Genomic DNA, 55,504 nt, shown 5'->3' on the forward strand with positions numbered 1-55,504 from the left:
GATCTCCAGGAAGATGCGCGGATGCCCCAGCGCAGCGGGGATGCCGTGGCCCGAGCCATCGCAGGAGACTCGGCGAGCATGAACGTGAATGATTTCAGGCGGCGTGTGCATGAGGATGGCGGTTAGCACCCCCGCCGCCAGCGGGCAATATGGAGGATGGGTTGATCCCGCGCAAAGCCCTGCGGTGATGGCCGACCTATCCTGTGCACATGTTGGGAGACGAGCGGCAGACGATGGGCAATCCTTCAGAGCAGCAGGACCGCGCGATCGCCGCACGGCTCGCTTATGCGGCTACACTGGCCTGCGCATTGCTCGCCCTCGCCTATGTCGGCGGGCAACTGCTCGAATGGCTCGGCTTGCTGGGCTCTGCCGGCGGCCCGAATGCTGCCAGCGCCCCGCGCGGGCTGGCGCTGCTGCTAACGCCATCGCTGTTGCTCGGCCCAGCCTTCGTGATCCTCATGGCCGCCCTGCATCGGCTCGCGCCGCCGGGGCGTCGGGCCTTCAGTCAAAGCGCGTTTGGCTTCGCGATCATGTATGCCACGCTCACGGGCCTCGTCTATTTCGTTCAGCTCACCTTCGTCGCGCCGAGACTGGCCAGCGGCGACACGGCAGGCATCGAGCCTTTTCTCTTCCTGCCCTATCGTAGCTTCCTCTTCGCGGTGGATCTGCTGGGCTACGCTCTGATGAGTCTCGCTACCTTGCTGGCTGCCTGCGCGCTGCCAGGTGGGCGTGGCGGTCGCGCGGCCCATGCAGCCTTGCTCGCCAACGGCCTCCTCATGCCGGCGCTGGCGCTGCAGATGTTCTGGCCGTGGCTGATCTGGGTGGGCGCCTTGTGGGCGCTCAGCTTTCCCGCCGCGATGCTTCTCGTCGCGCGCTTGGTGCGGCGGATTTGATTCCGCGCACGATCGCGCCTACATCGCCCCTTCAACGCCAGCAGGAGCACATCATCATGGACAAGGCACCGGACATCCGCCCGATTGTTCCTTCGTCACAGGTGTTCCATGCCCGGCCCAAATCCCGCTCTTCTCACCCTCGATCACGTCACGCTCGCCCGGCCTGACGGGGCGGCGCTTTTCTCTGACCTGACTCTGGCCATCGGGCGGGAGCGGGTCGGCCTTGTCGGGCGCAACGGCGCCGGCAAGTCGAGCCTGCTCGCCATGATCGCCGAGGGCGGCGCGCCGCAGGCGGGGACGATCCACCGGACCGGGCGCATCGGCACCTTACGACAGATCCAGCCGGATGCCGGCAGCGTTGCACAAGCGCTCGGCCTTTCCGATGCGCTGGAGAGACTCGCGCGCCTGGACGGGGGCGAGGGATCGCCGGAGGATGCGGCAGAAGCGGACTGGACTCTGCCCGAGCGCCTTGAGCGAGCGCTGGCCGATGTCGGGTTGACCGGCACGGCTTTGGATCGCGATTGCGCGACGCTGTCGGGCGGGGAACGCACCCGCGTCGGGCTGGCGGCGATGCTGCTTGCCGAGCCCGAACTGCTGCTGCTCGATGAACCCACCAACAATCTCGACGACGCCGGCCGGGCCGCGGTGGGGGAGTTGCTGGCCTGCTGGCCGGGCGGCGCACTCGTCGCCAGCCATGATCGCGCGCTGCTGGAAGGCATGGACCGGATCGTCCAGCTCTCGCCGGTCGGGGCCTTCAGCGTCCGCGGAGGGTGGAGCGCCTTTGTGGCGAGTCGCGATGCGATGCGCGCACGGGCCGAGGACGCGCTGGATCGCAGCCAACGCACACTCGCCCGGCAGCAGCGGGATGCGCAGGCTCAGGCCGAGCGCAAGGCCCGGCGGGACAAGGCCGGGCGCACTGCCCGGGCGCGGGGGGATCAGCCGCGCATTCTGCTCGGCAAGCGGGCGGAGCAAGCCGAGCAAAGCGGGGCGCGCGAGCGTCATCAGGCCGAGCGCCAGATCGGCGCCGCCAGCCAGTCGCTGGAGGCCGCCCGCGCGCAGGTGGAGGTTCTGACGCCGCTGCAGATCAATCTGCCATCGGCCGGCCTCCCACATAATCGCACGGTATTGCGGTTTGAGGATGTGGTGTTGGCACGGGGCGGGCGCCGGCTGTTCGGCCCGCTGTCCTTTGCCATGGCCGGGCCGGAGCGCGTCGCGATCACGGGCCCGAACGGCAGTGGCAAGACCAGCCTGCTCGCCCTGGCGGTCGGCTTGGCCGAGCCGAGCGCGGGGACCATCCATCGCGGGCCGGGCCGGATCGCGCTGCTCGACCAGCACGCCGACCTGCTGAGGCCCGGTCAGACCCTGCAAGCGGCAATGCTGGCCGTGCATCCCGGCATGACCCTGCACATGGCGCATGAGGCGCTAGCTCGCTTTGCCTTCCGCAACCGCGATGCTCTGAAGGATGTCGCGGTGCTGAGCGGCGGCGAGCGGCTGCGCGCCGCCCTGTGCGTGATCACAAGCGGGCCGGTGCCGCCGCAGCTTTTAGTTCTCGATGAGCCGACCAATCATCTCGACATTGAGAGTATTGAGCTGCTCGAGCAGGCAGTCGCCGACTATGATGGCGCCTTGCTCGTCGTGAGCCACGATGCCGCGTTTCTGGACCGGATCGGCATCGAGCGGCGGCTGAGGCTGGGCGTGGACGGCTTGTGAGAGCTAAACCCCCGATCAGTCGAACAGCTCTTCGAGGAACGACTTCTTCCGCTTGGGATAGCCTTTATGCGAGCGGTAGCCGCCGTCTCGATAGCCCTGCTCGCGATATCGCTCGTCGCGGTACGGCTGCTGGATCTGAGGTTGGGGCGGATAAGGCTCGGCGCGGGTCTGCGGCGGGGCGGCAGGCGCCAATTCGGCACTGGCGCGCTCGATAATCTTGTCCAGCTCGCCCCGGTCCAGCCACACGCCACGGCATTGGGGGCAATAATCGATTTCGACGCCTTGGCGCTCGCTCATCACGAGCGGCACGTGGCAAACCGGGCAGGGCATGGACTGGGCTGACGACATGAAAAACCTCCGATGGAACGATTGTCGATCGGGTGGCTGATGCAGGTGTTCAATGAGTCTGGACCCGGCACCGAGCGCACTCGATGCGGTCCGACATCACGATCCATAGGGGATCGCCAGAGGGGCCCGGCCCGCAGACCCAAAGTAGGTGAGCCCTGTCGTAGGTCAAGCCTTCACGCGTGAAGCTATGCGCGCTGCGCCCATAATGCGCCTAAAAGAAAAGGGCCGCCCTGAAGAGCAGCCCTTGTTCCGGTCCCGGACGGGATATTCTGAACCTTCTGCGCGTCCGCGGAGCCGGACCATGGTCTGCTCCGCGAAACGACGTCGACGTTCTTAGCGCTTCGAGAACTGGAAGCTGCGGCGAGCCTTGGCGCGGCCGTACTTCTTGCGCTCGACGACGCGCGGATCGCGCGTGAGGAAGCCCTCTGCCTTCACGGCGGCGCGCAGCGTGGGCTCATACTTGCTGAGCGCCTGCGCGATGCCGTGCTTCACGGCGCCGGCCTGACCGGAAAGACCGCCACCCTTCACGGTGCAGATCACGTCATACTGGCCGGTGCGGTCGGTGACCGTGAAGGGCTGGTTGATGACGAGACGCAGCGTGGGACGTGCGAAATAGGTTTCCTGATCGCGGCCGTTGACCGTGATCTTGCCGGTGCCGGGCTTCACCCACACGCGGGCGACGGCATCCTTACGACGGCCGGTGGCGTAGGCGCGGCCCTGCTTGTCCAGCTCCTGCTGGCGCAGCGGCGCGTTCGACACCTTCACCGGTGCCTGCACGGCGTCGGTGGCGGCGGGCGCATCGGCGTTACCCTGGGTGAGGTCCTGCAGATCGGACAGCGAGTTGACGGTATCGGACATCAGGCACCAACCTTGTTCTTGCGGTTCATCGCCGCAACATCGAGCACTTCGGGGTTCTGGGCTTCATGCGGATGTTCGCTGCCCGCGAAGACGCGCAGGTTGCGCATCTGCTGACGACCGAGAGGGCCGCGCGGAATCATGCGCTCCACGGCCTTCTCCAGCACGCGCTCGGGGAAACGACCCTCGAGCACCTTCTGCGGAGAGGTCTCCTTGATGCCGCCGGCATAGCCGGTGTGCTTGTAATAGCGCTTGTCGGTCAGCTTGTTGCCGGTGAATTTCACCTTGTCGGCATTGATCACGATGACATTGTCACCGCAGTCGACATGGGGGGTGAAGCTGGGCTTGTGCTTGCCGCGCAGGATGTTCGCGATGATGCTCGCGACGCGACCGACGACGAGACCCTCGGCGTCGATCAGCAACCATTTCTTCTCGACCGTGGCCGGGGTTGCCGGCTTGGTGGTCTTCATGAGCGCCTTCATGGCCTCTTGCCTCCAGGAATGAGTATCCAGAAAATAACAACAGCGGCGCCCCGGAAAAGGCACCGCCCGCGCGGCCCCAATGGCGATGAGGGGGCGGAGAGTCAAGAAAAAGCACGCCCTTGCTGACGGGTATCAGGATACCCTATCAGTCCAGACGGGCGTCAGGCCGTGTTTTTTCGTGCACCCAGGCCGCATAGGCCGGGGTGGTGTGCGCGGGCCAGGTGAGGATCGCGGGGAGATCATAGGCATGGGCCTGCGCAATGGCGGTCATGAGCGCCGCGCAGCGGTCCGGCGCGGTCTTGAACAGCACCACCGTTTCGGCGCTCTGCTCGATGACGCCGTCCCACGGATAGATCGAGCGGCCTTCGCTCAGCACATTGGCGCAGGCGGCCAGTCGCTCTTGCACCATCTGGCGGCCCGCCGCTTCAGCTTCCGCGCGCGCGCCATAAGGCACGTAGACCAGAGCGATCTCGCTCATGCGCGCGCAGGCGTGAGATCCGATTCGCGATCCCGCTGGCCGAGTCGATGCGCGCCGGCCACCGCGATGGCGAGAAGCAGCGCGCCGGTAACCTGATGCGTCACGGCAATGTGCAGCGACACGCCGGTCAGCACCGTGCCGATGCCGAGCATCACCTGTACCAGCGTGGCGCCGGTCAGCGCATAAGAGAGGCGAAGCGCGCCCTGGGCATGAAGGCGCCCGGCCATCCACAGCATGGCGCCCGCCGCGACCATGGCCCACCAGCGATGGAGGAAATGGACGAGGAACGGATCGCTGGTCAGCGTCATCCACAGCGACCCCCACCATGCGATTCCGTCCGGCACGAAGCGGTCGTTCATCATCGGCCATGTGTTGGAGACATAGCCGGCGCGCAGACCGGCGGTGAGCGCGCCGAGCAGCAACTGGACGAAGAGGATGAGCACGGGGATGGCGCCCGCCCATGTCGGCACGGCCCGTCGCGGCGCGAGGCTGGCGGGAGTGGTGGCGCTAACGGGATTGGCGGCATCATGCCGGGCCAGCCCCAGGAAGTCGCAGGCGGTCCACACCACCGCGCCGAGCAGGATCAGCGCCATGCCCAGATGCGCGGCGAGCATCGCCGGCTGCACGTTCACGCGGTCGACAAGGCCGCTCTTCACCATCAGCCAGCCGACGGCCCCCTGGGCGCCGCCCAGCGCCAGCAGCACCAGCAAGCGGACACCGAAGCCGCGCGGAATAGCGCGACGCAGCGCGAACCAGGCCAGCGGCACGGCATAGGCAAGGCCGATGATGCGGCCGACCAGCCGGTGGAAATATTCCCAGAAATAGATGTGTTTGAACGCTTCGAGCGTCATGCCCTTGTTCATCAGCGCATATTGTGAGCTGGTGCGATACTGGTCGAACTCTTCCTGCCACTGCGCCTCGTTCATGGGCGGCAGGGTGCCGGTCACCGGCTTCCACTCGGTGATGGAGAGGCCCGACTCGGTCAGGCGGGTGATGCCACCCACCGCCACCATGAAGAGAATCAGGCCCGCGACGACGAACAGCCAGCGTGCCAGCGTGGCGGGACGGCCAAGATGGCGCCCGCCGACCGCGGGCGCACCGGGCGAGGACGAGTGCGCAAGTTCAGCCATCCGGTCCCCATGCGCCGCGGGATCGGCGGAAGCAAGCCCCCCGCATAAAGGCCTCACCCGGAGGCAAAGGATATGTTGTATCTTCCCGCGAGGGGGCGTATGGCCCTTGCAATGAGAACGCTCACCGCACCCCGGATGTGGACAATGCCACAGCTCGACCGGCTGGCCATCGGCCTGTCCGGCCTGTGCGCCGTGCATTGCCTGACGACGGCCATTGCCGTGGGCGTGCTGTCTTCGGTTGCGGGCATTTTCGAGGCGGAGATCATCCACGAGGCCGGCCTGATGATCGCCATGGTGCTCGGCGCGCTGGCGCTCGGCCACGGCGCCCTCAAGCATGGCATGGCGCTGCCGGTCGCGGTCGGCGCGCTCGGCCTTGGCATCATGGCCGGGGCGCTCAGCCTGCCGCATGGCTGGGCCGGCGAGACGCCCTATACGCTGCTCGGCGTCGCCCTGCTTGCCTTCGGTCATGAGCTTAATCGCCGCGCTTTCTGGTGACCCGCTAGGACCGATCGACATTCAGCGCTGGCGGCCTGCAATGGCGTTGTCTCGCGCTTCCGGTGCTCACGTACCTTAAGTACGCTGCGTTGAAACGAGGCACGCGACTCGTTTCAAGGGTCGCGAAAAACCACCATTTTCGACTCGCCATCAACTGAATGTCGATCGGTCCTAGCGGCAGGGCCGCTGCGACGACGAACCGCTGCTCGACTCAACATCCCCTGCTTGATCAAGGTCAATGTCTGCCCGGCGCGGGGAGCGCAGTGACGGATCCAGTCCTGAAGCAGGAGCATGGATCAATGGGTGCGATCGAAACGATCGAGGCGGGAACGACCGCCAAACGAATCATTCCCGGTACGCCGGTTTTCGACGGTGACGCGGCGGCGCGCGGCTTCGCGCTGAACGCCATGTGCTTTTCGTTCAACGATGCCGCCAATCGCGCTGCCTATCAGGCGGACGAGGAAGCCTATTTCGAGCGCTTCCATCTGAGCGAGGAGCAGCGCGAGGCGGTCCGCGCCCGCAACGTCCTCCAGATGATCGAGGCGGGCGGCAACATCTATTATCTCGCCAAGCTGGCCGGCATCTACGGCCTCAATGTGCAGGATGTGGGGGCGCAGCAGACCGGCATGAGTGTCGAGGCTTTCCGTCAAATGCTGCTCGACGCAGCCCATCAGCAAGAGGAGGCCTGAGCCATGGCGCATATTCTCGGCGGTATCTTCACCAGCCACGTGCCGGCAATCGGCGGCGCCATTGCGCGCGGTCAGGAGCAGGACCCTTATTGGAGCCCGTTCTTCGACGGGTTCAAGCCGATCCATCGGTGGCTTGCGACGGCCAGACCGGACGTTGCGGTGGTCTTCTACAATGACCACGGCCTCAACTTCTTCCTCGACAAGATGCCGACCTTCGCGGTGGGCGCGGCGGACAGCTACCACAATGCCGATGAAGGCTGGGGCCTGCCGGTGCAGAACGGATTCAAGGGCGACGCCGCCCTCTCCTGGCACATCATCGAGGGACTTGTGGAAGACGAGTTCGACGTCACGACCTGCCAGTCGATGCTCGTGGATCATGCGCTGGTCGTGCCGTTCCAGCTGTCATGGCCCGGCGGCGGCCAGTGGCCGGTGCGCATCGTGCCGATCGCCATCAACACCGTGCAGCATCCGCTGCCGAGCCCCAAGCGCTGCCTTGCGCTCGGTCGCGCGGTCGGCAAGGCGCTGCGCAGCTGGCAGGGCGATGAGCGGATCGTGGTGTTCGGCACCGGCGGGCTCTCCCACCAGCTGGATGGGGAACGCGCCGGCTTCATCAACCAGCGCTACGATCAGTTCTGCATGGACAATCTGGGCCCCGATCCGGATGCGCTGACGAAAATCAGCGCGCTCGATATTGTCGAGGAAGCCGGCAGCCAGGGCATCGAGATCGTCAACTGGATCGCGGCGCGCGGGGCCTTGGGCGAGGATGTGGCCGAGGTCAGCCGGAACTATCACATCCCCATTTCCAACACGGCGGCGGCGACGATGTTGCTGGAAAGCGGCTCGACCGCCCTTGAACAGGCGGCCTGACGGGGAGGCTGAATCTCCCCTCCTGTTGAGGGGATCGTTGCAAAACGGTGTGACATTTGATTCACTTGGTTTGCGTTGAGGAGGCAGGTGATGACAGGTCAGCTCGGTTTTGCGGAGGGTTGGGTATCGCCCAAACTTGGTCGGAACGAGAGCCTGGATCGGCTATCGCAGGACGTGCGGTGGTATCGGTTCGAGAAGCTGCTGGTGCGGCTCGATCAAGGGGGCGGACGGCCGCCGTTTCCACCGTTACTGATGCTCAAGGCCTTGCTTTTACAGCAGTTCTATGGGCTGTCGGATGCCGATCTGGAAGAGGCGATCAACGATCGGGTGTCGTTCCGGCGGTTCATCGGCCTGCCGCTCGAAGCGTCGTCGCCCGATCACACGACGCTGTGCCGGTTCCGCAATCGCCTGGCCGAGGCCGGGCTGAGTGAAAAGCTGTTTGGCGCGTTCTCGCGCCAGTTGGAGGCGCGCGGTCTCGTGCTCAAGCGCGGCACGATGATCGATGCCTCGCTGGTGGCAACGCCCTTCCGCCCCGGCTCGAGCAGCGGCACGCGCGAGGCAGTGGACGATGATGCGACGCTGACCATGCGCAAGCATCGCGCGCATTATGGCTACAAGGTGCATATCGGCACGGATCAGGACAGCCGCCTGATCCGCCGGCTGGTACTGACCGGAGCAAATGTGGCCGACACCGACATGGCAGAGCGCCTCGTGTGCGGCGACGAGCAGGCGGTCTATGCCGACAAGGCCTATGCCAAGCGGGCGCGGCGACAGTGGCTCAAGGCAGCCGGGATCAAGCCGCGGATCATGCACAAGACTTGGGGCGGCGGCCCGCCGCTTACACCCTTGCAGCGCCGCCACAACGACCTGATCTCCCCCATCCGTGCCCAGGTCGAGGGCGTGTTCGCCACGCTCAAGCGATGGATGGGGTTTACGGCGGTGCGCTATAACGGCCTGAAAGCAAACCGAAGTCACTGCTTTCTGCTCGCCCTTGCCTACAACATGAAGCGATCGCTTAAACTGGCTTGAGCCAGACACCAGAACGCCAAGAGGGCGGCCTCCCGATGCCGAAACGCCGCCCTCTTCAGGGCCCTAGTACGCACCCAGATCCGCCGTCGCTTACGAAAAAGACCCAATCACCCCTTTCGCAACGATCCCGTTGAGAGGAGGGGCTGGGGGTGGTGGCGATGCGCCAGCATCGAATAGCCGGTGAATGACTGCGCGGGTGTAACACCACCCCAACCCCTCCTCTGAGCCGCAGGCGAGCGAAGCTCAGCAGGAGGGGCTAAGGTTGTTCGCCTACGCCCCGATGATCGAGCAAATGCGGCCCGGCGTCCGCGACGCGGGCGCAGCCGGTTAGCGCGAGGCCGGAGCGCAGTTCGAGCGCATATTGCGCGAGCATGCGGGAGACGGCGGCTTCTCCCCCGGCGGCGAGGGCGAAGGCCCAGGGGCGGCCGATCATGACGCCCTTGGCACCCAGCGCCAGCATGCGCAGCACATCGAGGCCGTTGCGGATGCCGCCATCGATCAGCACGGTGAGGCGATCACCCACCGCTGCCACGATGTCCGGCAGCGCCTGCGCGGTGCCGACCGTGGCATCGAGCTGGCGGCCGCCATGATTGGAGACGACGATGCCATCGGCACCGATCTCCGCCGCGCGGACTGCGTCGGCCGGGTCCATGATGCCCTTGAGCACCAGCGTGCCGGACCAATGCTCGCGGATGAATGCCAGATCCTTCCAGGTGACGGACGGATCGAAGTTCTGGCCGCTCCAGCGCAGAAAATCGCCCATGCGCACCTTGCCATTCATGATCGGCACCAGATTGCCGAGCGTATGCGGGCGGCCATGCAGCCCGACATCCCAGGCCCAGCCGGGATGGGCGAGGATCTCACGCCAGCGCCGGGCCTGACCGCGCAGGCCGGGCGGCCCCGAGAGGCCCGAGCGCTGGTCGCGCCAGCGCGGGCCGGGCAGGGGCAGGTCGACGGTCATGAACAGCGTGTTGCAGCCCAGAGCCTTCACCCGGGCCAGCAGGTCGGCGATGAACGCGCGATCCTTCGCCATGTAGAGCTGGAACCAGAAGGGCAGGCCGGTGCCGGCGATTTCCTCGGCCGAGCAGACCGTCACGGTCGAGGCGACCATCGGCACGCCGTTGGCATGGGCGGCGCGGATGGCCTGCGCCTCGCCGCGCCGTGCCAGCAACCCGCCCATGCCGATCGGCGCGAGCATCAACGGCATGGCGAGCTTTTGCCCGAACAGCGTGGTCGAGAGATCGGACGCCGAGACGTCGTTCAGCACCTGCTGGCGCAACGTGACGGCGCGAACGGCGGCGCTGTTGCGCGCCAGGGCCAGCTCGTCGATGCTCCCGCCATCGACATAATCGAACAGGAAGCGCGGTAACCGGCGGCGGGCGGCGTCACGAAGATCGGTGAAGCTGTGCGGCCAGACCATTCAGCGCCGTGCCTCGCGGGCCTTGGCGGGCGCGTTCGACGCCGCCTTCGTCATCCTCATCATCTGGCTCTCCTCACGGGGTGCGCCCACTATTTTGTTCGCGCCGGTGAGCGTAAAGCGGATGAAGCGCAAACAAAATAGCTTGCTCTCGATTTGGTGACCGTCACGCGATGGTGAATTTCGCCAACTATCTGAACGAATAACCAACCTGTGGGAGGGGGCTTTCGAAGGCGCTGAGCCTCCTGATTTTCAACATGCTGAAAAGACATGATTTTATGATTTGGCACGCAAAGTGCAATGCCTTGTGTGTCAGTCATTCGGGACTGAAAAAATTCAGTAGGGAGAACCAACATGTCGAGCAAATTTCATCTGATCGCCGCCGCTGCCGCTATCGCCATCCTGCCGCTGGCCCAGCCGGCGCTGGCCGCGCCTGCCGCCGAAGCCACCTATCAAATCCCGGCCAAGGTGCTGAAGCGCGGCGGCCAGACCTTCTATTGCTTCAAGCAGCAGGCGACGACTGGCACGCGCATGTCCCGCCGGGTTTGCGTGACCGAGAAGGAACTGAGCTATGCCGGCGCGCGGATCGAAGGCGCGGGTGACTCGGTGCAGATCAGCAAGGGCGGCGAAACCCGGATCGCGAGCCAGCGCTGATCGTTACAGGCTACAGGCCGGGGGGAGCGTGGGAGCGTGACCCCTCGGCAGCCGGCCGATGGTTAGAGGATTTCAATCCCGGTCCGGCGCGCCAAGCGGGAAATAATGGCGATAGGGCCTCGCGCCCTCGATGCAGCGGGCAACCGACGGGCGTGCGTTCAGCCGCCCGCGATAGGCGCGCACTTCCGGATAGCGCTCGCCGATCGGGTGGACCCAATCGGCATAGAACAGAGCCGGCGCGGCGGCGCAGTCCGCCATGCTGAAGCCTTGCGGCGAGGCCCAGAGATGCCCGGTCAGCCGCGTTTCCAGCCAGCCATAAATGGTCTCGAGCGCTTCTCGCGCGCGCTGGGTGCGCACCGGATCGCTCGCGCCGATGAGGTGGGGCAGGGCCTCGGTCACCGCCGCCTGAACCGGCGTCATCACATGATTGTCGAACACGCGGTCCATGAACCGCACGTCCAGCGCATCATGGGCGGTGGCGGGAATCAGCGGGGCGCGCTCATAGTGGCGCAGGTCGAGATATTCGATGATCGTCGTCGCCTCGATCACCGGTGTGTCCTCATCCACCAGCACCGGGAACTTGCCGAGCGGCCACTGGTCGCGCAGCGCGTCCATCACGCCTTCGTCTTCGACATTGCGCAGCGTGTAGGGCAGTTCCTTCTCGTGCAGCGCGATCATCGCCTTCCAGCTGTAGCTGGAGAAGGGATGGGCGTAGAGGATGTAACTCACGGGGTCAGTCTCCGGAAAAGGCGGTTTCGAGCGTGGCGATGTCGATCTTGTGCATGGTCATCAGCGCGCTGCTCATGCGGCGGACGGCGTCTGCGTCGACGCTGGCCTGCATCTCCAGCGCCCGGCGCGGCACGACCTGCCAGGAGACGCCGAAGCGATCCTTGCACCAGCCGCACATGCTTTCCGCGCCGCCATCCGCGGTGAGGGCGGTCCAGACGCGGTCCAGCTCGGCCTGATCATCCACGGGGATGACGAAGGACACGGCTTCGGTCTGCGGAAACATCGGCCCGCCGTTCAATGCGGAGAAGGGACGGCCGCTCAGCGTGAACAGCACGAGCATGGCCGTGCCGGCGGGGAAATTGGGCGGGAAGGGCGAGTCATCGACATAGCGGACGATCCGGTCGATGCGGGAATCCGGGAAGAGCGAGACGTAGAAGGTCGCGGCCTCCTCGGCTGTCCCGTCCATCCAGATGCATGGGGTGATCGCGCTGGTCATGCTCGCTCTTCCTTATCGACCGCCCACAAGCGCAAAACGCGCGCCCTGCGGATCGGTGCCCATGAGGACCCAGTCACCGCCGGGAACCTCATGGGGGCCTGTGGTGATGGTTCCGCCATACGCCGCCACCGCCTCCACCGCGGTCGCGATGGACGGCACGCGGAAGTAGAAGCGCCATTCGGCCCGCTGATCTTTCTGTTCCAGAGTGGCACCGATGGGCAGATCGCCGACGGACAGGAAACGATAGTCGCCCATCGGCCCCATCGGCATGGCGGAGGGATTGGTCCAGCCGAACAGGCCCATGTAGAAGGCGAGCGCTGCCGGTTGGTCCGGCGAGGATAGCTCGTTCCAGCCGCAATGGCCCACCGCTTGCGGCGAGAAAGCGCCGCTGACGCCACCCTCGACGCCGCCGCGCATGACATAGAAGGGCGCGCCGTGCGGGTCGGCCGCCATGGCGAAGCGGCCGACACCGGGGATGTCCTGCGGCTGTACGTAGAGGCGACCGCCCATGGCCGGGATCGCCGCCGCTGTCGCATCGACATCATCGACGCCGATATAGCCGATCCAGATCGGGCGCCCGCCGCCGGCGATCATCTCGGCATCCAGCGCCATCATGCCCCCGACCTCGCCATCGGCGGCGCGGATCATGCGATAGTCCATGCCCGGCATGTCGCTTCGCTCCGCGATGCTCCAGCCCACCACGGCCCCGTAAAAGGCGCGGGCGGCCTCGAGATCGGTGGTCATCAGCTCGTACCAGATGAATTCGCCCTGCCTGTTGGTCATGGGGCCGCCTCCTCCCGCCAATGCTATTTCCGCTCGTCCAGAATCACGGTGAAGCCACCGTAGATCATGCGCGGGCCGACCATCGGATTGTCCTCCGGGGCGTGCGCCATGCGCTCGTCGGCCATCAGCTTCTGCCAGCCGGAATCGCGGGTCGCCTTGTCCGGCCACTCGATCCAGGAGAAGACGACATCCTCGCCCTCTTCCGCCAGGACGGCGGTGCGCAGATCGTTGGTCTTGCCGGGCTGCACATCGTCATTCCAGCCCTCCACCACGCGCAGCGCGCCATATTCGATGAAGAGTGGATCGACCCGGCGGGCGATCTCCAGATAGTCCGCCTTGCGGCCCGGCTTCACCGGCACGAGAATGCCATCGATATAGGTCATGCGGATACTCCTTCTGATTGGACCGCATCATCGGAGATGAAGTCGGCCATTTGCGCCGCCATGGCGGCCTTGAATGCGGGACGCGCCTCGCCGCGCGCGACATAGGCGGTCAGCACGTCCGGTATGGCGAGGCGATCCGGCGAGAGATTGCGCAGCGCCTCGACCATCAGAAGGTCGCCGACCGTGAAGCGCTCTTCCAGCCAGGGTTTGTCGCCCAGCGCTGCGGCAAGCCGGTCGAGGCGGCCTTCCACCTGCTTGACGGCATCCGGGCGGCGCAGCCTCGCCCACTCCTGCCCGGCGCAGAACAGGTCGATATCGGCCAGATGCATGATGCCCGGCTCGATGCTGTTGAGTGCGGCGACGGCCCATGTGATCGCCCGCGCCCGCCCGACGGGATCGCGCGGCATCAGCCGCTCGTCCTTCTCGGCGATGTGGAGGACGATGGCGCCACTCTCGAACAGGGCGACATTCCCCTCCCGATAATGCGGCACCTGGCCGAAGGGCTGCTCGCGATAATAGTCCGCCGGCCGGTCGATGGCGCTGATCAGGCGGGTGCGATAATCGAGGCCTGCCTCCTCCAGCGCCCAGCGCACCCGCAGATCGCGGACATGGCCGCGCGCGAACGGCGGCACCCATGAAAATGCAGTCACCTCGATGGAGGCGCTATCCCTCTGAGACATGTATCACTCCTCTCTGTGCGGTCTGAATGCTGCAGGGGCTCAGTCGCCTTCCTTGCGCGTACCCTTGAGCAGGGCGTAGACCGCCATCGCGTGACCCTGACCGAGATCGAAATCGCGCTTGAGACTGGCGACCAGCGTCGCCGCCTTCACCTCCGGGCGCAGCTTCTTCTCGTCGTCGAGAAAGCCTTGAAAGGCGGCGTAAGCGCGCAAGTCGTCCGGCGACTGGCCGGTTTTTGCCTTGATCGTGTCCAGATAGGCCTGGAAGGACATGGTCGCATCTCCTGCCGAAGCAATCAGGCCGGTTGCGGGACGGCGCTCATGTCCATCCACGCGGTTTCCCAGATGTGGCCATCGGGATCGGCGAAGCTGCGGCCATACATGAAGCCGTGGTCCTGCAGCGGATTGGGATCGGGCGTGCCGCCCGCAGCAGCCGCGCGCTCCGTGATCGCATCCACGGACGCACGGCTCTCCTCGCTGAGTGCGAGCAGCACTTGCGCACATTCATGCGCATCGGGAATTTTTCGCGGCGTGAAACTGGCAAAGCGCTCGCGGGTGAGCAGCATGACGCAGATCGTCTCGGAAAAGCGCATCATCGCGGCGCTCTCGTCGGTGAATTGCGGATCGTTGACTGCTCCGATCGCCTCATAGAAGCGCATCGACCGTGCCAGATCCGTGACTGGCAAATTGACGAAAATCATCCGTTCCATGGCAGCTACCCGTCCTCTCCCAAACTCTCTCGCCGTATCGGCCCCACCCGAATCACCGACCTTGACGATCCTGACGGAAGAAATTAGATGTTGCAACTATGGAGTTAGAAATAATAACTCACGAGGCGAAACTCCCTCAAAAGCGTCGGTTTGACGACGCCTGCGGCCTTGCGCACGGGCTCGATCTGGTCGGGGAGCGCTGGGCGTTGCTTGTCGTCCGCGAATTGCTGCTGGGGCCGCGCCGCTTTTCCGATCTGCGCGCGGCCTTGCCGGGGCTGAGCGCCAATGTGCTCACCCAGCGCCTGACCGAGCTGGAGGAGCGCCACATTGTCGAGCGTCTGCGCCTGCCGCCGCCCGCCAATGTGCAGGTTTATGGCCTGACGCCATGGGGCAAGGAGGCCGAGCCGATGGTGCTGGCGATGGCGCAATGGGCCTATCGCTCGCCGACGCATGACCGGATGCTGCCGCTCAACGGCACGGCGATGATGCTCTCTTTCAAGGTCAATCTGGATCGGGCAGCGGCGGCGGACATGGTGCTGCAGGTCGGCTTTCACATTGACGGCACGCCCTATCGCGCCAGTCTGGATCGCGGGCTTTATCATGTCGAAGCCGGCGAGGTTTCCGAGCCGGACCTGGCCTATGAGGGCACGGCGCGGGGCCTCGCCAAGCGCTTCTACGGCAAGATGCCCGTCGACCAGCTTGCCGAGACGGGCGAGCTTAGCGTGAGTGGCGATGCGGCGCTGGAGGCGCGCTTTGCGGCTCTGTTCACTTTGCCAGCCCGATACCAGCCCAACGAAAGCGGCTCGACTTTGCCCCGTTGACCCGACATGGACAGGGAGGGGAACAAAGAGGGGGCAAGCTTGGTTGCGACGGTGGAAACGGTGGCGTTTCTCGGGCTGGAGGCCCGGCCGGTCGAGGTGCAGTGCCAGCTTGTCTCCGGCTTGCCGAACTTCATCGTTGTCGGGCTGGCCGACAAGGCCGTGGCGGAAAGCCGCGAGCGCGTGCGCAATGCCATCGCCGCCATTGGCCTCTCGCTGCCGCCCAAGCGCATCACGGTCAATCTCTCGCCCGCGGACCTGCCCAAGGAAGGCTCGCATTACGATCTGCCGATTGCGCTCGCCTTGCTGGGGGCGATGGGCGTCGTCGATGCCGAGCAACTGGCCGATCATCTCGTCGTCGGTGAGCTGGGGCTGGACGGGCGCATCGCGCCGGTGCCGGGCGTGCTGTTGGCCGCGCTCCATGCGGCGCAGGCGGACAAGACGCTGATCTGCCCGGCGGCGCAGGGGTCGGAGGCTGCTTGGTCAGGCTCGGAAGGCGTGCTGGCCGCACCGGATCTGCTCGGCCTCATCAATCACCTCAAGGGCGCGACGGTGCTGCCGCGCCCGGCACCCGGGACGGTCGAACAGCCGGTGCCGGGGCCGGATCTGCGGCAAGTGAAGGGCCAGGAGGTCGCCAAGCGGGCGCTGGAGATCGCGGCGGCCGGTGGTCATAATCTGGTGATGGTCGGGCCGCCCGGAGCCGGCAAATCCCTGATGGCGAGTTGCCTGCCCGGCATATTGCCGCCGCTCACGCCGGCCGAAGCGCTGGAAGTCTCCATGGTAGCCTCCGTGGCTGGCACGCTGTCGGGCGGGCGGATCAGCCAGAACCGCCCCTATCGCGCGCCGCATCACAGTGCCTCCATGGCGGCGCTGGTCGGGGGCGGGCTGCGGGTGAAGCCGGGCGAAGTCAGCCTCGCGCATCTGGGCGTGCTGTTTCTGGACGAACTGCCCGAATTTCAGCGCGCGGTGCTGGATAGTTTGCGGCAGCCGCTGGAGACGGGCGAGGTCAGCGTGGCGCGCGCCAATGCGCATGTGACCTTCCCGGCGCGGGTTCAGCTGATTGCCGCGATGAACCCCTGCCGCTGCGGGCATCTCGCAGATCCCGCTTTGGCCTGCTCGCGGGCGCCACGCTGTGCGGGCGATTATCAGGCGAAGGTTTCGGGGCCGCTGCTGGACCGGATCGATCTGCATGTGGAGGTCGGCGCGGTTTCGGCGGCGGACCTGCTGCTGCCGCCGCCGGTCGAGGGATCGGCGGAGGTCGCCGCCCGCGTCGCGCAGGCCCGTGCCCGCCAGACGGCGCGCGCGGCATCAAGCGGCGGCGCGCGCACCAATGCGGAACTGAATGGCGATGCGCTGGATGCCTACGCCGCGCCGGATTCGCCGGGCCGCGATCTTCTGGCGCAGGCTGCCGCTGCGATGAAGCTCAGCGCCCGGGGCTATACCCGCGTGCTCCGGGTCGCCCGCACCATTGCCGATCTGGCGGGCGCGGAGACCGTGGGGCGGGTGCATGTCGCGGAAGCGCTGAGTTACCGGCGGCGCGCGCCAGTAAATTGAGGGGATGGCTTAGCTCTTCGGCGCGGCGTCCATCGCCTCGCGCGTGCCGGTGGCAGGCGGTTCGTCCTTCAGGGAGGCCGCGACCTTCTCGGCCTGTTCCATGACGCGCAGGATGTTCCCGCCGGCCAGCTTGGCGATATTGGCATCGCTCCAGCCCCGTTTCATCAGCTCCAGCAGCAGCGGTGGATAGCTTTCCACGCCGGTCATGCCGTCCGGCAGGGCCGGCAGACCATCATAATCGCCGCCAAGGCCGACATGATCATAGCCGGCGACCTTGGCGATATGATCGATGTGGTCGGCGACCATCTGCACCGTCACGCGCGGCTCGGGATTGGCGGCGAGCCAGGCCTCCATGGCGGCCTTCGCCCGGTCCGGCTGGCCGATATAGAGGCCGTTGAGCGGCGGCTGGTTGTAGAGCGCGCGCTGGGCGCCCTGCTGCACCCCCCACACCCGGCGCGCCTCCGAGATATAATTGGGTGCGAAGGCGACCATGACGATGCCGCCGGTGCCCGCGACTTCCTTGAGCACCTTGTCCGAGACGTTGCGAGGATGATCGCACAGCGCCCGTGCGCTGGAATGGGAGAAGATGACCGGCGCGCGGCTGGCGGCGATCGCGTCCAGCATCGTATCCTCGTTCACATGGCTGAGATCGACCAGCATGTTCAGCCGGTTCATCTCACGCACCACCGCCACGCCGAACGGGGTGAGCCCGCCATGGGCCGGGTCGTCGGTGGCGCTGTCCGCCCAGGCGATGGTGCGGCTGTGCGTCAGGGTGAGATAGCCCATGCCCAGCTCGGCATAAGCGCGCAGGACCGAGAAGCTCTCATCGATCTGGCCGCCGCCTTCCGCGCCGATCAGCGAGGCGATGCGCCCGGCCTTGTGCGCGGCCCTGACCTGCGCGGCGGTGCGCGCGAGCGTGAACTCGGCCGGGTAGCGGCGTACGATGGATTTCACGAGGTCGATCTGTTCCAGCGTCTTCTTGACCTGCTCCAGCGGCGACAGCGTCGCGGGGACATAAACGGACCAGAACTGCCCGCCGACCATGCCCTGCCGCAGCCGGGTGATGTCGGTATCGAAATCCTCCGCGTTCAGCCGCGTCAGGTCCACCGACCAGCGCGCATCCCCATCATGGCCGGCGATGGCGCCGGGCCAGTCATTATGCCCGTCGATCAGCGGCGTGGCGGCGAGCACCTTCTTGAGGCGCGGCAGATTGGGATCGGCGGGGTCGGCCGGTTCGGCCAGCGCGGTTGTCGCGGAGAAAGCCAGAGCGGCGGTGAGCAGGCGCGTGAGCATGGACATGGCTGCATTTCAGCATGTCCGCGGGCTGGTGGGAAGGGGCCGGCGGGGCGCTGGAGGGGGAGAAATGTCGTACGGCGGGCGGCGGGGCTGCGGCTCAGCGCCAGCCTGCGTCCCCCTGTGCGGCGAAGAAGCGCACGCCCGATTGCGCGCTGCGGAGGTGGAAGGGCGCTTTGGTGGTCGCCTTCTCGCCATCGACGAGCAGATCCAGCGTCTTGCCGGCGCTCTCTATCTCCAGATGATCGGCGGTGCCGAGCGATTCGGAAGGCCCATTGCGGAAATCGCCCGAGAGCCAGGCCCAGCCATGCGCGAACAGCTCGCCGGCATTGCGGGCGAGCACGCCATAGGCATGCAGGCCCTGCTTGGCCGGCTCGACGAAGATCGCGGGATAATCGCGCGGATCGCCGGCGAGCGAGACGGCCGGGGCCTCGAAGGTGGCGGTGATGGCCTCCGGTACCTTTTCCGCCAGCGCGGCGAGATCATGATTGCGCAGCGCCTCGCGCACATTGCCCCATGCGGCCGTGGGGCCGACGATGATGCCGGTATAGGCGGTGATCTCGTCTGCCTCGATCACCGGCACGGCCATCACGGTCCCCTTGTTCGCCAGATAGGCCTTGGCGATGGCGAGCGGATCGAGATTGCCGTGGAGCCGGTGAGCCAGCAGGTTCATCGTGCCGCCGGGCAGCGCGAGCAGGGTGCCATCCCAGCCGGCGAGCGCCTGCGCGGTGGAGGCAAGAGAGCCATCCCCGCCGAGAATGATGACGAGGCCAATGCCGCGCTCGACTGCCTGCGCGGCGTCTGGCAGCGGGCCGTCGTCGATGGGCCGGGAGGTGCCGATGGGGCGGCCCGCCTGCGCGAACGCGGCCTGGATCGCGGACACCAGCGCAGGATCGCATGTGCCGCTGCGCTCATTATAGATGAAGAGGGAGTCGCTCATTGTGACCGTCATGCTCGCCGGGAACGTCTGGCGGGGTGTTTGGATGCAGGATGGCAGCGGTGACAAGCAATTTCGCGTGGCCTCCGCTCGGTGCTTGAGCCGCGCGGACACACGCGCTAGGACGCCGCATTGCTTTTATTGCGGCGCGGCATCAAGCGCCCGATCAGCCAGCAGGCGGCAGGAAACAGACGATGGCCGAATTCTCCCTCCCCGCAAACAGCGTCGTTCGCAAGAACGGGACCGTGCACAAGGCGCAGGACGGCGCCACGAACGTCAAGAAGTTCAAGGTCTATCGCTACGATCCGGATAGCGGCGAGAACCCCCGCTACGACACGTTCGAGATCGATCTCGATAAATGCGGGCCGATGGTGCTGGACGCGCTCATCAAGATGAAGGGCGAGCAGGATTCGTCGCTGACCTTCCGCCGCTCCTGCCGCGAGGGCATTTGCGGCTCCTGCTCGATGAATATCAACGGCAAGAACGGCCTCGCCTGCACGACCGCGATCGAGGACTGCAAGGGCGAGGTCCGCATCACGCCGCTGCCGCATATGGACGTGATCAAGGATCTCGTGCCGGACTTCACGCATTTCTATGCGCAATACAGCTCGATCAAGCCCTGGCTGCAGACCGTCACCCCGCCGCCGAGCGGCAAGGAGCGGCTGCAGAGCCCCGAGGATCGTGAGAAGCTGGACGGGCTCTACGAGTGCATCCTGTGCGCCTGCTGCTCCTCCAGCTGCCCGAGCTACTGGTGGAATTCCGATCGCTTCCTTGGTCCGGCGATCCTGCTCCAGGCCTATCGCTGGCTGGCCGACTCGCGCGACGAGATGACCGGTGAGCGCCTCGATGATCTGGAAGATCCCTTCCGCCTCTATCGCTGCCACACCATCATGAACTGCGCCAATGTGTGCCCCAAGGGCCTGTCGCCCGCCAAGGCCATTGCCGAGACGCGAAAGATGATGGTCGAGCGCGCGATTTGACGTCACAGTCGACCGAGACAACGACAATTCGGAGATCGGCGATGGTGAAGGAAGGCGAAGTTCTGGATGGTGGCTGCTTGTGCGGAGAGCTGCGCTACAAGCTGACCGGGCCGACGCTGTGGGTGTCCCAATGCTGCTGCAAGGATTGCCAGAAGGCGACCGGCACCGGCCACACCACGATCATCGGCATCCATAACAGCCAGCTCGCCATCGAGGGCACGCCCAAGACCTATACCAACCATGGCGATACCGGCGGGGATGTGACGCGGCATTTCTGCGGAACATGCGGCGGACGGATTTTCACCTCCGGCACGCTGCCGGGCGAGTTCATCATGGTGCAGGCCGGGTCTCTCGACGAGCCCGACCGCGTCTCGCCGCAAAGCGTCATCTACATGAAGGATGCCGTGGCCTGGGACTATTTCGACCCGGCGCTGCCCAAATATGAGATCATGCAACCGCGCGTGCAGCACAGCGCCCCGGCGGAGGCCTCCCCGCGCGACGCATGAGTGGCCTGCTCTCCTGTTATGACGACCTTATCGCCGCTGGAGAGCTGAAACCCGATCCGGATCAGCGCGCTGCCGCGATCCGGCTCGACCGGCTGCAGCAGGAGCTGGAAGCCGCGCCGAAGAAAGGCTCCGTGCTCTGGCGGATGCTTCGCAAGGCGCCCGAGCCGATCCGCGGCGTGTACCTGTGGGGTGGCGTCGGGCGCGGCAAATCCATGCTGATGGACCTGATGCGCGATTGCCTGGATGGCCCCGCCAAGCGCCGCATCCACTTCCACGAGTTCATGCTCGATGTGCATGCGCGGCTGCGGGCGGTGCGCGAGAGCGAGAGCGGCGACCCGATTGCGCCCGTCGCCGCGCAACTCGCGGCCGAGGCCAAGGTGCTGCTGTTCGATGAAATGGTGGTCAACAATATGGCGGATGCCGCCATCATGTCCCGCCTGTTCACCGCGCTGTTCGATGCCGGGGTGACGCTGGTCGCCACCTCCAACCGCGCGCCGGACGATCTCTACAAGGATGGGCTCAACCGCGAGCTGTTCCTGCCCTTTATCGATCTGCTCAAGGCGCGGCTCGACGTGGTGCCGCTCAACGGGCCGACCGATTATCGGCTGGATCGGCTGGGCGGCATGGACATCTGGCATGTGCCCAATGGCGATGAGACCACCGCCAAGCTGCGCGAAATCTTCTTCCGCCTGACGGATTATCCGCCCGAAGACAGCGCCAATGTGCCGAGCGAGGAATTGAGCGTCGGTGGCGGGCGCAGCCTGCATGTGCCCAAGAGCCTCAAGGGCGTGGCGGTGTTTTCATTCAAGCGCCTGTGCGGAGAAGCGCGGGGCGCGGCGGATTATCTCGCCATTGCGCGGCGTTTCCACAGCGTCATCATCGTCGGCATTCCGGTGCTCGGGCCGGAAAACCGCAACGAGGCCGCGCGTTTCGTCACGCTGATCGACGCCCTGTACGAGCATAAGGTCAAGCTGATCGCCGGTGCGGACGCCCTGCCGCAGGATCTCTATCCGCAGGGGGATGGCAAGTTCGAGTTCGAGCGGACGGTCTCCCGCCTGATGGAAATGCAGTCGCTGGAGTATCTCGCGCTCGGCCATGGCGCGCACGCCAGTTGACGTAAAATTAGGCTGCCGGTGCTAGCGGCTAGCTGAATGATGATCTGATATGCGGGCCGGTGGGCCTGTGGGACGTGGGGAATCAATGAAGCAGGGGTCCAGCGGTGCAGGACGGCTTTGGCTTGCGGCCACGCCCGTCCTCGTGATTTTTGCCATCGCGGCAGTCCTCTTCGCGCGCCTCCAGAATATCTGGATCGACGAGACGACCCAGCTTTCCGGCGTCACCCTCGCGCCGGGTGCGCTGCTCTCCTGGCTGGCCGGCGGCTATGATGCCGGGTTCGGCGTACCGGACGACCGGATGCCGCCACTGAGTTACTTTATCGATATGATCGGCTGGCACCTGTGGGGCGCCAATGAGCTGGCGTTCCGGCTTTATCATGCTGCAATCACGGCCGGCGGCATCCTGATCCTGATGCGCGCGCTTGCATCCCGCTACGGGTTGCGCGCGGCCCTGATTGCCGGGCTGCTGCTGGTGCTTTCCCCCCGACTGGTCTCCATGGCCGTCGAAATCCGCGCCTATCCCCTCCTTCTCGCGATCAGCTGTGCGCAGGCGGCGATGGTGATTCGCGGCGACGTGGCGCAAAGCGTGCGGCGGCTGGGCCTGTTCGTGCTGCTCGGTGTGCTGAGCGGCTACACGCACTTCTTCGGCATCGTTGCGACATCGGCCTATACGCTGGCGATCTTCATCGATGCGCGGACTGTGCGCGGCGCCGTGAGGGTGGTGCTGGCCTATGCGCTGCTGTTGCTGCTGTGGGCAGGACTGGCACCCTTCGTTCTGGGTGCGGCCAATCTGAGTTCGCCGTCACCCGGTTCCGCCGCGCCGGCCGGCGGGGTCGGTCTGGGCGACATCGCGGCCTTTCTGGCGCAGATGCTGGTGAGTGGCGCGACCTTGGTGGATCTGCCGGTGGCTGCCTTGTGCTTTGCGGGGGGCGCCATCCTTCTGCTCGTCGCGGCAGTCGGCCTTGGCGGACAGGCCGCGAGACGCGGAACAGCCATTCGGCATGATCCGGTCATCGGCCTGATCCTGGCGCTGGCCGCGGGCATGATCGTGACCATCGCGGCGGCGCTGCTGGTCTCGCAATTCGATGCGCTCGCGCCGCGCTATAATATCTGGATGCTGGCGCCGCTCGCGGTGATCCTCGCGCTCGCCGCTGACGGGGCCATCGCGAGGCGCGGCCGGATCGCCGACTGGGTTCGCCACGCGGGCACCGCCCTGCTGGTCATTGGCAGTGCGGCGGCGCTGGTCATGTTCCTGGTGCGGGCCGACTGGTTCATCCACGGGCCTTCGCGCACGCTGGAGGCCATGGTGGCCAAGGCGGAGAAGCCGCTCGCTGTGCTGCATGTTGGCGATGCCTGGGCATGGGCCTATTTCCCGCTCTATCGCACCCATCGCGACGATCTGCCGCAATGGCTGCTGACGGCGGACGGGCAATCCGCGATTCGGATCACGCGCGGCGGCGATCCGGGTGGGCCGCCGCAGCCGCTGACGGCGCTGGCCGACCGCGCGACATTGCTGGTCAGCCATGTCGAACTCAAAAGCCACAATGACCTGCGCGCCGTGGCGCGGGGTGAGACGCCCCCGCCGGCGAGGGATTTGGTCCCCGCCCTGACGGCGGCCGGATGGCGCCCGGCGGAAACAATCGATCGTCCCGGTAATTTCGCCTTCACCGGTACGCTGTACCATCATCCCGACCCTGCATCAGCGCCGACCCGTCAACCCGCCGCGCCAGCCATTGAGGACCTTTCCGAGTGACCATCCAGATCATGACAGACGCTCCGGTCGCGGCGCAGATGCTTCCGGCCGAGCTTGCGATCGTCGTTCCGACCTTCAACGAAGCGCAGAATGTGGCCCTGCTCGCCGATCTGGTCGACAAGGCGCTGCCCGGCGTCGCCTGGGAGCTGGTGTTCGTGGACGATAATTCGCCCGACGATACCTCCGGCAAGGTGCGGGCGCTGGCTCAGCGCGATCCGCGCGTGCGCATTCTCCATCGCTTTGGGCGCCGGGGCCTGTCGAGCGCCTGCGTCGAGGGCATTCTTGCGACGTCCGCCCCTTATGTGGCGATCATGGATGCCGATCTTCAGCACGATGAGAGCGTGCTCAAGACCATGTTCGAGCGGATCAGGGCGGACGATGTCGATCTGGTCGTCGGCAGCCGCTATGTCGAAGGCGGCGGCATGGGCGACTGGAGCGAGAGCCGCCAGCGGATGAGCCAGTTCGCCACCAAGCTGGCGCTTAAGCTGACCAAGACGCCGATTTCCGACCCGATGAGCGGCTTCATGATGATGCGGCGGGATGCCTTCATGCGCTCGCTGCCCAATCTCTCGACCGTGGGCTTCAAGATCCTGCTGGATATCGCGGCCAGCGCACCCACGCCGCTGCGGGTTGCGGAAGTGCCCTACACCTTCCGCACGCGCCAGTTCGGCGAGAGCAAGCTCGATAGCCTGGTGCTGTGGGAGTATGTGCAGCTGCTCATGGACAAGGCGGTGGGCCATATCGTGCCGGTTCGTTTCCTGAGCTTCGCCATGGTCGGCGGCACGGGCGTGGTCGTCCACTTTGCCGTGCTGACGCTGCTGTTCGTGGCGCTGGGCATGAGCTTCGCGGTGGCGCAGACCGCAGCGACGCTCGTCGCGATCACCAGCAACTTCCTGCTCAACAACATGTTCACCTACCGCGACCAGCGCCTGCAGGGCTGGGGATTGCTGCGCGGCTGGATCACCTTCAACCTCGTCTGTGCTTTCGGTGCTGCGGCCAATATCGGCGTGGCGGACTGGCTGTTCGTCAACAAGGCCTATTGGGCTTTGTCCGCGCTGGCGGGAATCATGGTCAGCGTCGTGTGGAACTATGTGATGTCGGCCTTCTTCACCTGGAAGAAGAAGGGCTGAGGAACGGACACCCGGCGGTTCGCAAATCGCCGGGGCGTTCTGCATCTGACGGGAACGTGCATCGGGCAGGAAGATGCGCTAGCGAAGCGGCAAAGGAGCCGCCAACGTGCTGAGTCTTGTGAAAACTGCCTGGAAAATCATGATGGGGGTGAAGGACGCGCTGGTCCTGCTCTTCCTCATCCTCTTCTTCGCGATGCTCTATGCCGGCCTCAAGGCGGCGCGGATGGAAGAGAGCTTTCCGGCCAGTGGTGCGCTCTATCTTGCGCTGGACAGGCCGATCGTCGAGCAGCCGCGGCCGATCGATCAATATGCGATGGTCGCGGGCACCGGCGGGTCGGGCGAATATCGCCTGCGCGATGTGGTGCGCGCCATCGAGGCGGCGGCTGGCGACAGCGCGATCAAGGCCGTGGTGCTCGATCTGGATGGCTTTGGCGGCGGCGGTCAGGTCGCCATGCAGCGCGTGGGCGAGGCGCTGGACAAGGTGCGCGCCGCGGGCAAGCCGGTGCTCACCCGCGCTTCTTATTATGACGATGCCAGCTACATGCTGGCCGCCCATGCCAGCGAGGTGTGGCTCGATCCGCTCGGCATGGTCGGGGTGACCGGGCCGGGCGGGAGCAATCTCTACTTCAAGGGCCTGATCGACCGGCTGGGGGTGAAGGCGCATGTCTACCGCGTCGGCAGCTTCAAGAGCGCGGTGGAGCCCTATACGCAGGCCGAACAATCGCCCGAGGCGCGCGCCGCCAATGAGGCGCTGGTGACGGCGATCTGGTCCGACTGGCTGGCGCATGTCGGCAAGGCGCGCCCGGCGGCGCGGGTGCGGGATTATCTGGCCGATCCGCTGGCGCTGCTGCGCGCCAATGGCGGCGATACCGCCAAGGCGGCGCAGGCGGCGGGGCTGGTCGACAAGCTCGGCGACCCGGTGACATTCGGCAATCATGTTGCCGAAATCGTCGGGGAAGCGAGCGATCCGCGCCCGGGCGATTATGCCGCGATCCCGCTCGAGGGCTATTTGCGCAAGCACAAGGAAGGCAGCGGCGGGCAGGTCGGCGTCGTCACCGTCGCCGGAGAAATCGTGGATGGCGACGCGGCGCCCGGCCAAGCCGGAGGAACCAGCGTCGCCAGCCTCATCAACGATGCGGTGGCCGAGGATTCGGTGAAGGCACTGGTGCTGCGCGTCGATTCGCCGGGCGGATCGGCGGCGGCGGCGGAGGAAATCCGCCTCGCTTTGGCGCAGGCGCGGGCCAAGGGCCTGCCGATCGTGGTCTCGATGGGCAATGTCGCGGCCAGCGGCGGCTATTGGGTCAGTACGGCCAGCGACATGATCTTTGCCGAGCCGGCGACGATCACCGGCTCGATCGGCGTGTTCGGCATATTGCCGAGCTTCGAGGATGCGCTCGCCAAGGTCGGCATCACCAGCGATGGCGTGAAAGCGACGCCGCTCTCCGGCGAGCCGGACGTGATCGGTGGGGTGAGCCCGGAGTTCAACGCGCTGGCGCAGGCGAGCGTGGAGGATATCTACGGCAAGTTCATCGGTCTGGTCGCCAGCAACCGCAAGATGACGCCGCAGCGCGTCAACGAGATCGCGCAGGGCCGGGTGTGGGCCGGCGGCATGGCGCATCAACTCAAGCTGGTCGACCGCTTCGGCGGGCTGGAAGAGGCCGTGGCGGAAGCCGCGCGGCGCGCCAAGCTGAGCGGTGACGCCGCAAGCGCGCGCTATTTCGACCCGGAGCCGGATTCGCTCGCGCAGTTTCTCGGCATGTTCCTGAGCGGGGAGGCCAAAGCGCCCGCCATCACCGCGCCGCGCGATCTGCTGAGCTATGCGGCGCGGGAGCAGCGGCAGATTGCCGTGCGGATCATGCGTGATCTGCAGGGGCTGGTGGAAGGCCCGTCGATCCGCGCGGACTGCCTGGAATGCCGCGCCTTTACGCCGGCCAGCGTCATGACGTCGGGCGAGCAGGCAGGCTGGCTCGGCATCCTCCTTGGCGCTGCCCAGCGGCCGCTCTGAGAATGGCGGACGCGATCACCGGCGGCTGCCTGTGCGGCGCTTGCCGCTATGCGACCGATGCGGCGCCGATCAACATTCGCGCCTGCCATTGCCGGCTCTGCCAGAAAGCGACCGGCGCACCGCTTTATGCGCGGGTGCTGGTGCCGCTCGATGCCGTCCGTATCGAAGGCCCGGTGGGATGGCATCACAGCTCGGCGGCGTTGCGACGCGGCTTCTGCACCGCATGCGGCACCACCTTGTTCTCGGAGCGCGCCTCGGCCAATGTGATCGGCCTTGCCATTGGCAGCCTGGATAAGCCGGAGCGCTACCCGCCGACCGAGCATATCTGGACGTCAAGCGGGCTGAGCTGGCTCACATCGGCCGATGATCTGCCGCATTATCCCGAGGGGCCACCTGCCTGATCCGGGCTGTTGCCGGTGCGATAATGCGGGAGCGCAAGGCCGCGCACGATGGCAACGGCGCGCAGGATGAAGCCGGCGATCACCGCCAGAACGGCGGCCCAGGGGGCGGCCATGCCGATGCTGGCCAGCAGCGCATAGAGGCCTGCCGACAGGGCGGCGGCGGTCACATAGATTTCCGGGCGCAGCACGATGGAGGGGTGGCCTGCGAGCAGATCGCGGATGATGCCGCCGACGCAGGCCGTGATGATGCCCATCAGCGCGCCGATGAAGGGCGGGATGTCCAGGCTCATGGCCTTGGCGGTGCCGAACACGGCGAAGGCGACCAGCCCCACGGCGTCCAGCCAGTCGAGCGCGCGCTCGCTCCACCAGCGCTCGGGCGTCATCCACACCACGAGCGATGCACCGAGGCAGATGAGCGCGGGGCGCACATCGTGAATCCAGAAGACCGGCGCGCCGATCAGCAGATCGCGCACCGTGCCGCCGCCCACGCCGGTGGCGATGGCAAAGAAGGCGAAGGTGACGAGGGTCTGGCCGAGGCGCGCCGCCGCCAGCGCGCCCGAGGCCGCAAAGACGAAGATGCCCACCAGCCCCATGGCGGAGAGCAGCGCGTCGACGGGCACGGGCAGATCCTGCGGTGTCATGCGCCTTCCTTAGCGCAGATCGGCTGGCTTTCCATCTCTGCTGCCCCCTCTGCTGATACGGTGTTTCGCCAGTCGCGCAGGATGGGACAGGCTGCTAGGCTCGCGCCGACATTGCCACGGAGCCTGACAATATGAGCCTTTCGCTTCTCGTCTTCTATGGATCCTATCGGGAGGCGCGCGCCGGCATAAGGCTTGCGGGCTATTGCGTGCGCATGCTGTCCGAACGGGGCCATAAAGTGGAGCTGATCGATGCGCGGGCGGTCGGCCTGCCGATGCTGGACAAGCGCCTCTCCGATTATGCGCCCGGTACTGCCCCTGCCGAGATGACGGCGCTGGCCGACAAGATCGGCGCGGCCGATGGCTTCGTGTTCGTCACCGGCGAGTATAATAGCGGGCTGCAGCCGGGCCTCAAGAATCTCATCGACCATTATTATCAGGAATGGCGGCGGCGGCCGGCCGGCATTGTCAGCTATTCGGCGGGGCGGATGGCGGGCGCGCGCTCCAGCTACGCCTGGCATCCGACGCTGACGACGCTGGGGATCGCCGTGATTCCCGCCAGCGTGGCAGTCGGCGCAATCACGGATAGTCTCGATGCGGCCTGCGAACCGAGCGGCGCGGGTGGCGCGGCGCTGGTGCGCAGCTTCACCGGCTTTGCGGACGAGCTGGAATGGTGGGCCGGCGCGGTGAAGGCGCAGCGCAGGCCGGGCTGACGTCAGATGGCGTCGCGGGTGCCGAACAAAGCGGTGCCCACGCGCACATGGGTGGCGCCAAGCATCACCGCCGTCTCATAATCGCCGGACATGCCCATGGAGCGGCCCGGCAATCCATGATCGCGGGCCAGCTTGTCGAGCAGGGCGAAATAGGGGGCCGCTTCCACCTCGGCGGGGGGCACGCACATCAGCCCGACGACCGGCAGGTCCGCCGCGCGCGCCTGCGCCAGCAAGGTCGGCACATCGGCGATGGCGCAGCCGCCCTTCTGCTCTTCTTCGCCGATATTGACCTGCAGGAAGCAATCCGGCCGACGGCCTGCCTTGTCCATGGCCTTGGCCAGCGCCGCGATCAGCGAGGCGCGGTCGACGCCGTGAATGGCATCGAACAGGGCGACCGCATCCTCCGCCTTGTTGGACTGAAGCTGGCCGACGAGGTGGAGGCGGATATCGGGATGAGCCTCGCGCAGCGCCGGCCATTTGGCCTGCGCCTCCTGCACGCGGTTTTCGCCGAACACGCGCTGCCCGGCCTCGATGAGCGGGCGCACCGCCTCAGCCGGATGCGTCTTGCTGACGGCGATCAGCGTCACCGACCCCGCAGGACGACTTGCGACGCGCTCGACCCTGCTGATGCTGTCCCGCACATGCGCCAACCGGCTTTCGGCCGTGCCCTCAGCGCTCATCTGATTATTTTGCCCATTCATCGGCGCCGCTATAAAAGGCGCGATGCACGCAGGCCAAGGCAAATCGCGCACCCCCCTGCCAACGCTGTGGCTGATGAGTGACGAGCGCGTCGCGACGGACGATCTGTTGCGCGCCATCGCGCGTCTGCCGCGCCAGTCGGCCGTCATCTTGCGCCATTATCGCCTCGACCCCATCGCACGGCGGGCCTTGTTCAATCAGGTGCGGCGAGCAGCGCGCAAGCGCCATTGCCGCATTCTGCTGGCCGGCGATGCGGCCATGGCCCGGCACTGGGGGGCAGATGGCCATCATGGTCCGGCGCGGGGGCCGCGCGACTCGCGCTGGCTGCATAGCGCGCCGGCGCACAGCCATAGGGAAGCGTTGGCCGCGCAGGGCGCCGGTGCGGACGTTGTGCTGCTCTCGCCGCTGTTTCGCACGCGTTCGCACCCCGGCGCGCGACCACTCGGCCCTGCACGCTTTGCGGCGCTCGCGCGGCTTGCGACCCTGCCGGTGATCGCGCTTGGTGGGGTCCACCCGCGCCACGCCTCATTGGTGCAGCGCCTTGGGGCTGTGGGTTATGCGGCCATCGACGGGTTGACGCCCAGACGTGGCCCGCGCGGCGGCGCTATTTGAACAGCGAGAGGTCGATGGACGCGGCCAGCGCCTCATAACCCGCGTCGGTGCCGTGCAGGAAGTCGCCCATATGATAGCCGGGCCGCATCTGTTGCGGATTGGGGGGGTCCGCAAAGGCGGCGTCGAAATCCACCCAGGCATCGAAGATCGTGCCGGAGCGGATGGCGGCATTGATGCCCTGCCGCACGGTCTCGGCCTCCGGCGTCCAATAGGTCGCGCCCTTATAGGGGGCGATCGTCGCGCCGACCGCGGTGATGCCGCGCGCCCGTGCGCGCTCGGCGATCTGGCGATAGCCCGCCAGCATCGTCTCCAGCGTCACCTTGGTGCCATCTGCAAGGACATTGGGCCGGCCGGTCTGCTGCGCCATGCGCTCGGCACCAAAAGCGATGCCGAGATCGTTCACGCCCTCGAACACGATCAGATAGCGGATGCCGGGCAGGGCGAGGATGTCGCGGTCCAGCCGGGCCAGCGCACTGTCGCCAAAGCCATCGCTGAGCACGCGATTGCCGCTGATGCCCTGATTGGCGATACCCCATTTGCCGGGAGCGGCGGCGGAGAGACGGGCGGCGAGGAAGTCCGGCCAGCGCCGGTTCGCGCCCGGCGTGGAGCCGATGCCATCGGTGATCGAATCGGCCAGCATGGCAATCGTGCCGGCACCGTCCTGCGCATCGACCTCCACGGCGGCGAGGAAGGGGCGGTGCGGACCTTGCTGCACGGGCTCGAAGGGCTTGCCGAGATAATTGCCGGGGGGTGAGACGCGCAGTGTATCCAGCCCGCTTTCATGGCAGGTGCAGGGGCCGGTATCGCCCGGCACATAGATCTGCACGGAGAGGCGGGCGAGGTCCGGCACGGGCATGTCGACCGTGTCGCTCAGCAATGGCGCGCGCGCCGGGATGCGGGCTGTCGCCGCGCCGCCGAAGCGCAGCATCCGGGCCGAGCCCGGTACTTCGGCGCCTTGCGGATCGAGCAGGGCGATGCGCACCCCGCCGATCTCCAGCGGCTTCTCGCCATAGGCATTGGTGAGGCGCAGCCGCAGTGCCTTGCCACCGGCCGCGATGCGAAGCGTCTGCATCAGCGTCTGATTATTATAGCTTCTCGGCGCCATGAGCGGGCCAAGGTCCGTGCGGGGGCGGACCGGCGCGGCGGACCAGCTGGTGATCCAGTCCGCCCGCGCGGGGGCTGCCGAGAGAAGCAGGCCCAGCGCTATCGCGGCGATGCCCGTCGTGCGTCCGATCCGGCTTTTCCCGGCGTGATCGCGACGATGATGGGCGATCTGATTTATGCGCATAGTCCCTCTCCCCGTTGCGGCGCGATCCGGCGGCCCGCACCGCGGTGCTGCCTTGTGGGGCGCTGCCGTGTCAATCATCGAGAAGGAAGAACGCAGCGTTTGCGGGCGCGACTCATCGCGCTCGCAAACGAGAGGTCAGCGCACAGGCGGGCTTAGAACTTGAAGGTGGTCCCGACGTAGACGGCCTGGCTGTCCTGCGCCTGATCCGTGACGGTCGGCGCAAGCCGGTTGTTCGGCCCGGCATAGCGCACGCCAGCCTTCAGGTTCAGGTTGCGGGTCAGCGAGTAGCTGCTCGACAGATCGACGGCATAGCTGGGCTCGGTGCCGAGCGTGGCCGGCGTATCTTCCGCCGGGGAGGCGGCAGCGACTTCGCGGTGCTCAAGCTGGACATTTGCCGAGAAGCGATCCTGCTTCGGGCGCAGCGTGAAGCTGGCGACCGGCTCGCTGATCGACTTCTCGATGATCGGGTCGAGCCTGGAGGATTCGATGCGGGTGCCCGGCGTGAACCGCGCGAGACCCTTGGTCACGCCCAGCCGGTATGCGACAGGCGCGACGCCGAGATTGGGCAGAACCCGCTCGGACCGGCCATCCAGCGCGGAGGCCATGGCGTTGGGCGTGCGGACGAGAATGGTCAGCGAGCGATTGCCGGCCGCCGAACCACTGGTCGGCGTGAAGCGGAAGCCCTTGCTCTGCGATTCGCGTGCGGCCTGGGCATAGGCCTTGGCCAGCTTCTCATCATGGGTGACCGGCGTGAACGAACCGATGCTTCCTAGCATCTTCAGCGACACGCCGCTTTGATCCAGGCTCTTCGATTCTGCGCCGAGAACAGCGGAAAGCGCCGGGGTGAGGGCGAGCGAAAGGGCGGCTGTCAAAGCCCCCGCCAACGCGATCTTTCCCGTCTTCACCGTCACCGTTCGCTCCCTGCGCCGACTCCATTTTGAGGGCCGGTCTGTGTTCTTATATCATGCGGGGATAGCGCGGACCAGAAGCAGAGACGATTCGCTGGAAAGCGTGACCAATTCTCCACAGTGGCCACCGGCGAGCCGGTTATCCCCTTATAATCTCTTTGTGAAACGACCATTGTTCAACACGGTTGCAAAAATCAACCCACCGCAACTGAAATTGCGCCGGGCCGATGCCGGCAGCGGCGCGAGCGGCAGAGCCCGCGCAATCCGCCACTTGTGCCGCCGCCCTGCCTCACTATAGAGGCTGATCGACAGGGAGCCCGGTCACCACCGGACATCACGGGATAGGCAACGCATGGTTCTGAGCGGACACAAGACTTTGAAGGGCGGCCTGCTGCTGGCGCTTTCCTGCGGGCTGCTGGCAGGCTGCGGCGGCGGGAAGGATCGCCCCAAGGCCGATCTGGCCGCCTCGCGCGTGACCAGCATCGGCATCAACGGCTATCTCTGGCGCGCGAGCCTCGAGACGCTGTCCTTCATGCCCCTGCTCCAGACAGATTCCAACGGCGGCGTGATCCTGACCGACTGGTACATCAATCCCGCCGCGACGAACGAGCGCATGAAGCTGACGGTGACGATCCTCGACCAGGATCTGCGCGCCGATGCCCTGCGCGTGGCGGCCAGCCGCCAGATGCTGCAGAACGGCCAGTGGATCGATGCCCCGGTGCAGGCGGCGACGACCCAGAAGCTTGAAGAAATCATCCTGACGCGTGCCCGCGACCTGCGGCGCCGCGCGATCAGCGGCTGACAAAGCCCGGCCTCGGCGCCCGTCACGGGGCCGGACCGGCCCTATTGATGAACGAGGCGAGAGTGAGCGACAGACGCTTCAACCCTGCGCAGGCTGACGCCCGCTGGCAGGCCGTGTGGGACGACAGGGAGAGCTTCAAGGCCGGCACCCGCCAGGGCGCGCCGAGAAGCTATGTGCTGGAGATGTTCCCCTACCCCTCCGGGCGCATCCACATCGGCCATGTGCGCAACTATTCCATGGGTGACGTGCTGGCCCGCTTCCGCCGGATGCAGGGCCATGACGTGCTGCACCCGATGGGCTGGGATGCCTTCGGCATGCCTGCCGAAAATGCCGCGATGGAAAAGAAGATCCATCCGGGCAGCTGGACGCGCGACAACATCGCCTCGATGAAGGCGCAATTGAAGCGCCTCGGCTTCGCGCTCGACTGGAGCCGCGAGCTGGCGACCTGCGAGCCGGATTATTACGGCCAGGAGCAGGCGCTGTTCATCGACCTGTATGAGGCCGGCCTCGTCTACCGCAAGGAAAGCGCGGTGAACTGGGACCCGGTCGACATGACCGTGCTCGCCAATGAGCAGGTGATCGACGGCCGCGGCTGGCGCTCGGGCGCGCTGGTCGAGAAGCGCAAGCTCAACCAATGGTTCCTGCGCATCACCGACTTCGCAGACGACCTGCTCGCGGGCCTCGGCACGCTGGACAAGTGGCCCGAGAAGGTTCGGCTGATGCAGGAGAACTGGATCGGCAAGTCGCAGGGCATGCAGTTCCGGTTCCGGCTGGCAACGCCGGTTGGCGAAATTCAGGAGCTGGAGGTCTTCTCCACCCGTCCGGACACGCTGTTCGGCGCGAGCTTCGCGGCGATTGCCGCCGATCATCCGATTGCGCTGGCGCTGGCTCAGGACAATGCCGATCTCGCCGCGTTCGCCGAGGAATGCCGCCGGTCTGGCACCGCCGCGGCTGACCTGGAGACGCAGGAGAAGAAGGGCTTCGACACGGGCCTGAGCGTTGTCCATCCGCTCGATCCGGACTGGAAGCTGCCCCTGTTCGTCGCCAATTTCGTGCTGATGGATTATGGCACCGGCGCCGTCTTCGGTTGCCCGGCGCATGACCAGCGCGACCTCGACTTCGCGCGCAAATATATGCTGCCGGTGGAGCGCGTCGTCGCGCCGCAGGGCGAGGAGCAGGCGCCGATCCATGACGAGGCCTATACCGGCCCCGGTCGCCTCGTGAACTCGCGCTTCCTCGACGGCATGGCCGTGGAAGAGGCCAAGGCCGAAGTCATCCGCCGCGCCGAGGCCGAGGGCTGGGGCAAGGGCACGACCGTTTGGCGCCTGCGCGACTGGGGCGTCTCGCGCCAGCGTTACTGGGGCACGCCGATCCCGTTCATCCATTGCTCGGATTGCGGCGTGGTGCCCGTGCCCAAGGCGCAGCTGCCGGTGGTGCTGCCCGAGGATGTGAGCTTCGACGTGCCGGGCAATCCGCTCGATCGGCACCCGACGTGGAAGCATGTCGATTGCCCCAAATGCGGCAAAGCTGCCGTGCGCGAGACCGACACGCTCGATACCTTCGTGGATTCGAGCTGGTACTTCATCCGCTTCGCCAGCCAGCCCGATGACCAGCCGTTCGACCGCGCCGAGGCTGAGAGCTGGCTCCCGGTCGGCCAGTATATCGGCGGCATCGAGCATGCGATCCTGCATCTGCTCTATGCCCGCTTCTGGACGCGGGCGCTGGCGCATATCGGCAAGATCAGCGTTGCCGAGCCGTTCGAGAGCCTGTTCACGCAGGGCATGGTCACGCATGAGACCTATGCCCGCAAGCAGGGCGAAGGCCTGCCGCCGCTCTATTATGCGCCCAGCGAAGTGACGCGCACCGCCGAGGGCGCGACGCTGCTGGCCGATGGCGCGCCGGTCGAGATCGGCCGCGTCATCAAGATGTCCAAGTCCAAGAAGAATGTCGTGGACCCGGACGAGATCATCGAGCGCTATGGCGCGGATGCGGTGCGCTGGTTCATGCTCTCGGACTCGCCGCCCGAGCGCGACCTGCCGTGGAGCGAGGCTGGCATCGAGGGCTCATGGCGCTTCGTCAATCGCTTGTGGCGCATCTTCGGGCAGGTCGGCGAAACCGGCGACGGCAGCGAGGACAAGGCGCTCAAGCGCAAGCTGCACCAGACGGTCGATGGCGTCGCCAGGGACATCGAGGCACTGGCCTTCAACAAGGGCGTCGCCAAGATTTACGAGCTGGCCAATGCCATCGAGAAGGCGGCGCCGTCCGCCACCCGCGCCGAGGCGATTCGCGCGCTGGCGCTGCTCGTCGCGCCGATGACGCCGCACATTGCCGAGGAAGCCTGGGCCGAGATGGGCCATGAGGGCCTGATCGCCGACGCCATGTGGCCGTCTGTCGATCCCGCCTTGCTGGTCGATGACGAAGTGACCATCGCCATTCAGGTGATGGGCAAGCTGCGCGATACGATCACCGTCGCCAAGGGCACGGACAAGGCCACGCTGGAGAGCCTTGCGCTCGCCGCGCCCAATGTCGCGCGGCAGCTGGAAGGCCGGGCGCCGAAGAAAGTGATTGTGGTTCCGGATCGTCTGGTCAATCTGGTCGTCTGATGACCAGCGCTTTCTCCCGCCTCGTTCTGGGCCGCCTCGTTTTGGGCCTCGCCCTTGCCGCCAGCCTCTCGGCCTGCGGATTGAAGCCCATGTATGCCGGCGGGCGCAGCGGGGCTGCGGCGCAGGCGCTGGCGAGCGTGCAGGTGGAACCGATCCCCGGCAAGAGCGGCTGGCTGATGCGTAATGCGCTCAACGACCGGCTGGCCGCCATGGGCGATGCCGCCCCGCGCTTTCTGCTCAAGGTGCAGCTCGATGATCGCATCGAGGGTCTGGGTGTGCGCGCGGATGACACGGTGACGCGCGAACGCCGGACCCTGCGCGCGCGCTACCAGCTGGTTGACACGCAGAGCGGCAAGACCGTGCTCGACGAAACTTCAAGTTGGGATGCCGGCATCGACGTGGCCTCCAGCGAATATGCTACGGTTGCGGCTGAGGACAGCGCGCTGGAGCGACTGACCGAGATCGTCGCCGACCGCGTGCTGGCCAGCGTGGCGCTCGCCGCGCGCGAATGAGCCTGCGGGCGGACAATCAGGCCGCGCTCAAGGCGCTGGACGATCCCGCGCCGAACATCCGCCTCTATCTGCTGTACGGACCGGATGAAGCCGGCAGCGAAGCGCTGTCGGCGCGCGTCGGCAAGGCCATGGGAGCGGGCGCCGAGCGGATCGACCTGGATGGGGCGACGCTGCGCAGTGACCCGGCGCGCCTGCCGGATGAGGCCGCCGCCATCTCCATGTTCGGGGACAAGCGCTGGGTGCGCGTGCAGCGGGCGGGCGAGGAAGTCGTGCCCGCGGTCGAAGCGCTGCTGCAGGCGCCTGCGACCGGCAATCCGGTGGTGATGATCGCGGGCAATCTGCGCAAGACAAGCAAGCTGCTCAAGCTGTGCGAGGGCGACAAGGCGGTGGTCGCCATCGTCAGCTATGCGCCGGAGGGCCGCAATGCCGATGCGCTGGCGGTCAGCATGGCGCGCGAGCTGGGTCTCGAACTGCCCGGCGATCTGGCCCGGCGGCTGGTTGCGCTCACCGGTGCCGAGCGGGGGCTGCTGGCTGGCGAGATCGAGAAGCTGGCGCTGTATCTGGATGCCTCGCCCGAGGAGCCCAAGGCCGCGACGCCCGAGGCGCTGGATGCGCTGGGCGCGGAGGGGGGCGACCAGCAGCTCTTCAAGGCGGCGATGGTCGTGCTCTCCGGCAATGTCCGCGCCACCGAGCATGAGATGGCCCGGTTGCGCCAGAGTGGCGGCTCGCTGGCGGGGCTTGCCCGCCTCACCCTGCAACGCGCCATCGGCTTTGCGCAGGCGCAGGGCGGACAGGCGCCGCGCTTTGGCGGGCGCGGCGACGAGGAGGTGGCGCGCCGCTGGAGTGCCGAGGCGCTCGACAAGGCCATCCATCGCCTCGCCGAGGCCGAGCGGACCAGCCGCCTCTCGCACCAGATCGGCGAGACGGTGCTGGCGCAGGAGTTGATCAACGTCGCACGGCTCGGTGCACGCGGGCGCTAGGGCCAATCGACATTCAGCCCTGACGGCCTGCAAATGGCGGCCTTCCGTGCTTCCGGTGCTCACGTACCTGAAGTACGCTGCGCTCCGGGTTACGGAAAACCGCCATTTCGTCACGTCATCATCTGAATGTCGGTTGGCCCCAGGGGGCGTGGACAGTTCCGAGGCGATGGCGGCGGACCCTATCTCGTCATTAGCGACGTCATCCCGGACTTGATCCGGAATCCCGCTTCTTCCGGTCTCTAAGTCTCTCTGACCGGCGGTTTCCAAGGCAGCGAGATCCCGGATCAAGTCCGGGATGACGAAAAGAAGGGCTGAAAAGCGGGCGTCTGCTCCCGTAGATTCGGCGCGTTTGTCTACGCCCCACGATCCGCCATCCGGCGCCATTGACGCGCCCGGGCAGGCACCCGATATTCCGTGCATGGACAAGATGAACCTCAGCGATGCCGAGTGGCGCGAGCGCCTGACTCCCGAACAATATCATGTGCTGCGCGAACATGGCACCGAGCGGGCCTTTGCGGGTGCCTATGACAAGCTCAAGGATGCCGGCATCTATCATTGCGCGGGTTGCGGCCTGCCGCTGTTCGACAGTGGGCATAAATATGACAGCGGCTCGGGCTGGCCGAGCTTCACCGCTCCGCTGGAAGATGAGGCGGTCAGCGAATATACCGACACGAGCCACGGCATGCGCCGGGTCGAGGTGCGCTGCGCGCGCTGCGACGGGCATCTGGGCCATGTCTTCCCTGATGGGCCGGGGCCGGAAGGCCTGCGCTACTGCATGAACAGCGTCGCGCTGGACTTCGAGCCGCAGGGCACCGCACAGGACGATTGATATCCTATTCAGCGCTTGTAAAGGCGCTGGACGCTTGTAGCGTCCTGCACAGTTGCAGCACGCAGCGGTTCGGAGCGGTACAAGGCAAGGCATGGCCAAGGCAAAATCGGGGAGCTCGATCAGGCTCTGGACCATCCGGCTGATCAAGGTCGGCATCGCACTCGCCATCGGCGGACTGATCGCGCTGGTGATCGCGGTCGTCATCGCGATGCAGTCGCTGCCGAGCTTCGACTCGCTCAAAAGCTCGCCCAATGGGCAGATGATCCGCGTCCATGCCGCGGACGGCTCGGTACTCGTCTCGCTCGGGCCGAGCTATGGGCGCTGGCTCAACCATTCGCAGATTCCCGAGGTGATGACCCGCGCTTTGGTCTCGGTGGAAGACAAGCGCTTCTACATGCACCCCGGTGTCGATCCGATCGGCGTCGCCCGCGCGGCCTGGGTAGGCTATGTCCGCCGTGGCGAGGGCCGGCGTCTGCAGGGCGCGTCGACCATCACCCAGCAGCTGGCGCGCAACATCTTCCTCAACAACAGCTATTCCGCCGGCCGCAAGCTGCGCGAGATGATCCTGGCGCTGGCGATGGAGCGCAAGTTCAGCAAGTCCCAGATTCTGGAGCTGTACCTCAACAAGGTCTATTTCGGCGGCGGCGCCTATGGCGTGGATGCCGCGAGCCGCAAATTCTTCAATCACCCGGCGACGACGCTCAGCCTCGAGGAAGCGGCGATCATCGCCGGTCTGGTGAAGGCGCCCTCGCATTATTCGCCGACGGCCGATGCCGATGCTGCCGCAGGCCGCGCCAGCGTGGTGCTGGACGTGATGGCGGCCAATGGCGACCTTACCAGCGCCGAGCGGGCCGCCGCCGATCTCGACAGCGTGCGGTTGGTGCCCGAGAAGGCGCAGGACAGCGTGCGCTACTTCACCGACTGGGTGCTGCCGCAGCTCGATACGCTGATCGACGAGCGCGAGCAGCCGCTCGACGTCTACACCACGCTCGATCCCCGGATGCAGCGGGCCGCCGTGGCGGCGCTCAAGGGCAATGTGCCGGGCGGCGCGCAGGGTGCGCTGGTCAGCCTCGACCGCGATGGCGCGGTGCGGGCGCTGGTCGGCGGGCTGGATTATGTCAGCTCCAACTATAACCGCGCGACCGTCGCCCAGCGGCAGCCGGGCTCGGCCTTCAAGCTGTTCGTCTATCTCTCGGCGCTGGAAGCCGGCTACACGCCCGAGACGCGGGTGGTGGACAGTCCGGTGACGATCAACGGCTGGTCGCCGCGCAACGACAATCGCCGCAATGTGGGCGAGATCGACGTGCGCACCGCCTTTGCCTATTCGATCAATACCATTGCCGCCAAGCTCGGCATGGAAGTGGGCTTCTCGACCGTCGCCGACATGGCGCGCCGGTTCGGCATTTCCACGACGATCAACACGCACCCCTCGATGGTGCTCGGCACGTCCGAGGTCCACCTCATCGACATGACGCAGGCTTTTGCCTCCGTTGCCCGCAAGGGCGTGGCGGTGCGGCCCTATGGCATCCTCAAGGTGACCACGGCCGATGGCACCACCCTGTATGAGCATGAGGACGATACCAGCCGCGTGCTGGTGGCGCCCTGGGTCGCGGCGGGGATGACCGACCTGATGCAGACGGCGGTGAACACCGGCACGGGCCGCGCGGCCCAGATCGGCCGGCCTGTCGCAGGCAAGACCGGCACGACCACCAGCAACAAGGATGGCTGGTTCGTCGGCTTCTCCAGCGGCATCACCACCGGCGTGTGGATGGGCCGCGACGATAGTCGTAGAGTGGGTGGCTTGGCCGGCGGTCGCGCGCCAGCGCGGGCCTTTGCGGCCTTTATGCGCACCGCCGTGGCCAATCGCCCGGTCGAGAATTTCGAGACCGAGGTGGTGCTGCCCGAATGGCAGCTCGAACCGGACGAAGAGGCCTATGGCTCGCCCGACAATGGCATGATGGTGGACGAGAATGGCCTGCCCCTGCCGCCCGTCGAGGGCCAGAGCAGCGGTGCCGAAGGCGCGACACCGGCCGACACCAGCGGCACCGAAGCGCCGCGCCGGATCGACCAGCGCTGGATCGACGAAGTGCTCGGCCGCGACGAACGCCCGGCGCGCCCGGCACCCGCCCAGCCGGGTCAGCAGCGCCCGCCACCGCAGCAGCGTCAGGCACCGCCCGCGCAGCCCCAGCCGCAGCGAGAATCGCCGTCGATCCTGCCATCGGGGATGCAGTAGGCAAGGCTTGTCCACGGGGCGGGGGCAAGGCTAGTCTGGCTCGGTTTGGCCGATCCTACGGAGCCTCCATGTCTTTGACCGCAAGCCTCGTCCCGACCTATCGCCAGATGCTGCGCACTTTGTCCGGCCTGCTGGACAAGGCAGAGCAACAGATGCCGGCGGGGGCACGAGCGCTGCTTGCCGCGCGACTGGCGCCAGACATGTATCCGCTGGCAGCGCAGATCCGTTTCGCGGCATTGCAGGCGCAGGAGGCGCTATTCCGGCTGCGCGGACAACCGCTCCCGGCGGCGCTCGTGGCGCTGGCTGCGGAAGGGCAGGCTGCCGTTCACTCGCCGGGATCATTGGCGCAAGCGCGGGCCCGGCTGACGGAGGCCCTGGCGGCGCTGGATGCGCTGCCGAGCGGTGCGCTCGATGCGGGGGACAGCCTGCCGATCGCGCTCGACCTTCCCGGCGGTCTCGCCTTCGACATGACCGGTGAAGATTACGCCCGCGACTGGGCGCTGCCCCAATTCTATTTTCACGTGGTGACGGCCTACGCCATCCTCAGAAAGGAAGGCGTCGAGATCGGCAAGGCCGACTATGTGCCGCACATGTTCGCCTATCTGCGGCGGGATGACACCCCGGCGGTCGCCTGACCGGACAGGCCGGTCAGGACGCCAATTCACATGTGGATGGGCTTGCCGAGCACTGCCATCGCGGCTTCCTTCACCGACTCATTGTGCGTCGGGTGGGCGTGGCAGGTGTAGGCGATGTCCTCTGACGTCGCCCCGAACTCCATGGCCTGCGCGGCCTGGGCGATCATCGTGCCGGCGGGATCGGCGACGATCCACACGCCGAGCACCCGGTCGGTCTCGGCATCGGCGATCACCTTCACGAAGCCGTCGGTGGCGCTGATCGCCTTGGCGCGGCTGTTCGCCATCATCGGGAACTTGCCGACCTTGACCTCGCCCTTCTCGCGGGCGGCTTCCTCGGTCAGACCGACACCGGCGATCTCCGGGCTGGTATAGACGACGCTGGGGATGACGTCATGGTTCACGATGCCGGTCATACCGGCGATGTTCTCCGCGACCGCAATGCCTTCATCCTCGGCCTTGTGCGCGAGCATGGGGCCGGGAATCACGTCGCCAACGGCCCACACGCCATCGACCTTGGTGGAGAAATCGGGACCGGTCTCGATCTGGCCGCGCTGGTTCAGCTCCAGCCCGATCTTGTCGAGGCCGAGGCCCTGCGTGTTCGGGCGGCGGCCGATGGCGACCAGCACCGTATCGGCCTCGATCGTCTCGGCGGTGCCACCGGCAGCCGGCTCGACCGTCACGCTGGCCTTGCCGCCCTTGACGGCGACGCCGGTCACCTTGGTGCCGGTGCGGATCTCGAAACCCTGCTTGGCGAACAGCTTGGCGGCTTCCTTGCGCACCTCGCCATCCATGCCGGGCAGGATCTGGTCGAGATATTCAATCACGGTGACCTTGGCGCCCAGGCGACCCCAGACCGACCCCAGTTCGAGGCCAATGACGCCGCCGCCGATCACCACCAGATGATCCGGCACCTTCTTGAGCGCCAGCGCGCCGGTGGAATCGACCACCACGCCCTTGTCATTGTCGATCTCGACTCCGGGCAGCGGCGTCACGCTGGAGCCGGTGGCGATGACGATGTTCTTGGCAGTCACGGTCTTGCCGGCAACCTCGACGCTGTGCGCGTCCTTGAAGCTGGCGAGCCCCTTGAGCCATTCAACCTTGTTCTTCTTGAACAGGAACTCGATGCCGCCGGTGAGGCCCTTCACGGCCGCATCCTTGTCCGCCAGCATCGCCGGCAGATCGAGCGACACGGAGCCCAGCTTGATGCCGTGCTTGGCCAGCACGCCATCCTTGGCCTCATGGAACAGGTGCGAGGCGTGCAGCAGCGTCTTGGAGGGAATGCAGCCGACATTGAGGCAGGTGCCGCCCAGCGTCTCCCGGCTTTCCGCGCAGGCGGTCTTCAGCCCAAGCTGCGCGGCGCGGATCGCCGCCACATAACCGCCCGGCCCGGCGCCGATTACGAGAACGTCATAGTCGAACTGGTCTGCCATTACTCGCTCCATTGACCGGTCACCGCTTTGTGTTCCTGCGAAGGCAGGAACCCACGGCTAGGTCGCAATCACCGACCACAGATCGCGCCATTCGGGATTGTTCTCCCTGATCAGGCGGACTTTCCAGGCCCGTTTCCATTTCTTCATCTGCAGTTCGCGCAGCCGCGCTTCCTGCAGGTCGTCATATACTGCGTACCAAACAAGGAGCCGGCAACCATAGCGTTTGCTGAACCCTTCGACATGGCCCTCGCGATGTTGATGGCATCGCGCGACAAGGTCGCTCGTGACTCCGAGGTACAGCGTGCCATTGGGCTTGCTGGCCATCAGATATAGGAAGCCACGTTTCGTCGTTTCATCTCCGCCGATGGGCTCCTGCCTTCGCAGGAGCACGGGCTAGTTTGCTATGTTTGCTTGCCTCACAAATCGATGAGCAGGCGGGTCGGGTCCTCGATGGCGTTCTTAAGGGCGACGAGGAAGGTCACGGCCTCGCGGCCATCGACCATGCGGTGATCGTAGCTGAGCGCCAGATACATCATCGGGCGCGCGACGATCTGGCCGTCGACCACCACGGCGCGCTCCTCGATGCGGTGCAGGCCGAGTACGCCGGACTGAGGCGGGTTGATGATCGGCGTCGACATCAGCGAGCCGAACACGCCGCCGTTGGAGATGGTGAAGGTGCCGCCGGCCATGTCCGCCATCGACAGCGTGCCTTCCTTGGCGCGCTTGCCGAAATCGGCGATGGTCTTCTCGATCTCGGCGATGCTCATCGTCTCGGCATTGCGGATGACCGGCACGACGAGGCCGTTGGGCGCCGACACCGCGACCGAGATGTCGCAGAAATCATTGTAGACGATCTCGTCGCCCTCGATCTGCGCATTGACGCCCGGAATATCCTTGAGCGCCATGCATGCGGCCTTCACGAAGAAGCCCATGAAGCCCAGACGCACGCCGTGCTTCTTCTCGAACAGATCTTTGTACTTGGCGCGCGCCGCGATGACGGCGCTCATGTCCACATCGTTGAACGTGGTCAGGATCGCGGCGTTGTTCTGCGCTTCCTTGAGGCGCCGCGCGACGGTCTGGCGCAGGCGCGTCATCTTCACGCGTTCCTGATGGCGCGACGGGCCGGCGCTGCCGGCAGCCGGCGCCGGCGCGGCGGCCACGGCAGACTCGCTCGCGACGGCGCTGCCATCGGCGATGGCAGCCATCACGTCGTCCTTGGTCAGGCGCCCGTCTTTGCCCGTGCCCTTGATCTTGCTGGGGTCGAGGCCATGCTCCAGCACCAGCCGGCGGACGGCAGGCGAGAGGGTGATGGCGCCGAGCGTGCTGTCGACTTCATGCGCGGCCTGCGCGGGTGCGGGCGCGGGTGTGGGCGTCGGTGCAGGCGCTGCCTCGGTCTTGGCCGGGGCCGGCGCAGCGGCTTCCGCCTTGGTTGGTGCGGGCTTGCTGGCCGCAGCCGCGCCTTCCTGCACGGTGGCGATGACGGCACCGACATTCACGGTGTCGCCTTCCTTCACCAGCAGCTCGCCCAGCACGCCGGCAACCGGCGCGGGGACTTCCACCGCAACCTTGTCGGTCTCCAGGCTGGCGATCGGCTCATCGGCCTTCACCGCGTCGCCGGGCTTCTTCAGCCACTGGCCCACCGTCGCTTCCGTGACGGATTCACCTAGAGTCGGCACTTTCACTTCAGTGGCCATGTCTTTCCTCCTGCCCGGCGCGGCCTGCGCGGACTATGCTTTCTTCTGGCGCTTGATCTCGGTGCGCACATTGTGACCGAGCGCGTCCGCGATGAGCGCACCCTGCTCGGCCTGGTGACGGCGGGCAAGGCCGGTGGCAGGCGAGGCCGAAGCCTTGCGACCTGCGTAGCGGGCGCGCATCGGCGCCTTGCCAGCCTGATCGAGCGCCTCCTCGATATAGGGCTCCACGAAGAACCACGCACCATTGTTGCGGGGCTCTTCCTGACACCACACCACTTCCTCCAGCGCGGTCATGCGCTTGAGGCGCGTGGCGAGCGCCTCGGTCGGGAAGGGATAGAGCTGCTCGATGCGGACGATCTGCACGTCCTTGTCGCCGGCGGCATCGCGCGCTTCCATGAGGTCATAGGCGACCTTGCCGGAACACAGCACCAGCCGGCGCGTCTGCGCGTCCGCCGCCGGTGTGGGGTCGGAGAGGATGCGCATGAAGTGGCGATCGCCCTGGAAATCCTCGGCCTTGCTCACCGCCAGCTTGTGCCGCAGCAGCGACTTGGGCGTGAAGATGATCAGCGGCTTGCGGAACGGGCGCAGCATCTGCCGGCGCAGGATGTGGAAATAGTTGGCCGGCGTGGTGCAGTTGGCAATCTGGATATTGCCTTCCGCGCAGAGCTGCAGGAAGCGCTCGAGCCGTGCGGAGCTGTGCTCCGGCCCTTGCCCTTCATAGCCATGCGGCAGCAGCAGCACGAGGCCATTGGCGCGCAGCCACTTGGATTCGGACGAGGCGATATACTGATCGATGATGATCTGCGCGCCATTGGCGAAATCGCCGAACTGCGCTTCCCACAGCACCAGGCTCTTGGGGTCCGCCATGGCATAGCCATATTCAAAGCCCAGCACGCCATATTCGGAGAGCGGGCTGTCATAGACCTCGAAATGGCCGTGCGGCACGGTGGAGAGCGGGATGTACTTCTTCTCGCTATCCTGATCGACCCAGACGGCGTGACGCTGGCTGAACGTGCCCCGCCCCGAGTCCTGACCGGACAGGCGCACGCCATAGCCTTCCGACAGTAGCGAGCCGAAGGCGAGGGCCTCGCCGGTTGCCCAGTCGAAATTCTCGCCGGTCTTGAACATCTCCGCCTTGGCATCGAGCACGCGCCGCAAGGTGCGGTGGACGTTCACGCCCTCGGGCACCGTCGTCAGCGTGCGGCCCAGGCTCTCGAACAGCTTGGGGGACACCGCAGTTTCGACATTCTTGCGCGCGGTTTCGATGTCGGCGGGCTGGTGCAGGCCTGACCAGCGACCGGCGAACCAGTCCGCATGATTGGCCTTATAGGTCTTGGCCGATTCAAACTCTTCCTCAAGATGATCGACAAAGCCCTCGACCTGCGCGGAGAGGAACGAATCGTCCACCACGCCCTCTTCGCGCAGACGCGAGGCATAGACCTCGCTCACCGGCGGATGCTGCTTGATGCGCGCATACATGAGCGGCTGGGTGAAGCTCGGCTCGTCGCCCTCATTGTGGCCGAAGCGGCGGTAGCACCACATGTCGATCACGATGTCGCGATGGAAGGTCTGGCGATATTCGATCGCCAGCTTGCAGGCGAAGGTCACCGCCTCGGGATCATCGCCATTCACATGGATGATCGGCGCCTGCACGCCCTTGGCGACGTCGCTCGGATAGGGCGAGCCGCGCGAGAATTGCGGGCTGGTGGTGAAGCCGATCTGGTTGTTGACGACGAAGTGGATGCAGCCGCCGGTATTGTAGCCGCGCACGCCGGAGAAGCCGAAGCACTCCCAGACGATGCCCTGACCGGCAAAGGCCGCATCGCCATGGATGAGCACGGGCAGCACCTGCTTGTGCTTGCCGGGGCCGATATCGTCGCGGAACAGCTGCTGCGCGCGCACCTTGCCGAGCACGATCGGGTCGACCGTCTCCAGGTGTGAGGGGTTGGGCACCAGCGACATATGGACATTGATGCCGTCGAAATCGCGGTCGGTCGATGTACCGAGATGGTATTTCACGTCGCCAGAGCCGCCGACATCCTCGGGATTGGCGGTGCCGCCCGAGAACTCGTGGAAGATCACGCGGAAGCCCTTGGCCATCACATTGGCCAGCACATTGAGGCGGCCACGATGCGCCATGCCATAGACGATCTCGCGCACGCCGAGCTGGCCGCCATATTTGATGACGGCTTCAAGCGCCGGAATCATGGACTCGCCGCCATCGAGGCCGAAGCGCTTGGTGCCGACATATTTGCGGCCCAGGAACTTCTCATATTGCTCGGCCTGGATGACCTTGGCGAGGATCGCCTTCTTGCCCTCGGGCGTGAAGATGATTTCCTTGTCCTTGCCTTCCATGCGGTCCTGCAGGAAGCGGCGCTCCTCCACATCGGAGATGTGCATATATTCGAGGCCGACATTGCCGCAGTAATTGGCGCGCAGAATGTCCACCAGTTCGCGGATCGTCGTCCACTCAAGGCCGAGCGCGCCGCCGACATAGACCTTGCGGTCCTGCTCCGCGCCGGAGAAGCCATGATATTCCGGCGTCAGGTCGGCGGGCAGGTCGCGCTGGCTCAGGCCGAGCGGATCGAGATTGGCGGCGAGATGGCCGCGCACCCGATAGGTGCGGATCAGCATCATCGCGCGGATCGAATCGGCGGCCGCCTTGGCGACATCGGCCTGCGAGGCGGGCGCGCCGCTCTTGGCTGCGGCGGCCTTGATCGCCACCTGCATCTGCGTGGGGTCGAGCGCGGCGGTCAGGTCGTCCGTGCTGTCGAGTGGCCAGCCCTTGCGCGCCCAGCTCGGCCCTTGTTCGGCCTCTTGCGCGCCGCTGAATTCCTGATTCTCGTAACCCATCGGTTCGATCCTTGCCTCTCTCCGCCGGGCGGAAGACGCCTGTGCCGCCATCCCGGACCGGCCTTTTAAGCCGTCCCGGGTGAAGCGGCTGTTAACCACCTACGCCTTGAGCACCTCAAGCAGCGTCGTGCCCAGCTCCGAAGGGCTGGCCGCAACCTTGATGCCCGCTGCTTCCATCGCCGCGATCTTGCTTTCCGCATCGCCCTTGCCGCCGGAGACGATCGCACCGGCATGGCCCATGCGGCGACCCGGAGGTGCCGTACGGCCCGCGATGAAGCCGGCCATCGGCTTCTTGCGGCCCTTCTTGGCCTCGTCGATCAGGAACTGCGCGGCCTGCTCCTCGGCATCGCCGCCGATCTCGCCGATCATGATGATGCTCTGCGTTGCCTCGTCGGCGAGGAACAGCTCCAGCACGTCGATGAAGTTGGTGCCGTTGACCGGATCGCCGCCGATGCCGACGGCCGTCGTCTGGCCAAGGCCGGCATTGGAGGTCTGAAACACCGCCTCATAGGTGAGCGTGCCCGAGCGCGAGACCACGCCGACGCTGCCCTTGCGAAAGATGGAGCCGGGCATGATGCCGATCTTGCACTCGTCAGGCGTCAGCACGCCGGGGCAGTTCGGACCGATGAGGCGCGACTTGCTGCCCGAGAGCGCGCGCTTCACGCGCACCATGTCGAGCACCGGAATGCCTTCCGTGATCGTGACGATCAGCGGCACTTCCGCATCGATCGCTTCCAGGATCGAGTCCGCGGCGAATGGCGGCGGCACGTAGATGACGCTCGCGGTGGCGCCGGTCTTGGCCACGGCTTCTTCCACCGTGTCGAACACCGGCAGGCCGATGTGGCTGGTGCCGCCCTTGCCCGGCGTCACGCCACCGACCATCTGCGTGCCATAGGCGAGCGCCTGTTCAGTGTGGAACGTGCCGGTCGCGCCGGTCATGCCCTGCGTGATGACCTTGGTGTTCTTGTCGACGAGGATGCTCATGGGCTCGCTTCGCTTCCTTGTTCCCCGGCGAAGGCCGGGGTCCAGTTCTGACAGATGGACTCGAACAGATCGTTCCAGTCCGGGTTTATCTCTTCAATGAGGCGCAGTTTCCACTGACGCTTCCATTCCTTGATCCGCAGTTCGCGCTGCCGCGCGTTCTGAAGATCGTCATGGGCTTCGTACCAAACCAGCAGCTTGCAGCCATATTTGGTGGTGAAGCCCTTGATCTCTCCTGTCCGATGCTGAGTGACCCGTCTCACCAGATCACTCGTCACACCGGTATAAATCGTCCCGTTCCGCCGACCTGCCATGATGTAGACATAGCCGGCGCAGGTCATGGCATCACCGCCGCTGCTGGGCCCCGGCCTTCGCCGGGGAACAGGAAGAGCAAGCGATGCGCTTCATCGCTTATGCCAGGCTCGGATCGATGCCCTTGCAGGCCACCAGCAGTTCCTTGACTGCATCGACGCTGACCTGGAGATTGCCCTTGGCTTCGTCATCCAGCGCGATCTCGACGATCTGCTCGACGCCGTCCTTGCCGATGATCACCGGCACGCCGACATAAAGGCCGTCGACGCCGTACTTGCCCTCGACATAGGCGGCGCAGGGCAGCAGGCGCTTCTGGTCGCCCAGATAGGCTTCCGCCATGGCGATGCCGCTGGTCGCGGGTGCATAATAAGCCGAGCCGGTCTTGAGCAGGCCGACGATCTCGCCGCCGCCCGAACGGGTGCGCTGCACGATGGCATCGATACGCTCCTTGGTGGAGCGGCCCTGCTTGATGAGGTCGGGCACGGGAATGCCGGCGACGGTGGAATATTGCACGACCGGCACCATGGTATCGCCATGGCCGCCGAGCACGAAGGTCGTGACGTCCTTGGCGGACACTTCGAACTCTTCGGCGATGAAGTGGCTGAACCGGGCCGAGTCGAGCACGCCGGCCATGCCGACGACCTTGTTGTGCGGCAGGCCGGAGAATTCGCGCAGCGCCCAGACCATCGCGTCGAGCGGGTTGGTGATGCAGATCACGAACGCGTCGGGCGCATTGTCGCGAATGCCCTCGCCGACGGCCTTCATGACCTTGAGGTTGATGCCGAGCAGATCGTCACGGCTCATGCCCGGCTTGCGGGCGACGCCGGCGGTGACGATGATGACGTCGGCCCCGGCAATGTCGGCATAATCGTTGGAGCCGGTGATCTTGGCGTCGAAGCCTTCGACCGGACCGCACTGCGAGAGATCGAGCGCCTTGCCCTGGGGAATCCCTTCGACCACGTCGAACAGGACGATATCGCCAAGCCCTTTGAGAGCCGCGAGGTGAGCAAGCGTGCCGCCGATATTGCCGGCACCAATAAGCGCGATCTTCTTCCGGGCCATGCGCGTCTCCTTCTTTGCGCGGTGGTCGATGAGGCGCCCATAGGCCCAATTTCCTTACCGTTCAATGACGATCGGGCCAGATTCCGGCTTTTCTTTGCGATTAGTTCGCAATATCATTTAGGGGCGTTCAGCCGGTCCTTGGGGCCGTTGAGGGACCTTCATTCAAGGATCGCGACGCCTTCGACGCGATACCGTCCAACGGCCGAGAACGCCGAACGGTCCACCGCGCAGGCGAAAGAACGAATAGTTTTTTGCTGCACCGCGCCTTGACGGGAGGTTCGACCGACCCATATGGCGGCCGTTAGCACTCATTCACTGACAGTGCTAACACAGTGTTTCACAGGCGGGGTGCCGGAGTCGGTATCCGGGGGGCGCGCAGGCTTCGGCAAGGGCCGGCCGGGCGATCCGACGGAGAGCGACAGCGCCCGCCGCTATGGAAAGGACTTGGATAATGGGATTTCGTCCGCTGCACGATCGCGTGCTCGTTCGCCGCATCGAAGCCGATGAGAAGACTGCCGGTGGCATCATCATTCCCGACAGCGCCAAGGAAAAGCCGCAGGAAGGCGAGATCGTCTCCGTGGGCACGGGCGCCAAGGCGGAAGACGGCAAGGTGACGCCGCTCGACGTCAAGGCCGGTGACCGCGTGCTGTTCGGCAAGTGGTCCGGCACCGAGGTCAAGGTCGACGGTGAAGACCTGCTCATCATGAAGGAAAGCGACATTCTGGGCGTCATCGCCTGATTTTCGCACTCCGTTGAATTCAAGGAAGGACTAGCAACATGGCAGCCAAGGACGTCAAATTTTCCCGCGATGCCCGTGAGCGCATCCTGCGCGGCGTGGACATTCTCGCCGATGCAGTGAAGGTCACCCTCGGTCCCAAGGGCCGTAACGTCGTGATCGACAAGAGCTTCGGCGCCCCCCGCATCACCAAGGACGGTGTGTCGGTCGCCAAGGAAATCGAGCTCAAGGACAAGTTCGAGAACATGGGCGCCCAGATGGTGCGCGAAGTGGCCTCGAAGACCAACGACATTGCCGGTGACGGCACCACCACCGCGACCGTTCTCGCCCAGGCGATCGTGCGCGAGGGCATGAAGTCGGTTGCGGCCGGCATGAACCCGATGGACCTCAAGCGCGGCATCGACCTCGCGGTGACCAAGGTGGTCGAGGACCTCAAGGCCCGCTCCAAGGCCGTTTCCGGCAACAAGGAAATCGCCCAGGTCGGCATCATCTCCGCCAATGGCGACACCGAAGTCGGCGAGAAGATCGCCGAGGCTATGGAAAAGGTCGGCAAGGAAGGCGTGATCACGGTCGAGGAAGCCAAGGGCCTCGATTTCGAGCTTGACGTCGTGGAAGGCATGCAGTTCGACCGCGGCTACCTCTCGCCTTACTTCATCACCAACCCCGAGAAGATGCAGGTCGAGCTGGCTGACCCCTACATCCTCATCCACGAGAAGAAGCTCTCCTCGCTGCAGGCGCTGCTTCCCATCCTGGAGGCCGTGGTGCAGTCGGGTCGTCCGCTGCTCATCATCGCCGAGGACATCGAGGGTGAGGCTCTGGCCACGCTCGTCGTCAACAAGCTGCGTGGTGGCCTGAAGGTCGCCGCCGTGAAGGCACCGGGCTTCGGTGACCGTCGCAAGGCCATGCTGGAAGACATCGCCGTCCTGACCAAGGGCGAGGTGATCTCCGAAGATCTCGGCATCAAGCTCGAGAACGTCACGGTCGGCATGCTCGGCACCGCCAAGCGCGTCACCATCGACAAGGACAACACCACCATCGTCGATGGCGCTGGCGATGCGGATGCCATCAAGGGCCGCACCGAGCAGATCCGCGCGCAGATCGAGACGACCACCTCCGACTACGACCGCGAGAAGCTGCAGGAGCGTCTGGCCAAGCTGGCTGGCGGCGTGGCCGTCATCAAGGTTGGCGGTGCGTCCGAGGTCGAGGTGAAGGAGCGCAAGGATCGCGTTGACGATGCCCTGCACGCCACCCGCGCGGCTGTCGAAGAAGGCATTGTCCCCGGCGGTGGTACGGCTCTGCTGTACGCCACCAAGGCGCTGGCCGGCCTCAAGGGCGTCAATGACGATCAGACCCGCGGCATCGACATCATCCGCAAGGCCATCGAAGCGCCGCTGCGTCAGATCGCTCAGAATGCGGGCTTCGACGGTGCCGTCGTCGCTGGCAACCTGCTGCGCGAAAATGACGAGACCCGGGGCTTCAACGCTTCGACCGACGTCTATGAGAACCTGGTGGAAGCCGGCGTGATCGACCCGACCAAGGTTGTGCGCGCGGCTCTGCAGGACGCGGCTTCGGTTGCCGGTCTGCTCATCACCACCGAGGCGACCATTGCCGAGCTGCCCGAGGACAAGTCCTCGGCTCCGGCTGGCATGCCCGGCGGCATGGGCGGCATGGGCGGCATGGACTTCTAAGAAGTTCACCGTTTCTTCTATCAGGGAAGGCCGTCGGGAAACCGGCGGCCTTTTCCTTTGGGCAACGGCGGGCCGTGCGGGCGCCGCCCGTTTCGCACAAGCATCTTCCCATCGGCGCGCAATGCCGACACAGTAGGGCATCGCAACCTGGCGCTGCCTGTTCCGCGGCGCCCGATCAGGATGACCGCATGACCGACCTTTCCCGCCGCGAAGCCGTGGCCGCCGCCGCCATTGCCGGCCTCGCGCTGGCGCCCGCGTCGCTTGCCGCGCAAACCGCCTCCAACCGGGATCTCACCTGGGATCTCAGCGCGCTTTATGCCGACGATGCCGCGTGGGACAGCGCCCGCCTTTCCGCGCTCGAGGCGGTCAAGGGCATGGCGGCCTATAAGGGGCGGCTTGGCGAAAGTGCCGAGACGCTCGCGGCGGCCTTCACCATGCAGTCCGACCTCTACCGGCAGATCCTGCGCGTCTATGTCTATGCCAGCCTGCGCGCCGACGAAGATGTGCGCGTCTCTGCGAACCAGGAGAAGCAGGGGCAGGCGGTTGACCTGTTCACCGCGTTCAGCGAGGCCAGCGCCTGGATCGCGCCGGAAGTGCTGAGCATTGGCGAGGCGAAGATCAAGCAGTTCATCGCCGCGAATGCCGTGTTGCGCGATCGGTTCGATCATGCGCTGGCCGACATGCTGCGTCGCGCGCCGCATACCCTCTCGCCGGAAGGCGAAGGGCTGCTGGCGAGCGCAACATCCGTGCTTTCGGCGCCGGGCGACATTTCGGACCAGTTGCGCAGCTCGGACATCCCCTGGCCCAGCATCACCCTGTCCACTGGCGAGAAAGTGAAGCTCGACAATCAGGGCTATACCGTCCACCGCGCGGCACCCGAGCGGGCGGATCGCAAGGCGGTGTTCGATGCCTTCTGGAAGACCTATGGGGAGTTCCGCAACAGCTTCGGTGCGACCTATCTGGCGCAGGTCCGCGGCAATATCTTCGATGCAAAGGCGCGCAAATATCCCACCGCGCTGGCATCGGCCCTCGCCGGATCGAATGTGCCGGAGGGCGTCTATCGCACGTTGGTGGCGGAGACCAACAAGGGCCTGCCCCAGCTTCACCGTTACTTCGAGCTGCGCCGCCGGATGCTCAAGCTGCCGGACCTTTATTATTACGATATCTATCCGCCGCTGGTGGAAACGGGGCGCCGCTTTTCGCTCGATGAGATGCGGCGACTGACGCTCGCGGCGGTGCAGCCGCTGGGGCGCGATTATGCCGCCTCCCTCTCACGCGCGACGGCCGCGCGGTGGATGGACCCGTGGCCACGGACCGGCAAGCGGCCGGGCGCCTATATGCAGTCCAGCGCCTATGATGTGCATCCCTATCTGCTGCTCAACCTGAGCGACGAATATGAGAGCCTGAGCACCTATGCGCATGAGTGGGGCCATGCCATGCACAGCCTGCTCGCCAATGCCGCGCAACCTTTCGAGAAAGCGGATTATCCGATCTTCACCGCCGAGATCGCCTCGACGCTGAACGAGCTGCTGCTGCTCGATTATATGGAGTCGCAGGCCAAGACGCGCGAGGAGAAGCTCTTCTATCTCGGCCAGCGGATGGAGAATATTCGCGGCACCTTCTTCCGCCAGACGATGTTCGCCGAGTTCGAACTGGTGGCGCATGACCGGGCCGAGGCGGGCGATGGTCTGTCGGGTGGCGCCTTCACCACGCTCTACACCGATCTGCTGGCGCGCTACCATGGGCCGAAGGTCGGCATGGAGCCGGCCTATGGCAATGAATGGGCCTATATTCCGCACTTCTACAACAGCTTCTATGTCTACCAATATGCCACCTGCTTCTCCGCCGCCGTCTATTTCGCGGGGGAGATCAAGCGCGGCGGGGCGAAGGCGCGGGACAATTATCTGGCCGTGCTCAAGGCCGGCGGCTCGGATTATCCGGTGGAGATTCTCAAGCGCGCGGGGCTGAACATGGCGGGGCCGGAGCCCTATCGTGCCGTCGTCCAGCTCCTGTCGGATACGCTGGATGAGGCCGAGGCGCTGATGGCCTGAGCCAAGGCCGGCGCGCGGAGTTTTCACCGCGCGCGACTCATGAAAATGGGGGCCGGCATCGCTACCGGCCCCCACGATGCCATCGCCTTCCAGCCCGTCTCCGGGACATCCAGCGTCTGGCACGACGCTCTCGATCGTCAGATCGTGCGCCTCACGTCCTGTTCCTTGCGGAAGTCCGACGTGCTGATCCGACTGCGGCAGGCCGCCTTCGGATCGACCGCGCGAGGCTCGCCCGAAGGGCAAGCCGCGCCGGCCTTTGCGGATGCGGGATCATGCCTAGACGGCCGAGCCTGCATCCTTCCCACTGCCTCGCGATCCTGTTCCCGGGGGAAGCGTGATCCTGCGGTCGGCGGCGGGCCGAACCAATGCGCTGAGCACGTTGCCGCGCGCAGGTCTTGGTCCGTAAGATCGACTCAACATTCTGATTTAACAGAACATTTCTGTCTCTCTATGGCTTGATGGTCTCACGAGAATCGAGTCGTGCAAAGCATTATCCGCCGCTGCAATGCGGGGACCGCGATCAAAACTGTGGATGAGTGTGGATAAGTCCGGGGATAATTTGCGCCGGGCCGATCATTGGTCCGCGCTGTAGGGAAGCGGCCGCAGATTCGCCAGCAAAAAGGCGCACAAAAAAGGCGACGCCTTGCAGCGTCGCCTTTTTGATTTGCAGCAGAGCGACCTCAGTGGGTCGCGCCGTGCCTCATCTGCTTACAGGCCGCCGAACGGAACGCTCATGGCAGCGGCAGAGATGTAGGCAGCAAAAATCTTCTTGAGAATGGTCATGTCGTGGCTCCCGGAATTGATCGGGCGCAGCGCCCGTGTCTCTGGAGGCCATTTGTGTTGCAACGCAGCAAAGTTCAATTGCAAAGCCCGGGCGACGAATGCAAAAACTGCAATCGTTGTGGCCTGCGCATTCAATCGGGAATGATTATTGCTCCGATAAATCAACGATTCTCTGGAATTCCTCGTCGCTCACTGACGACACGGACAGGCGCGATTGTCGCACCAAAGCCATGTTCGCAAATGCAGGATCGGCCTTGATCTGCTTGAGCGTGACCGGCTTGGCGAGTTTGCGCACTGGCGCGACTTCCACCGCGAACCACTTGCCGGTTTCGTCCGTGCTGTCCTGCTCGGCCCCGCGCACGATCTCCATGATGCCGACGCATTCGACGCCGATATTGCTATGATAGAACAGCGCCTGATCGCCCACTTCCATGGCCTTCATGTTCAGCTTGGCGGCATGGTTGCGCACCCCGTCCCACTCGGCGCGGCCCTTCTCGACCAGATCGTCCCAGGAGAACACATCGGGCTCCGATTTCATCAGCCAGTAGCGCATGGGCGATCGATCCTCCTTTGCCAGCCTGCCCGGGCGCCATTCCATGCCGGTACGCGGCGTGCAAGGGCCTTCCGCCTGCCAGGCCCGGCGTGACAGCCGCGCCGCGAACGCCTAGTCAGGCATCATCATTTCACGTTCGAGTGAGACCGTCATGACGTCATCCGATCCGCTGGGGCATGTCCCCACTCTCTCGCTCGCGCGCCTCTCGCCGCAGGATTTCGCCGATGCGATCGGCAGCAGCTTCCGCGAATATGGCTTCGCCATCGTCACCGATCATGGGATGGACCCGGACCTCGTGGCGCGGGGCTGGGCGCTGGCAAAGGCGTTCTTCGCGCTGCCCGATCCGGTCAAGCGCGCCTATCTGGTGCCCGGCGGCGCGGGACAGCGCGGCTACACGGCGTTCGGGACAGAGGTCGCCAAGGGTGCCAGCGAGAATGACCTCAAGGAATTCTGGCATGTCGGCCGCGCCCTGCCGGCCGGTCATCCCCTCGCCGAGGATATGCCGCCCAACATCTGGCCTGACGAGATCGCGGGGTTCGAGGAGACTTTTACGGCGCTGTTCGCGGCGTTCGATGCCGTGGGTGCGCGCATC

At 65.8% G+C, this 55,504-nt stretch carries 58 protein-coding genes (2 of these 58 cut by a window edge); 29 read left to right on the plus strand and 29 right to left on the minus strand.

From position 1 onward, the window contains the following. On the minus strand, window positions 1-111 hold the beginning of the coding sequence (locus M2342_RS01625; protein ID WP_181561563.1) for a zinc-finger domain-containing protein. The gene continues 120 nt to the left of window position 1, outside the view; the window shows 111 of its 231 coding nt (coding positions 1-111); the start codon lies at window positions 109-111; its stop codon lies off the left edge, out of view. A 122-nt stretch (window positions 112-233) separates the two neighbouring features. Between M2342_RS01625 and M2342_RS01630 the strand changes: the two genes are divergently transcribed. Then, window positions 234-893 carry a hypothetical protein gene (locus M2342_RS01630; protein WP_264577798.1) on the plus strand — a complete coding sequence of 220 codons (660 nt, stop codon included), beginning with the start codon at window positions 234-236 and terminating at the stop codon, window positions 891-893. A 108-nt stretch (window positions 894-1,001) separates the two neighbouring features. Continuing rightward, window positions 1,002-2,603 (plus strand): ABC-F family ATP-binding cassette domain-containing protein, encoded by a 1,602-nt coding sequence (locus tag M2342_RS01635; RefSeq protein WP_264577799.1) that lies wholly within the window; start codon window positions 1,002-1,004, stop codon window positions 2,601-2,603. Window positions 2,604-2,618: 15 nt separating this feature from the next. Here the strand turns inward: M2342_RS01635 and M2342_RS01640 are convergent, their stop codons facing one another. From M2342_RS01640 to M2342_RS01660, 5 genes are all read right to left on the minus strand, one after another. Then, window positions 2,619-2,951 (minus strand): zf-TFIIB domain-containing protein, encoded by a 333-nt coding sequence (locus tag M2342_RS01640; RefSeq protein WP_264577800.1) that lies wholly within the window; start codon window positions 2,949-2,951, stop codon window positions 2,619-2,621. A 333-nt stretch (window positions 2,952-3,284) separates the two neighbouring features. After that, window positions 3,285-3,809: a 30S ribosomal protein S9 gene (rpsI, locus tag M2342_RS01645; RefSeq protein WP_264571594.1), complete on the minus strand. Its 525-nt coding sequence runs from the start codon at window positions 3,807-3,809 to the stop codon at window positions 3,285-3,287. Then, window positions 3,809-4,288, minus strand: a complete 480-nt coding sequence (rplM, locus tag M2342_RS01650) for a 50S ribosomal protein L13 (protein WP_181560974.1) — start codon at window positions 4,286-4,288, stop codon at window positions 3,809-3,811. The genes rpsI and rplM overlap by 1 nt, the downstream gene beginning before the upstream one ends. Before the next feature lie 145 nt (window positions 4,289-4,433). Further along, complete coding sequence (gene cutA / locus M2342_RS01655; RefSeq protein WP_264577801.1) at window positions 4,434-4,766, minus strand: divalent-cation tolerance protein CutA; 333 nt, start codon at window positions 4,764-4,766, stop codon at window positions 4,434-4,436. After that, on the minus strand, window positions 4,763-5,896 hold the full coding sequence (locus tag M2342_RS01660) for a COX15/CtaA family protein (protein WP_264577802.1): 1,134 nt from the start codon (window positions 5,894-5,896) through the stop codon (window positions 4,763-4,765). Before M2342_RS01660 ends, cutA begins: the two co-directional genes overlap by 4 nt. Before the next feature lie 111 nt (window positions 5,897-6,007). Here M2342_RS01660 and M2342_RS01665 point away from each other — a divergent pair, with 111 nt between their 5' ends. From M2342_RS01665 to M2342_RS01680, 4 genes are all read left to right on the plus strand, one after another. Further along, on the plus strand, window positions 6,008-6,391 hold the full coding sequence (locus M2342_RS01665) for a MerC domain-containing protein (RefSeq protein ID WP_264574071.1): 384 nt from the start codon (window positions 6,008-6,010) through the stop codon (window positions 6,389-6,391). Window positions 6,392-6,690: 299 nt separating this feature from the next. After that, window positions 6,691-7,080 (plus strand): protocatechuate 4,5-dioxygenase subunit alpha, encoded by a 390-nt coding sequence (locus M2342_RS01670; protein WP_264577803.1) that lies wholly within the window; start codon window positions 6,691-6,693, stop codon window positions 7,078-7,080. A 3-nt stretch (window positions 7,081-7,083) separates the two neighbouring features. After that, entirely contained in the window at window positions 7,084-7,947 is an 864-nt protein-coding gene (locus M2342_RS01675) for a class III extradiol dioxygenase family protein (protein WP_264571590.1), read from the plus strand. Window positions 7,948-8,037: 90 nt separating this feature from the next. Next, on the plus strand, window positions 8,038-8,976 hold the full coding sequence (locus M2342_RS01680) for an IS5 family transposase (RefSeq protein WP_264577804.1): 939 nt from the start codon (window positions 8,038-8,040) through the stop codon (window positions 8,974-8,976). A gap of 256 nt (window positions 8,977-9,232) precedes the next feature. On the opposite strand, the gene M2342_RS01685 is transcribed toward M2342_RS01680, so the two are convergent. Then, on the minus strand, window positions 9,233-10,396 hold the full coding sequence (locus tag M2342_RS01685) for an L-lactate dehydrogenase (RefSeq protein ID WP_264571589.1): 1,164 nt from the start codon (window positions 10,394-10,396) through the stop codon (window positions 9,233-9,235). 351 nt (window positions 10,397-10,747) lie between these two features. Between M2342_RS01685 and M2342_RS01690 the strand changes: the two genes are divergently transcribed. Then, complete coding sequence (locus M2342_RS01690; protein WP_264577805.1) at window positions 10,748-11,047, plus strand: hypothetical protein; 300 nt, start codon at window positions 10,748-10,750, stop codon at window positions 11,045-11,047. A gap of 72 nt (window positions 11,048-11,119) precedes the next feature. Here M2342_RS01690 and M2342_RS01695 read toward each other — a convergent pair whose 3' ends face one another. The 7 genes from M2342_RS01695 to M2342_RS01725 are packed head-to-tail and all read right to left on the minus strand — an operon-like array spanning window position 11,120 to window position 14,825. After that, window positions 11,120-11,776 carry a glutathione S-transferase family protein gene (locus tag M2342_RS01695; RefSeq protein WP_264577806.1) on the minus strand — a complete coding sequence of 219 codons (657 nt, stop codon included), beginning with the start codon at window positions 11,774-11,776 and terminating at the stop codon, window positions 11,120-11,122. Window positions 11,777-11,780: 4 nt separating this feature from the next. After that, window positions 11,781-12,272 (minus strand): VOC family protein, encoded by a 492-nt coding sequence (locus tag M2342_RS01700; protein ID WP_264577807.1) that lies wholly within the window; start codon window positions 12,270-12,272, stop codon window positions 11,781-11,783. 12 nt (window positions 12,273-12,284) lie between these two features. After that, window positions 12,285-13,055 (minus strand): VOC family protein, encoded by a 771-nt coding sequence (locus tag M2342_RS01705; protein ID WP_264577808.1) that lies wholly within the window; start codon window positions 13,053-13,055, stop codon window positions 12,285-12,287. Window positions 13,056-13,078: 23 nt separating this feature from the next. Continuing rightward, window positions 13,079-13,438 carry a DUF1428 domain-containing protein gene (locus tag M2342_RS01710; RefSeq protein ID WP_181560964.1) on the minus strand — a complete coding sequence of 120 codons (360 nt, stop codon included), beginning with the start codon at window positions 13,436-13,438 and terminating at the stop codon, window positions 13,079-13,081. After that, window positions 13,435-14,118 carry a glutathione S-transferase family protein gene (locus M2342_RS01715; RefSeq protein ID WP_264577809.1) on the minus strand — a complete coding sequence of 228 codons (684 nt, stop codon included), beginning with the start codon at window positions 14,116-14,118 and terminating at the stop codon, window positions 13,435-13,437. The genes M2342_RS01710 and M2342_RS01715 overlap by 4 nt, the downstream gene beginning before the upstream one ends. A gap of 39 nt (window positions 14,119-14,157) precedes the next feature. Beyond that, window positions 14,158-14,388, minus strand: a complete 231-nt coding sequence (locus tag M2342_RS01720) for a DUF4287 domain-containing protein (protein ID WP_181560962.1) — start codon at window positions 14,386-14,388, stop codon at window positions 14,158-14,160. 23 nt (window positions 14,389-14,411) lie between these two features. Then, complete coding sequence (locus M2342_RS01725; protein ID WP_181560961.1) at window positions 14,412-14,825, minus strand: VOC family protein; 414 nt, start codon at window positions 14,823-14,825, stop codon at window positions 14,412-14,414. A gap of 98 nt (window positions 14,826-14,923) precedes the next feature. Between M2342_RS01725 and M2342_RS01730 the strand changes: the two genes are divergently transcribed. Both M2342_RS01730 and M2342_RS01735 read left to right on the plus strand, forming a co-directional pair. Then, the gene (locus M2342_RS01730; protein ID WP_264577810.1) at window positions 14,924-15,646 is read left to right on the plus strand and encodes a winged helix-turn-helix transcriptional regulator; all 723 of its coding nucleotides are present in this window, start codon (window positions 14,924-14,926) and stop codon (window positions 15,644-15,646) included. 39 nt (window positions 15,647-15,685) lie between these two features. After that, on the plus strand, window positions 15,686-17,197 hold the full coding sequence (locus tag M2342_RS01735; protein WP_264577811.1) for a YifB family Mg chelatase-like AAA ATPase: 1,512 nt from the start codon (window positions 15,686-15,688) through the stop codon (window positions 17,195-17,197). 9 nt (window positions 17,198-17,206) lie between these two features. On the opposite strand, the gene M2342_RS01740 is transcribed toward M2342_RS01735, so the two are convergent. Together M2342_RS01740 and M2342_RS01745 are read right to left on the minus strand one after the other, a co-directional pair. After that, a complete protein-coding gene (locus M2342_RS01740) occupies window positions 17,207-18,496 on the minus strand; it encodes a dipeptidase (RefSeq protein ID WP_264577812.1) in 1,290 nt (429 codons plus the stop codon). Window positions 18,497-18,590: 94 nt separating this feature from the next. Continuing rightward, complete coding sequence (locus M2342_RS01745; protein ID WP_264577813.1) at window positions 18,591-19,430, minus strand: diacylglycerol/lipid kinase family protein; 840 nt, start codon at window positions 19,428-19,430, stop codon at window positions 18,591-18,593. A gap of 191 nt (window positions 19,431-19,621) precedes the next feature. On the opposite strand from M2342_RS01745, the gene M2342_RS01750 reads away from it, so the two are divergent. The 7 genes from M2342_RS01750 (at window position 19,622) to M2342_RS01780 (ending at window position 27,317) form a co-directional block, all read left to right on the plus strand. Further along, the gene (locus M2342_RS01750) at window positions 19,622-20,407 is read left to right on the plus strand and encodes a succinate dehydrogenase iron-sulfur subunit (protein ID WP_264571563.1); all 786 of its coding nucleotides are present in this window, start codon (window positions 19,622-19,624) and stop codon (window positions 20,405-20,407) included. A 41-nt stretch (window positions 20,408-20,448) separates the two neighbouring features. After that, the gene (locus tag M2342_RS01755; protein ID WP_181560956.1) at window positions 20,449-20,913 is read left to right on the plus strand and encodes a GFA family protein; all 465 of its coding nucleotides are present in this window, start codon (window positions 20,449-20,451) and stop codon (window positions 20,911-20,913) included. Beyond that, a complete protein-coding gene (zapE, locus tag M2342_RS01760; protein ID WP_264577814.1) occupies window positions 20,910-22,028 on the plus strand; it encodes a cell division protein ZapE in 1,119 nt (372 codons plus the stop codon). The genes M2342_RS01755 and zapE overlap by 4 nt, the downstream gene beginning before the upstream one ends. An 85-nt stretch (window positions 22,029-22,113) precedes the next feature. After that, window positions 22,114-23,781 (plus strand): hypothetical protein, encoded by a 1,668-nt coding sequence (locus tag M2342_RS01765; protein ID WP_264577815.1) that lies wholly within the window; start codon window positions 22,114-22,116, stop codon window positions 23,779-23,781. Then, on the plus strand, window positions 23,778-24,911 hold the full coding sequence (locus tag M2342_RS01770) for a glycosyltransferase family 2 protein (protein ID WP_319801073.1): 1,134 nt from the start codon (window positions 23,778-23,780) through the stop codon (window positions 24,909-24,911). Before M2342_RS01765 ends, M2342_RS01770 begins: the two co-directional genes overlap by 4 nt. Before the next feature lie 109 nt (window positions 24,912-25,020). After that, window positions 25,021-26,916, plus strand: coding sequence for a signal peptide peptidase SppA (gene sppA, locus M2342_RS01775; protein WP_413715155.1), 1,896 nt, complete (start codon window positions 25,021-25,023; stop codon window positions 26,914-26,916). 2 nt (window positions 26,917-26,918) lie between these two features. Further along, window positions 26,919-27,317: a GFA family protein gene (locus M2342_RS01780; RefSeq protein WP_264577817.1), complete on the plus strand. Its 399-nt coding sequence runs from the start codon at window positions 26,919-26,921 to the stop codon at window positions 27,315-27,317. Here M2342_RS01780 and M2342_RS01785 read toward each other — a convergent pair. Continuing rightward, the gene (locus M2342_RS01785; RefSeq protein ID WP_264577818.1) at window positions 27,293-27,958 is read right to left on the minus strand and encodes a trimeric intracellular cation channel family protein; all 666 of its coding nucleotides are present in this window, start codon (window positions 27,956-27,958) and stop codon (window positions 27,293-27,295) included. The genes M2342_RS01780 and M2342_RS01785 overlap by 25 nt on opposite strands. Before the next feature lie 131 nt (window positions 27,959-28,089). Between M2342_RS01785 and M2342_RS01790 the strand changes: the two genes are divergently transcribed. Continuing rightward, on the plus strand, window positions 28,090-28,668 hold the full coding sequence (locus M2342_RS01790; protein ID WP_264577819.1) for an NADPH-dependent FMN reductase: 579 nt from the start codon (window positions 28,090-28,092) through the stop codon (window positions 28,666-28,668). Between the two features lie 2 nt (window positions 28,669-28,670). On the opposite strand, the gene M2342_RS01795 is transcribed toward M2342_RS01790, so the two are convergent. After that, a complete protein-coding gene (locus tag M2342_RS01795) occupies window positions 28,671-29,348 on the minus strand; it encodes a YggS family pyridoxal phosphate-dependent enzyme (protein ID WP_264577820.1) in 678 nt (225 codons plus the stop codon). A 43-nt stretch (window positions 29,349-29,391) separates the two neighbouring features. Between M2342_RS01795 and M2342_RS01800 the strand changes: the two genes are divergently transcribed. After that, window positions 29,392-29,979, plus strand: a complete 588-nt coding sequence (locus M2342_RS01800) for a thiamine phosphate synthase (RefSeq protein WP_264577821.1) — start codon at window positions 29,392-29,394, stop codon at window positions 29,977-29,979. On the opposite strand, the gene M2342_RS01805 is transcribed toward M2342_RS01800, so the two are convergent. Both M2342_RS01805 and M2342_RS01810 read right to left on the minus strand, forming a co-directional pair. After that, window positions 29,972-31,267: an SGNH/GDSL hydrolase family protein gene (locus M2342_RS01805; RefSeq protein WP_264577822.1), complete on the minus strand. Its 1,296-nt coding sequence runs from the start codon at window positions 31,265-31,267 to the stop codon at window positions 29,972-29,974. The genes M2342_RS01800 and M2342_RS01805 overlap by 8 nt on opposite strands. A 152-nt stretch (window positions 31,268-31,419) precedes the next feature. Beyond that, complete coding sequence (locus M2342_RS01810; protein ID WP_264577823.1) at window positions 31,420-32,178, minus strand: hypothetical protein; 759 nt, start codon at window positions 32,176-32,178, stop codon at window positions 31,420-31,422. A 349-nt stretch (window positions 32,179-32,527) separates the two neighbouring features. Between M2342_RS01810 and M2342_RS01815 the strand changes: the two genes are divergently transcribed. From M2342_RS01815 to M2342_RS01845, 7 genes are all read left to right on the plus strand, one after another. Beyond that, window positions 32,528-32,977, plus strand: coding sequence for a DUF3576 domain-containing protein (locus M2342_RS01815; protein WP_264574095.1), 450 nt, complete (start codon window positions 32,528-32,530; stop codon window positions 32,975-32,977). Between the two features lie 47 nt (window positions 32,978-33,024). Beyond that, complete coding sequence (gene leuS / locus M2342_RS01820; RefSeq protein WP_264577824.1) at window positions 33,025-35,580, plus strand: leucine--tRNA ligase; 2,556 nt, start codon at window positions 33,025-33,027, stop codon at window positions 35,578-35,580. After that, window positions 35,580-36,092, plus strand: a complete 513-nt coding sequence (gene lptE / locus M2342_RS01825; protein WP_264577825.1) for an LPS assembly lipoprotein LptE — start codon at window positions 35,580-35,582, stop codon at window positions 36,090-36,092. The genes leuS and lptE overlap by 1 nt, the downstream gene beginning before the upstream one ends. Further along, window positions 36,089-37,072 (plus strand): DNA polymerase III subunit delta, encoded by a 984-nt coding sequence (locus M2342_RS01830; RefSeq protein WP_264577826.1) that lies wholly within the window; start codon window positions 36,089-36,091, stop codon window positions 37,070-37,072. Before lptE ends, M2342_RS01830 begins: the two co-directional genes overlap by 4 nt. Before the next feature lie 418 nt (window positions 37,073-37,490). Continuing rightward, a complete protein-coding gene (gene msrB / locus M2342_RS01835; RefSeq protein WP_264572327.1) occupies window positions 37,491-37,901 on the plus strand; it encodes a peptide-methionine (R)-S-oxide reductase MsrB in 411 nt (136 codons plus the stop codon). 91 nt (window positions 37,902-37,992) lie between these two features. Continuing rightward, window positions 37,993-40,134: a transglycosylase domain-containing protein gene (locus M2342_RS01840; RefSeq protein WP_264577827.1), complete on the plus strand. Its 2,142-nt coding sequence runs from the start codon at window positions 37,993-37,995 to the stop codon at window positions 40,132-40,134. Between the two features lie 68 nt (window positions 40,135-40,202). Beyond that, window positions 40,203-40,769 (plus strand): DUF1993 family protein, encoded by a 567-nt coding sequence (locus tag M2342_RS01845; RefSeq protein WP_264577828.1) that lies wholly within the window; start codon window positions 40,203-40,205, stop codon window positions 40,767-40,769. A 26-nt stretch (window positions 40,770-40,795) separates the two neighbouring features. Here the strand turns inward: M2342_RS01845 and lpdA are convergent, their stop codons facing one another. From lpdA to mdh, 7 genes are all read right to left on the minus strand, one after another. Then, complete coding sequence (gene lpdA, locus M2342_RS01850; RefSeq protein ID WP_264571549.1) at window positions 40,796-42,199, minus strand: dihydrolipoyl dehydrogenase; 1,404 nt, start codon at window positions 42,197-42,199, stop codon at window positions 40,796-40,798. A 57-nt stretch (window positions 42,200-42,256) separates the two neighbouring features. Next, window positions 42,257-42,565: a GIY-YIG nuclease family protein gene (locus M2342_RS01855; protein WP_264572326.1), complete on the minus strand. Its 309-nt coding sequence runs from the start codon at window positions 42,563-42,565 to the stop codon at window positions 42,257-42,259. 50 nt (window positions 42,566-42,615) lie between these two features. Next, window positions 42,616-43,893, minus strand: coding sequence for a 2-oxoglutarate dehydrogenase complex dihydrolipoyllysine-residue succinyltransferase (odhB, locus tag M2342_RS01860; protein WP_264577829.1), 1,278 nt, complete (start codon window positions 43,891-43,893; stop codon window positions 42,616-42,618). Between the two features lie 33 nt (window positions 43,894-43,926). Further along, window positions 43,927-46,746 (minus strand): 2-oxoglutarate dehydrogenase E1 component, encoded by a 2,820-nt coding sequence (locus tag M2342_RS01865; protein ID WP_264577830.1) that lies wholly within the window; start codon window positions 46,744-46,746, stop codon window positions 43,927-43,929. 99 nt (window positions 46,747-46,845) lie between these two features. Next, window positions 46,846-47,730 carry a succinate--CoA ligase subunit alpha gene (gene sucD, locus M2342_RS01870; protein WP_181560935.1) on the minus strand — a complete coding sequence of 295 codons (885 nt, stop codon included), beginning with the start codon at window positions 47,728-47,730 and terminating at the stop codon, window positions 46,846-46,848. Continuing rightward, entirely contained in the window at window positions 47,727-48,068 is a 342-nt protein-coding gene (locus M2342_RS01875; protein ID WP_264577831.1) for a GIY-YIG nuclease family protein, read from the minus strand. Before M2342_RS01875 ends, sucD begins: the two co-directional genes overlap by 4 nt. A gap of 70 nt (window positions 48,069-48,138) precedes the next feature. Beyond that, entirely contained in the window at window positions 48,139-49,101 is a 963-nt protein-coding gene (mdh, locus tag M2342_RS01880) for a malate dehydrogenase (protein WP_264576916.1), read from the minus strand. A gap of 451 nt (window positions 49,102-49,552) precedes the next feature. Here mdh and groES point away from each other — a divergent pair, with 451 nt between their 5' ends. The 3 genes from groES to pepF all read left to right on the plus strand — a co-directional run bounded on the left by groES (window position 49,553) and on the right by pepF (window position 53,576). Further along, window positions 49,553-49,840, plus strand: coding sequence for a co-chaperone GroES (gene groES, locus M2342_RS01885; protein WP_181560932.1), 288 nt, complete (start codon window positions 49,553-49,555; stop codon window positions 49,838-49,840). Window positions 49,841-49,878: 38 nt separating this feature from the next. Then, entirely contained in the window at window positions 49,879-51,525 is a 1,647-nt protein-coding gene (gene groL / locus M2342_RS01890; protein ID WP_181560931.1) for a chaperonin GroEL, read from the plus strand. A gap of 188 nt (window positions 51,526-51,713) precedes the next feature. Further along, window positions 51,714-53,576, plus strand: a complete 1,863-nt coding sequence (pepF, locus tag M2342_RS01895) for an oligoendopeptidase F (protein ID WP_264577832.1) — start codon at window positions 51,714-51,716, stop codon at window positions 53,574-53,576. Between the two features lie 708 nt (window positions 53,577-54,284). Here pepF and M2342_RS01900 read toward each other — a convergent pair. Further along, the gene (locus M2342_RS01900; protein WP_264577833.1) at window positions 54,285-54,494 is read right to left on the minus strand and encodes a hypothetical protein; all 210 of its coding nucleotides are present in this window, start codon (window positions 54,492-54,494) and stop codon (window positions 54,285-54,287) included. A gap of 10 nt (window positions 54,495-54,504) precedes the next feature. Further along, window positions 54,505-54,912, minus strand: coding sequence for an EVE domain-containing protein (locus M2342_RS01905; RefSeq protein ID WP_181560927.1), 408 nt, complete (start codon window positions 54,910-54,912; stop codon window positions 54,505-54,507). 151 nt (window positions 54,913-55,063) lie between these two features. On the opposite strand from M2342_RS01905, the gene M2342_RS01910 reads away from it, so the two are divergent. After that, window positions 55,064-55,504 carry the start of an isopenicillin N synthase family dioxygenase gene (locus M2342_RS01910; protein WP_264577834.1) on the plus strand. It continues 507 nt past the right edge of the window, so 441 of the gene's 948 nt are visible here — the first part of the coding sequence; it begins with the start codon at window positions 55,064-55,066; the stop codon falls past the right edge of the window.

Origin of the sequence: Sphingobium sp. B8D3A (genome assembly GCF_025961995.1) — a bacterium.
Taxonomy (GTDB): domain Bacteria; phylum Pseudomonadota; class Alphaproteobacteria; order Sphingomonadales; family Sphingomonadaceae; genus Sphingobium.

Coding starts and splice junctions, on each gene's coding strand:
- M2342_RS01705 (WP_264577808.1), bottom strand. CDS start 13,055: ATGACCAACAGGCAGGGCGAATTCATCTGGTACGAGCTGATGACCACC.
- M2342_RS01905 (WP_181560927.1), bottom strand. CDS start 54,912: ATGCGCTACTGGCTGATGAAATCGGAGCCCGATGTGTTCTCCTGGGAC.
- odhB (WP_264577829.1), bottom strand. CDS start 43,893: ATGGCCACTGAAGTGAAAGTGCCGACTCTAGGTGAATCCGTCACGGAA.
- M2342_RS01710 (WP_181560964.1), bottom strand. CDS start 13,438: ATGACCTATATCGATGGCATTCTCGTGCCGGTGAAGCCGGGCCGCAAG.
- M2342_RS01720 (WP_181560962.1), bottom strand. CDS start 14,388: ATGTCCTTCCAGGCCTATCTGGACACGATCAAGGCAAAAACCGGCCAG.
- M2342_RS01635 (WP_264577799.1), top strand. CDS start 1,002: ATGCCCGGCCCAAATCCCGCTCTTCTCACCCTCGATCACGTCACGCTC.
- M2342_RS01640 (WP_264577800.1), bottom strand. CDS start 2,951: ATGTCGTCAGCCCAGTCCATGCCCTGCCCGGTTTGCCACGTGCCGCTC.
- sucD (WP_181560935.1), bottom strand. CDS start 47,730: ATGAGCATCCTCGTCGACAAGAACACCAAGGTCATCACGCAGGGCATG.
- msrB (WP_264572327.1), top strand. CDS start 37,491: ATGGACAAGATGAACCTCAGCGATGCCGAGTGGCGCGAGCGCCTGACT.
- M2342_RS01745 (WP_264577813.1), bottom strand. CDS start 19,430: ATGAGCGACTCCCTCTTCATCTATAATGAGCGCAGCGGCACATGCGAT.
- M2342_RS01780 (WP_264577817.1), top strand. CDS start 26,919: ATGGCGGACGCGATCACCGGCGGCTGCCTGTGCGGCGCTTGCCGCTAT.
- M2342_RS01715 (WP_264577809.1), bottom strand. CDS start 14,118: ATGTCTCAGAGGGATAGCGCCTCCATCGAGGTGACTGCATTTTCATGG.
- M2342_RS01840 (WP_264577827.1), top strand. CDS start 37,993: ATGGCCAAGGCAAAATCGGGGAGCTCGATCAGGCTCTGGACCATCCGG.
- zapE (WP_264577814.1), top strand. CDS start 20,910: ATGAGTGGCCTGCTCTCCTGTTATGACGACCTTATCGCCGCTGGAGAG.
- M2342_RS01875 (WP_264577831.1), bottom strand. CDS start 48,068: ATGACCTGCGCCGGCTATGTCTACATCATGGCAGGTCGGCGGAACGGG.
- M2342_RS01830 (WP_264577826.1), top strand. CDS start 36,089: ATGAGCCTGCGGGCGGACAATCAGGCCGCGCTCAAGGCGCTGGACGAT.
- M2342_RS01845 (WP_264577828.1), top strand. CDS start 40,203: ATGTCTTTGACCGCAAGCCTCGTCCCGACCTATCGCCAGATGCTGCGC.
- M2342_RS01815 (WP_264574095.1), top strand. CDS start 32,528: ATGGTTCTGAGCGGACACAAGACTTTGAAGGGCGGCCTGCTGCTGGCG.
- leuS (WP_264577824.1), top strand. CDS start 33,025: ATGAACGAGGCGAGAGTGAGCGACAGACGCTTCAACCCTGCGCAGGCT.
- M2342_RS01630 (WP_264577798.1), top strand. CDS start 234: ATGGGCAATCCTTCAGAGCAGCAGGACCGCGCGATCGCCGCACGGCTC.
- M2342_RS01725 (WP_181560961.1), bottom strand. CDS start 14,825: ATGGAACGGATGATTTTCGTCAATTTGCCAGTCACGGATCTGGCACGG.
- M2342_RS01805 (WP_264577822.1), bottom strand. CDS start 31,267: ATGCGCATAAATCAGATCGCCCATCATCGTCGCGATCACGCCGGGAAA.
- M2342_RS01680 (WP_264577804.1), top strand. CDS start 8,038: ATGACAGGTCAGCTCGGTTTTGCGGAGGGTTGGGTATCGCCCAAACTT.
- M2342_RS01755 (WP_181560956.1), top strand. CDS start 20,449: ATGGTGAAGGAAGGCGAAGTTCTGGATGGTGGCTGCTTGTGCGGAGAG.
- M2342_RS01765 (WP_264577815.1), top strand. CDS start 22,114: ATGAAGCAGGGGTCCAGCGGTGCAGGACGGCTTTGGCTTGCGGCCACG.
- M2342_RS01740 (WP_264577812.1), bottom strand. CDS start 18,496: ATGTCCATGCTCACGCGCCTGCTCACCGCCGCTCTGGCTTTCTCCGCG.
- groES (WP_181560932.1), top strand. CDS start 49,553: ATGGGATTTCGTCCGCTGCACGATCGCGTGCTCGTTCGCCGCATCGAA.
- lpdA (WP_264571549.1), bottom strand. CDS start 42,199: ATGGCAGACCAGTTCGACTATGACGTTCTCGTAATCGGCGCCGGGCCG.
- M2342_RS01730 (WP_264577810.1), top strand. CDS start 14,924: ATGGAGTTAGAAATAATAACTCACGAGGCGAAACTCCCTCAAAAGCGT.
- M2342_RS01750 (WP_264571563.1), top strand. CDS start 19,622: ATGGCCGAATTCTCCCTCCCCGCAAACAGCGTCGTTCGCAAGAACGGG.
- groL (WP_181560931.1), top strand. CDS start 49,879: ATGGCAGCCAAGGACGTCAAATTTTCCCGCGATGCCCGTGAGCGCATC.
- M2342_RS01795 (WP_264577820.1), bottom strand. CDS start 29,348: ATGAGCGCTGAGGGCACGGCCGAAAGCCGGTTGGCGCATGTGCGGGAC.
- M2342_RS01785 (WP_264577818.1), bottom strand. CDS start 27,958: ATGACACCGCAGGATCTGCCCGTGCCCGTCGACGCGCTGCTCTCCGCC.
- M2342_RS01700 (WP_264577807.1), bottom strand. CDS start 12,272: ATGACCAGCGCGATCACCCCATGCATCTGGATGGACGGGACAGCCGAG.
- M2342_RS01665 (WP_264574071.1), top strand. CDS start 6,008: ATGAGAACGCTCACCGCACCCCGGATGTGGACAATGCCACAGCTCGAC.
- M2342_RS01675 (WP_264571590.1), top strand. CDS start 7,084: ATGGCGCATATTCTCGGCGGTATCTTCACCAGCCACGTGCCGGCAATC.
- M2342_RS01670 (WP_264577803.1), top strand. CDS start 6,691: ATGGGTGCGATCGAAACGATCGAGGCGGGAACGACCGCCAAACGAATC.
- rpsI (WP_264571594.1), bottom strand. CDS start 3,809: ATGTCCGATACCGTCAACTCGCTGTCCGATCTGCAGGACCTCACCCAG.
- M2342_RS01690 (WP_264577805.1), top strand. CDS start 10,748: ATGTCGAGCAAATTTCATCTGATCGCCGCCGCTGCCGCTATCGCCATC.
- rplM (WP_181560974.1), bottom strand. CDS start 4,288: ATGAAGGCGCTCATGAAGACCACCAAGCCGGCAACCCCGGCCACGGTC.
- M2342_RS01685 (WP_264571589.1), bottom strand. CDS start 10,396: ATGGTCTGGCCGCACAGCTTCACCGATCTTCGTGACGCCGCCCGCCGC.
- cutA (WP_264577801.1), bottom strand. CDS start 4,766: ATGAGCGAGATCGCTCTGGTCTACGTGCCTTATGGCGCGCGCGCGGAA.
- lptE (WP_264577825.1), top strand. CDS start 35,580: ATGACCAGCGCTTTCTCCCGCCTCGTTCTGGGCCGCCTCGTTTTGGGC.
- pepF (WP_264577832.1), top strand. CDS start 51,714: ATGACCGACCTTTCCCGCCGCGAAGCCGTGGCCGCCGCCGCCATTGCC.
- M2342_RS01660 (WP_264577802.1), bottom strand. CDS start 5,896: ATGGCTGAACTTGCGCACTCGTCCTCGCCCGGTGCGCCCGCGGTCGGC.
- M2342_RS01800 (WP_264577821.1), top strand. CDS start 29,392: ATGCACGCAGGCCAAGGCAAATCGCGCACCCCCCTGCCAACGCTGTGG.
- mdh (WP_264576916.1), bottom strand. CDS start 49,101: ATGGCCCGGAAGAAGATCGCGCTTATTGGTGCCGGCAATATCGGCGGC.
- M2342_RS01865 (WP_264577830.1), bottom strand. CDS start 46,746: ATGGGTTACGAGAATCAGGAATTCAGCGGCGCGCAAGAGGCCGAACAA.
- M2342_RS01790 (WP_264577819.1), top strand. CDS start 28,090: ATGAGCCTTTCGCTTCTCGTCTTCTATGGATCCTATCGGGAGGCGCGC.